Annotated in this window: 53 protein-coding genes (1 of these 53 running past the window's edge); 24 read left to right on the top strand and 29 right to left on the bottom strand. The window is 59.9% G+C overall.

Annotation, left to right across the window (positions count from 1 at the left end):
- Positions 1-170 precede the first annotated feature (170 nt).
- From NX84_RS00755 to NX84_RS00765, 3 genes are all read right to left on the bottom strand, one after another.
- Positions 171-995, bottom strand: a complete 825-nt coding sequence (locus tag NX84_RS00755) for a YwaF family protein (RefSeq protein WP_039672756.1) — start codon at positions 993-995, stop codon at positions 171-173.
- A gap of 80 nt (positions 996-1075) precedes the next feature.
- Positions 1076-1723, bottom strand: a complete 648-nt coding sequence (locus NX84_RS00760; protein ID WP_039672758.1) for an ABC transporter ATP-binding protein — start codon at positions 1721-1723, stop codon at positions 1076-1078.
- Positions 1723-2718, bottom strand: coding sequence for an ABC transporter permease (locus NX84_RS00765; protein WP_039673255.1), 996 nt, complete (start codon positions 2716-2718; stop codon positions 1723-1725). The genes NX84_RS00760 and NX84_RS00765 overlap by 1 nt, the downstream gene beginning before the upstream one ends.
- Before the next feature lie 115 nt (positions 2719-2833).
- Between NX84_RS00765 and NX84_RS00770 the strand changes: the two genes are divergently transcribed.
- The 3 genes from NX84_RS00770 to NX84_RS00780 are packed head-to-tail and all read left to right on the top strand — an operon-like array spanning position 2834 to position 5618.
- Positions 2834-3982, top strand: a complete 1149-nt coding sequence (locus NX84_RS00770; protein WP_039672761.1) for a sensor histidine kinase — start codon at positions 2834-2836, stop codon at positions 3980-3982.
- Positions 3975-4595, top strand: a complete 621-nt coding sequence (locus NX84_RS00775) for a response regulator (protein ID WP_039672762.1) — start codon at positions 3975-3977, stop codon at positions 4593-4595. The genes NX84_RS00770 and NX84_RS00775 overlap by 8 nt, the downstream gene beginning before the upstream one ends.
- Positions 4596-5618 (top strand): NAD(P)-binding domain-containing protein, encoded by a 1023-nt coding sequence (locus tag NX84_RS00780; RefSeq protein ID WP_039672764.1) that lies wholly within the window; start codon positions 4596-4598, stop codon positions 5616-5618.
- A 12-nt stretch (positions 5619-5630) separates the two neighbouring features.
- Here the strand turns inward: NX84_RS00780 and NX84_RS00785 are convergent, their stop codons facing one another.
- A complete protein-coding gene (locus NX84_RS00785; protein WP_039673258.1) occupies positions 5631-6206 on the bottom strand; it encodes a VanZ family protein in 576 nt (191 codons plus the stop codon).
- 87 nt (positions 6207-6293) lie between these two features.
- On the opposite strand from NX84_RS00785, the gene NX84_RS00790 reads away from it, so the two are divergent.
- On the top strand, positions 6294-7259 hold the full coding sequence (locus NX84_RS00790; protein ID WP_039672766.1) for an acrylyl-CoA reductase family protein: 966 nt from the start codon (positions 6294-6296) through the stop codon (positions 7257-7259).
- A 5-nt stretch (positions 7260-7264) separates the two neighbouring features.
- On the opposite strand, the gene metS is transcribed toward NX84_RS00790, so the two are convergent.
- The 5 genes from metS to NX84_RS00815 form a co-directional block, all read right to left on the bottom strand.
- Entirely contained in the window at positions 7265-7429 is a 165-nt protein-coding gene (gene metS / locus NX84_RS00795) for a methionine/alanine import NSS transporter subunit MetS (protein WP_039672769.1), read from the bottom strand.
- A 25-nt stretch (positions 7430-7454) separates the two neighbouring features.
- Positions 7455-9116: a sodium-dependent transporter gene (locus tag NX84_RS00800; protein WP_039672771.1), complete on the bottom strand. Its 1662-nt coding sequence runs from the start codon at positions 9114-9116 to the stop codon at positions 7455-7457.
- A gap of 281 nt (positions 9117-9397) precedes the next feature.
- A complete protein-coding gene (locus NX84_RS00805) occupies positions 9398-10723 on the bottom strand; it encodes an MFS transporter (RefSeq protein WP_039672773.1) in 1326 nt (441 codons plus the stop codon).
- A gap of 116 nt (positions 10724-10839) precedes the next feature.
- Positions 10840-12105, bottom strand: a complete 1266-nt coding sequence (locus tag NX84_RS00810; protein ID WP_370664353.1) for an AMP-binding protein — start codon at positions 12103-12105, stop codon at positions 10840-10842.
- 336 nt (positions 12106-12441) lie between these two features.
- Positions 12442-13077 (bottom strand): TetR/AcrR family transcriptional regulator, encoded by a 636-nt coding sequence (locus NX84_RS00815; RefSeq protein ID WP_039672777.1) that lies wholly within the window; start codon positions 13075-13077, stop codon positions 12442-12444.
- A 101-nt stretch (positions 13078-13178) separates the two neighbouring features.
- On the opposite strand from NX84_RS00815, the gene NX84_RS00820 reads away from it, so the two are divergent.
- From NX84_RS00820 to NX84_RS00865, 10 genes are all read left to right on the top strand, one after another.
- A complete protein-coding gene (locus tag NX84_RS00820) occupies positions 13179-13637 on the top strand; it encodes a hotdog fold thioesterase (protein ID WP_039672779.1) in 459 nt (152 codons plus the stop codon).
- A gap of 150 nt (positions 13638-13787) precedes the next feature.
- Complete coding sequence (gene paaA, locus NX84_RS00825) at positions 13788-14774, top strand: 1,2-phenylacetyl-CoA epoxidase subunit PaaA (RefSeq protein ID WP_039672782.1); 987 nt, start codon at positions 13788-13790, stop codon at positions 14772-14774.
- 47 nt (positions 14775-14821) lie between these two features.
- On the top strand, positions 14822-15109 hold the full coding sequence (paaB, locus tag NX84_RS00830; protein ID WP_039672784.1) for a 1,2-phenylacetyl-CoA epoxidase subunit PaaB: 288 nt from the start codon (positions 14822-14824) through the stop codon (positions 15107-15109).
- Positions 15106-15942 (top strand): 1,2-phenylacetyl-CoA epoxidase subunit PaaC, encoded by an 837-nt coding sequence (gene paaC, locus NX84_RS00835; RefSeq protein ID WP_039672786.1) that lies wholly within the window; start codon positions 15106-15108, stop codon positions 15940-15942. Before paaB ends, paaC begins: the two co-directional genes overlap by 4 nt.
- 27 nt (positions 15943-15969) lie before the next feature.
- A complete protein-coding gene (gene paaD, locus NX84_RS00840) occupies positions 15970-16509 on the top strand; it encodes a 1,2-phenylacetyl-CoA epoxidase subunit PaaD (protein WP_039672788.1) in 540 nt (179 codons plus the stop codon).
- Positions 16509-17669: a 1,2-phenylacetyl-CoA epoxidase subunit PaaE gene (paaE, locus tag NX84_RS00845; protein ID WP_039672790.1), complete on the top strand. Its 1161-nt coding sequence runs from the start codon at positions 16509-16511 to the stop codon at positions 17667-17669. The genes paaD and paaE overlap by 1 nt, the downstream gene beginning before the upstream one ends.
- Before the next feature lie 11 nt (positions 17670-17680).
- On the top strand, positions 17681-18457 hold the full coding sequence (locus NX84_RS00850) for an enoyl-CoA hydratase/isomerase family protein (RefSeq protein WP_039672792.1): 777 nt from the start codon (positions 17681-17683) through the stop codon (positions 18455-18457).
- 59 nt (positions 18458-18516) lie between these two features.
- Positions 18517-19713: a thiolase family protein gene (locus NX84_RS00855; protein ID WP_039672794.1), complete on the top strand. Its 1197-nt coding sequence runs from the start codon at positions 18517-18519 to the stop codon at positions 19711-19713.
- Complete coding sequence (locus NX84_RS00860; protein WP_039672796.1) at positions 19714-20481, top strand: enoyl-CoA hydratase/isomerase family protein; 768 nt, start codon at positions 19714-19716, stop codon at positions 20479-20481.
- Positions 20482-20509: 28 nt separating this feature from the next.
- On the top strand, positions 20510-21361 hold the full coding sequence (locus tag NX84_RS00865) for a 3-hydroxyacyl-CoA dehydrogenase family protein (protein ID WP_039672798.1): 852 nt from the start codon (positions 20510-20512) through the stop codon (positions 21359-21361).
- Here the strand turns inward: NX84_RS00865 and NX84_RS00870 are convergent.
- The 7 genes from NX84_RS00870 to NX84_RS00900 form a co-directional block, all read right to left on the bottom strand.
- Positions 21349-22086, bottom strand: coding sequence for a response regulator (locus tag NX84_RS00870; protein WP_039672800.1), 738 nt, complete (start codon positions 22084-22086; stop codon positions 21349-21351). The genes NX84_RS00865 and NX84_RS00870 overlap by 13 nt on opposite strands.
- Positions 22083-24680 (bottom strand): ATP-binding protein, encoded by a 2598-nt coding sequence (locus NX84_RS00875; protein ID WP_052319601.1) that lies wholly within the window; start codon positions 24678-24680, stop codon positions 22083-22085. The genes NX84_RS00870 and NX84_RS00875 overlap by 4 nt, the downstream gene beginning before the upstream one ends.
- Before the next feature lie 23 nt (positions 24681-24703).
- A complete protein-coding gene (locus NX84_RS00880; protein WP_039672802.1) occupies positions 24704-25255 on the bottom strand; it encodes a potassium-transporting ATPase subunit C in 552 nt (183 codons plus the stop codon).
- Positions 25256-25284: 29 nt separating this feature from the next.
- Positions 25285-27354 carry a potassium-transporting ATPase subunit KdpB gene (kdpB, locus tag NX84_RS00885; protein ID WP_039672804.1) on the bottom strand — a complete coding sequence of 690 codons (2070 nt, stop codon included), beginning with the start codon at positions 27352-27354 and terminating at the stop codon, positions 25285-25287.
- Positions 27351-29063 (bottom strand): potassium-transporting ATPase subunit KdpA, encoded by a 1713-nt coding sequence (kdpA, locus tag NX84_RS00890; RefSeq protein WP_370664352.1) that lies wholly within the window; start codon positions 29061-29063, stop codon positions 27351-27353. Before kdpA ends, kdpB begins: the two co-directional genes overlap by 4 nt.
- A complete protein-coding gene (kdpF, locus tag NX84_RS00895) occupies positions 29063-29158 on the bottom strand; it encodes a K(+)-transporting ATPase subunit F (RefSeq protein WP_039672809.1) in 96 nt (31 codons plus the stop codon). The genes kdpA and kdpF overlap by 1 nt, the downstream gene beginning before the upstream one ends.
- Before the next feature lie 276 nt (positions 29159-29434).
- Positions 29435-29797 carry a PaaI family thioesterase gene (locus NX84_RS00900; protein ID WP_111689408.1) on the bottom strand — a complete coding sequence of 121 codons (363 nt, stop codon included), beginning with the start codon at positions 29795-29797 and terminating at the stop codon, positions 29435-29437.
- A gap of 150 nt (positions 29798-29947) precedes the next feature.
- Between NX84_RS00900 and paaZ the strand changes: the two genes are divergently transcribed.
- From paaZ to NX84_RS00915, 3 genes are all read left to right on the top strand, one after another.
- Entirely contained in the window at positions 29948-32008 is a 2061-nt protein-coding gene (gene paaZ, locus NX84_RS00905) for a phenylacetic acid degradation bifunctional protein PaaZ (RefSeq protein WP_039672813.1), read from the top strand.
- A 72-nt stretch (positions 32009-32080) separates the two neighbouring features.
- The gene (locus NX84_RS00910) at positions 32081-33781 is read left to right on the top strand and encodes an FAD-binding dehydrogenase (protein ID WP_039672816.1); all 1701 of its coding nucleotides are present in this window, start codon (positions 32081-32083) and stop codon (positions 33779-33781) included.
- Between the two features lie 60 nt (positions 33782-33841).
- Positions 33842-35146 (top strand): hypothetical protein, encoded by a 1305-nt coding sequence (locus NX84_RS00915; RefSeq protein WP_039672818.1) that lies wholly within the window; start codon positions 33842-33844, stop codon positions 35144-35146.
- Between the two features lie 27 nt (positions 35147-35173).
- Here NX84_RS00915 and NX84_RS00920 read toward each other — a convergent pair whose 3' ends face one another.
- Positions 35174-36886: a DUF2339 domain-containing protein gene (locus tag NX84_RS00920; protein WP_039672820.1), complete on the bottom strand. Its 1713-nt coding sequence runs from the start codon at positions 36884-36886 to the stop codon at positions 35174-35176.
- Positions 36887-36909: 23 nt separating this feature from the next.
- Between NX84_RS00920 and NX84_RS12885 the strand changes: the two genes are divergently transcribed.
- On the top strand, positions 36910-37056 hold the full coding sequence (locus NX84_RS12885; RefSeq protein WP_169744689.1) for a hypothetical protein: 147 nt from the start codon (positions 36910-36912) through the stop codon (positions 37054-37056).
- 339 nt (positions 37057-37395) lie between these two features.
- On the opposite strand, the gene leuS is transcribed toward NX84_RS12885, so the two are convergent.
- From leuS to NX84_RS00935, 3 genes are all read right to left on the bottom strand, one after another.
- Positions 37396-40245 (bottom strand): leucine--tRNA ligase, encoded by a 2850-nt coding sequence (leuS, locus tag NX84_RS00925; protein WP_039672823.1) that lies wholly within the window; start codon positions 40243-40245, stop codon positions 37396-37398.
- Positions 40246-40729: 484 nt separating this feature from the next.
- On the bottom strand, positions 40730-41077 hold the full coding sequence (locus NX84_RS00930) for an excisionase family DNA-binding protein (protein ID WP_082013868.1): 348 nt from the start codon (positions 41075-41077) through the stop codon (positions 40730-40732).
- A gap of 42 nt (positions 41078-41119) precedes the next feature.
- Positions 41120-41503, bottom strand: a complete 384-nt coding sequence (locus NX84_RS00935) for a zinc ribbon domain-containing protein YjdM (protein ID WP_039672824.1) — start codon at positions 41501-41503, stop codon at positions 41120-41122.
- Positions 41504-41619: 116 nt separating this feature from the next.
- Here NX84_RS00935 and NX84_RS00940 point away from each other — a divergent pair, with 116 nt between their 5' ends.
- From NX84_RS00940 to NX84_RS00945, 3 genes are read left to right on the top strand one after another with little or no spacing between them, the layout of a single operon-like run.
- The gene (locus tag NX84_RS00940; RefSeq protein ID WP_039672826.1) at positions 41620-42228 is read left to right on the top strand and encodes a CueP family metal-binding protein; all 609 of its coding nucleotides are present in this window, start codon (positions 41620-41622) and stop codon (positions 42226-42228) included.
- A 49-nt stretch (positions 42229-42277) separates the two neighbouring features.
- The gene (locus tag NX84_RS12890; protein ID WP_169744690.1) at positions 42278-42439 is read left to right on the top strand and encodes a hypothetical protein; all 162 of its coding nucleotides are present in this window, start codon (positions 42278-42280) and stop codon (positions 42437-42439) included.
- A complete protein-coding gene (locus tag NX84_RS00945) occupies positions 42393-43091 on the top strand; it encodes an alkaline phosphatase (RefSeq protein ID WP_169744691.1) in 699 nt (232 codons plus the stop codon). Before NX84_RS12890 ends, NX84_RS00945 begins: the two co-directional genes overlap by 47 nt.
- Positions 43092-43179: 88 nt before the next feature.
- On the opposite strand, the gene NX84_RS00950 is transcribed toward NX84_RS00945, so the two are convergent.
- Together NX84_RS00950 and NX84_RS00955 are read right to left on the bottom strand one after the other, a co-directional pair.
- Positions 43180-43803 (bottom strand): Fic family protein, encoded by a 624-nt coding sequence (locus NX84_RS00950; RefSeq protein WP_039672828.1) that lies wholly within the window; start codon positions 43801-43803, stop codon positions 43180-43182.
- Between the two features lie 114 nt (positions 43804-43917).
- Positions 43918-44634, bottom strand: a complete 717-nt coding sequence (locus NX84_RS00955) for a helix-turn-helix domain-containing protein (RefSeq protein WP_169744692.1) — start codon at positions 44632-44634, stop codon at positions 43918-43920.
- Positions 44635-44750: 116 nt separating this feature from the next.
- Between NX84_RS00955 and NX84_RS00960 the strand changes: the two genes are divergently transcribed.
- Both NX84_RS00960 and NX84_RS00965 read left to right on the top strand, forming a co-directional pair.
- The gene (locus tag NX84_RS00960; protein ID WP_231913726.1) at positions 44751-47279 is read left to right on the top strand and encodes a hypothetical protein; all 2529 of its coding nucleotides are present in this window, start codon (positions 44751-44753) and stop codon (positions 47277-47279) included.
- Between the two features lie 29 nt (positions 47280-47308).
- The gene (locus tag NX84_RS00965) at positions 47309-47959 is read left to right on the top strand and encodes an MOSC domain-containing protein (protein ID WP_039672834.1); all 651 of its coding nucleotides are present in this window, start codon (positions 47309-47311) and stop codon (positions 47957-47959) included.
- On the opposite strand, the gene NX84_RS00970 is transcribed toward NX84_RS00965, so the two are convergent.
- From NX84_RS00970 to NX84_RS00990, 5 genes are all read right to left on the bottom strand, one after another.
- Entirely contained in the window at positions 47934-49493 is a 1560-nt protein-coding gene (locus tag NX84_RS00970) for an ATP-binding protein (protein ID WP_039672836.1), read from the bottom strand. The genes NX84_RS00965 and NX84_RS00970 overlap by 26 nt on opposite strands.
- Positions 49494-49840: 347 nt before the next feature.
- Positions 49841-50629 carry a zeta toxin family protein gene (locus tag NX84_RS00975; protein WP_039672839.1) on the bottom strand — a complete coding sequence of 263 codons (789 nt, stop codon included), beginning with the start codon at positions 50627-50629 and terminating at the stop codon, positions 49841-49843.
- A 3-nt stretch (positions 50630-50632) separates the two neighbouring features.
- Positions 50633-50896, bottom strand: coding sequence for a hypothetical protein (locus tag NX84_RS00980; RefSeq protein WP_039672841.1), 264 nt, complete (start codon positions 50894-50896; stop codon positions 50633-50635).
- A 235-nt stretch (positions 50897-51131) separates the two neighbouring features.
- The gene (locus tag NX84_RS00985; protein WP_082013869.1) at positions 51132-52799 is read right to left on the bottom strand and encodes an amidohydrolase; all 1668 of its coding nucleotides are present in this window, start codon (positions 52797-52799) and stop codon (positions 51132-51134) included.
- A 4-nt stretch (positions 52800-52803) separates the two neighbouring features.
- Positions 52804-54213: an aldehyde dehydrogenase family protein gene (locus tag NX84_RS00990; protein WP_039672843.1), complete on the bottom strand. Its 1410-nt coding sequence runs from the start codon at positions 54211-54213 to the stop codon at positions 52804-52806.
- A 161-nt stretch (positions 54214-54374) separates the two neighbouring features.
- On the opposite strand from NX84_RS00990, the gene NX84_RS00995 reads away from it, so the two are divergent.
- On the top strand, positions 54375-55295 hold the full coding sequence (locus tag NX84_RS00995) for an AraC-like ligand-binding domain-containing protein (protein WP_039673265.1): 921 nt from the start codon (positions 54375-54377) through the stop codon (positions 55293-55295).
- Here NX84_RS00995 and NX84_RS01000 read toward each other — a convergent pair.
- Together NX84_RS01000 and NX84_RS01005 are read right to left on the bottom strand one after the other, a co-directional pair.
- Positions 55292-56623, bottom strand: a complete 1332-nt coding sequence (locus NX84_RS01000; protein WP_039672845.1) for a flavin monoamine oxidase family protein — start codon at positions 56621-56623, stop codon at positions 55292-55294. The genes NX84_RS00995 and NX84_RS01000 overlap by 4 nt on opposite strands.
- Positions 56624-56641: 18 nt before the next feature.
- Positions 56642-57671, bottom strand: the 3' portion of a protein-coding gene (locus tag NX84_RS01005) for an APC family permease (RefSeq protein WP_231914001.1). The gene runs 470 nt beyond the window's last position; 1030 of the gene's 1500 nt are visible here — the last part of the coding sequence; its start codon lies beyond the right edge, outside the window; it ends in the stop codon at positions 56642-56644.

The raw sequence follows: 57671 nt of genomic DNA on the forward strand, positions 1-57671 counted from the left end.
CTCAACTGGTACACACCAGAAGAGAAAATCCAAGAACTATTCAAGTGATGCATCCACCACTTGAAACCGCCCCGAAGATCTGGGGCCTTATTTGATCGATCCGTACCTGGCCGCCGCCGTCTTGGTACGTTTTCGCAACGAAGCCCTAGAATTTCGCGATTTGCGGGCCACTATTTACGAAAACGTACAGTGGCCCGGCGCAGGATCCCGGACGCAGTACCGACGGACTTGCGCAGCAGTCCCCGAGTGCCCACCGGCACGGTTCCGCGACGCAGCGAGGTGTTTTCCCACGGCCACGTCATTCCGGCCCATGCTGCCGCGACGGCAAGAGTCTCTGCCGCGATGTAGCCAGGCCAGGGACCCAACAGGTTGATGATGGAGGGACTGCCCGGCGCGTGGTTGAGGAAGCCGTAGTTGCCGTCTGTCTTGGCGTTGACCGCCATGGCGATGGCCATCCAGATGGGCGTGACCTTCACGGCAAAGCGGTAGCCTTTCCACGTCGGCCGATAGCCTAAGCCAAAGGTCAGACCCAACGGCACGGCGAGGGCCACGATGTGGAAGAACCAGTAGGTGCTAAAACGCAGCCAGCGCGGGGCAAAGTAGTAGATGACATCCGGGGTGATGATGGCCTGCGGGTTAAGGATGATGCCCCAGAAATACGTCAGGGTGAGGGCATGCTCGTTGCCGGTAATAAGGCCGAGCGCCAAGATGGGACGCAGCACGTCACAAAGGTGCAGCGGGAGGGACTCCCGGATATCGAATTGGGAGGGGTCCAGAGAAATAACTGTCCATGCGGTGCCGAGGACCAAAAGGACCCAGCCGACCATCTGGCGAATGAACTTTTCACGGCTTGTGCCTTTAACGCGGCGAGCGCCGACGATGAAGACACCGCAGGCAGCGATGGTAATCGTCAACATGAGCGCATGCAGCGGGGTCCATTGCTGCATGCGCTCATAGTCGGTAGGGGTTACCCGTGGGCGGCGAGGTCGAAGCATATCGAAGTACTAATGTACTCCGTACACGCCTGGTTCGGACAGTGAGAAGAAAAATTAGTTCCTTGAATTAATAGCGAGGGCTAGGCCGCGACCTCCGAGTAGGCGGAAACCTTGCCATCCTTGACTTCGAGGACACGGTCAGCGTAATCAAGCAGGCTACGGTCGTGGGTAATGAACAGGGTTGCGGTGTCGAAGTCTTCGGTAACACCGCGCAGAAGCTTGGCAATCTCACGCGAAAGCTTGGAGTCCAAGGCAGAGGTCGGCTCGTCCGCCAGCAACACGGACGGCTGGCCCATAAGAGCGCGGGCAATGTTGACGCGCTGGCGCTGACCACCAGACAGCTGGTTCATACGGCGGTTACCAAAGTCCTCAATGCCCACGAAGCTTAAGAGCTCATCGGCACGATCCTGGCGTGGCTTTCGGCCTTCCATGTGGTCGATGATGAGTAGTTGCTCACGCGCGGTCAGAGATGCAATGAGGTTGGCCTGCTGGAAAATGAGACCACGGGAGCCGGTGCGCTCCACAGTGCCGGAATCCGGCTCGATAAGGCCCGCGGCGACAGAGAGCAAGGTGGACTTGCCGGAACCGGACTCGCCGATGACGGCGGTGAGCTCACCGGGTTTCACGTCCAGGCTCACGCCATCGAGGGCGGTGACGCGGGACTCGCCGTCGGGGTAGGTCACCACGATGTCGCGAAGGGACAGAGCAGGAGTAGCAGTGGTAGTCATTAGGCGTTGCCTCCTAGGGCGTCGAGCGGATTGATCTTGGAAACGCGGCGGGTGGCGAGGAAGGCACCGGCGATGCCGAGCAACCAGATGCCGAGTGCGGGAACGATGACCGTCATTACAGAAACCTCGAAAGGCACGGTGCCCTGCGCGGCGAGGCCCAGCAGCCAGCCGACGAGCGCGCCTACTCCAACGCCAATCGCCAGGATGATGGCGGCCTGCGCGATGGCGTCCTTAAGCAGGTATGTCACGCTGGCGCCGAGGGCCCGCAGGATGGACAGGTCACGGGTGCGCTGGATGGTCCAGATGCTCAAGAAAGCGATGGTGACTAGTGCAGAGATGCCATAGAGGAAGGCCTGCATCGTCAACAGGGAGCCGCGCTCCGAGCTGTAGGCCGGCAGGCCAGACAGCGCCTTGCCCATAGACACGGATGTCTCCGTCGGCTCCGCGGTCAACAGCGCTACGCCCACCATGCCCTCCGGGGCGTGGGAGACCTGCTGCCAGGTGGCCGTGTCGACCCAGATAACCGGGGAGTGGGAATAATACTCATCCGGAACCATGCCACGCACCTCCAGGTCATGGCCGCCAAGCGTGCCCTGAGAAGGAGCGTTCATGTCTTCATCGATGGACTGGCTAAGAATCATGCCGCGTTCCGGAATCAAGGTGTCCGTCCCGGGAATCTCAGTGCCGGCAGGCAGGCCCAGGACGGCCACGCCGCCGTGGCCTTCCAGCTTGGTCTGGCTCGCACCCAGCGGGATACCACCGTCGACGACGTCCTCAGCGAAAATCTCCGACTCGGTAAAAGACGGGTCCTCCGTGGAGAAGGTCACGTTCGGTGTGGTTTCTCCGAGTGCCTCCAGCGCAGAAGTATTTTGCTTGGACAGGCCTTGGGTAAGGCCGGACAGCATAACGAGCAACAACGTAATTAGAGCCACGACGCCGCCGATCAGGAAGAAACGACCGCGGGCGGTGACTATCTCTCTCAATGCAAGGAACATAGTATTCATACTGCTCACGCGTTAAGAGAAAGTAATCGGGTACCTAGTTGAACCTTCACTCAACCAGTTGGTTGATTCGACCTCAACCGCTGAGGCGATAGGCTAGATCGGCGTGATGATGCGAAACAGCCTGTGGACCGTTGGCCTCCACATCATGTTCGGATTCCTGCTGGCCTTCGGCGTACTCCGCGCATGGGCCGATGACCGGCTCGATGCCCGAGTCCTCGCACTCTCAATTGCCCTCGCTGGAGTCTACGCCGGCTTCGTGCTCTACGCTGCCCGCAAGCCCACCAAGCCCGTGCCCACCACGCTGTGGCTCGCTGCGCTCTGCCTGTTGTGGATCGGCCTCATGGTGCATGCCCAAGACTTCATGTGGATGGAATTTCCGCTGGTCTTCGTCTTTGTTCATGCTCTTCCCTTCTGGCCTGGCATCCTCGCCAGCGTTGTGCTGTGGGCCATCGCCGCCTTCATCCCCGCCTGGCTGCACCCCCAGGCATGGACGGCGGCTGCCGCCATCGGCCCCTTCATCGGCACCTGTTTCGCCGTGGCCGTCTACCACGCCGCCCGCAAGATACAGGCGGAGGCGGTGCACCACGCGGCTGTGGCCAAGCAACTGCGTGACACACAGGAGGAACTGGCCGCCACCGAGCACCAAGCAGGCCGCCTGGAGGAGCGCGAGCGGCTCTCCCGGGAGATTCATGACACCGTGGCCCAGGGCCTGTCCTCCATCGTGCTGCTCAGCCGCGCAGCCAAGAACAGCACGGACCCAGGAGAAACCACCGCACAGCTCGAGCTCATTGAGAAAGTAGCCAAAGATAACCTCGCGGAAGCCCGCCGCTTTGTTAAAGAACTCGCCGCCCCAACCTCCTCCATCGATGAAGGTCTACGCGCCCTCGTGGACGAACTCCAAGCACAGGCGAAGGGGCTGGGGCTGCGCACGCGCTTTAGTCTCAAGTTCACCGGCCGCGGTGAGGTGCCTACCGAGTTCCACCACGTCATTCTGCGTTCCGCGCGCGAGGGCCTAACCAACGTGATGAAACATGCCGACGCCGACCGTGCAGTAGTTACGCTGGGCGCTTTCACTGATGAGATCACCTTGGACGTGGTCGATGATGGCCACGGCATCGACGGCCCACAAGGCTTTGGCCTGACCGGCTTGGAGCAGCGTGTTCGCAGCGTTGGCGGCTCCGTCCAGGTAGAATCCTCACCGGCCGGCACCGCGCTCGCGGTGCGAATCCCAACAGGAAGCAGCCGCAATGGTTAACGTGATGCTCATCGATGATCACCCCGTGGTCCGCGCCGGGCTGCGCGCCATTCTCAACACGTTCCACGACATTGATGTGGTGCTGGAAGGCTCTGACGGTTCGGCAGTGGAGAAGCTGCTGCTTGACGACGTCCCCCCGATCGACGTAGTCGTCTGCGATATCCAGATGCCGGATATCGATGGCATTGCCGCCACCCAGCGCGTGCGTGAACTCAACGGACCTCCGGTGCTCATCCTCACCACGTACGACACGCAAGCCGATATCCTCGCCGCAGTAGAAGCCGGCGCATTGGGCTACCTGCTCAAGGATGCTCCTGAGGAAGCCCTGCACACAGCCGTGCTCGATACCGCTGCGGGCAAGCGCACCTTGGCCCCCGAGGTCACCAACCTCTTGGCAGAACGCCTAGCCCAGCCGGAGACGGCACTCTCTGCCCGTGAATTGGAGATTCTTCAGGCACTGTCCACCGGCCAGTCCAATAAGCAGATTGCGCAGGAGCTGTTCATCTCTGAGGCCACGGTGAAGACCCACCTGATCCACGTCTATCAAAAGCTCGGAGTGGAGACCCGTACCGCTGCGGTGTCCGCTGCCCGCGAACGAAAGCTCATCCAATAAATGCACGCCTACGATTGCGTCGTCGTCGGTGGTGGACAATCCGGCCTCGCCACCGGCTACTACTTGCGCAAAAAGAAGCTCGACTTTCTCATCCTCGACGCCAACCCCACCCCCGGCGGTGCCTGGCAGCACGTGTGGGACTCGCTGACGCTGTTTAGCGATGCTGAGTCCTCCACTCTTCCCGGCTGGCCCATGCCGCACTACCCCGGGTTCCCGCCGGCAACCCATGTGGTCGACTACCTCACTCGTTACGAAGAGCGCTATGACCTGCCCGTTCGGCATGGCGTCGAGGTCACCGCCGTGCTTGACGACGCCCCCTTCTTCCGCCTTTCCACCACCCACGGGGAGTTCCGCGCCCGCACCGTCGTGGCCGCCACCGGCACGTGGACCGCACCGTTTATCCCCTTCTACCCCGGCGCATTTGCTGGCCGCCAATGGCACACGGCGAACTACCCCGGCCCCGCACCGTTTCTCCCCGACGCACAGCACGATGCGGGGCGTGTCGCCGTCGTCGGCGCGGGTAACTCGGGTGCCCAAATCGCCGCCGAGCTTGCCTTGGGAGGCGTGGACACCACGTGGTTTACCACGCATCCGCCGCGGTGGATGCCGGATGACGTGGATGGCCGCGTGCTCTTTAGCCGCAACCGGCAGCGCATGCTCGCCTTGGCAAAGGGGGAGCCCGATCCCGGATCGGAGTCGGAGCTCGGCGATATCGTCATGGTTCCGCCCGTTCTCAAGGCCCGGGATAGCGGGCTGTTGGACACGACCCCGATGTTTGAGTCCCTTGATGAGCTCACCGAGCAGGGCTTTAGTGATCTCATCTGGGCCACTGGCTTCCGTCCTGCCCTGCGCCCTTTCACCGGGCTACTCCGCAACGGCAAACCCACGGTGGAAGGTTTCTTCCCCGTGGGCTATGGCTCATGGACTGGGCCTGGTTCGGCGACGATTACCGGTGTTTCTCCTTATGCGCGACAGGTAGCGACCACCATCGCAGAGCGCGTTCGGCTCACGCCGAACGCATAAGTTAGGAAACGCTTAGTTCAGCAGCATGGCTCCACTGAGTGCCACCGCCGCCAGAGCTAGGAGAAAGCCAAGGCGCTGCAGGATTTTCATTCGTTCCTCACGGCTCAGCCGCGCCATAAGAAGTGCCCCCAGAACACTGCCCACGGTGTTGTAAAGGACATCATCAATATCGCTAAAGCCTAGGGAGAAAACGTACTGCGCGGTTTCAATCCCCAGGCTCACCATGAGACCTGCCAGTAGTGCTCCACCGAGACCCCAGCGAATCCGGCGCAGAGAGCGCCCCACCACGTACACGGCCGCACCGAAGGGCATAAAAAGAAGGATGTTGCCAAAGAGATCGCTCCACCCTCCGTACCACACCGAGGCCGTCTCAAAACCGCCAAAGAGGTGCAGGTTCACCTTGCGTACCGCATGCGCTGAACCATCCACGACTCCCGGGATCTCCATGAAGGGCTTGCCCAGCGTGGCCAACCCCACGGTGACTAAGGCGAGAAGGGTGACGAGGAGGGCGTCGCGAAGCACATGGCGGTACGGATCCGGCACGGGCGCAAGCCGGTTTCGTGAGTGGCGAAGCTCTGTGGTGCTCATGGTGGCCACTCTAAAGGGAAAAGCTGACAAGATCCTGGGGCATTCGCTGCCAAGAGACTGCTTCACAGTGCCGGTAGGATAGTGCGCATGAGCACACTCATTGTCACCCGCACCGAGTCCGGCGTTTCCCAGACTTTCCAGGACGAGCAGGTCCTTGCGGAAGGCGACACGCTGGTCAACGTTCAGTATTCCTCCCTCAACTACAAAGACGCCATGGCCTTGGAGGGCGATAAGGGCGTCATGCGCATCGACCCACTCGTGCCCGGCATTGACGTCGTCGGCACCGTGGAGGAGACCACCGATGAGCGTTTGAAACCGGGCCAGCTCGTCGCTGCCTTCGGCGACGGTCTGGGCGAGTTCCGTCACGGTGGCTACACCACCCAGCAGCGCGTCAACGGTGAGGCCACCATCCCCGTTCCGGAGCGCTTCAGTGCCCACGATGCTGCTGCCATCGGCACCGCCGGCTACACCGCGGCTATCTGTGTGAACCAGCTGCGCACGCACGGCACCACGGAAGGTCACATCCTCGTCACCGGTGCTACGGGCGGCGTGGGTTCCATCGCCGTGCAGTTGCTCAAGTCTGCCGGCTACGAGGTCACCGCCGTAACTGGCCGCGTGGACTCCCAATCGGAGTACCTCACCCGGCTAGGCGCCGACCACATTCTGGACCGCGCTGCGCTCTCGGAAACTGGGCGCCCGCTGCAAAAGGCGCTGTACGACGGCGCCATCGACACCGCCGGCTCCACGGTTCTGGCCAACGTTCTGGCGCAGGTGCGCTGGGGCGGTGTGGTCGCAGCCACCGGCATGGCGGCCGGCCCAGACTTGCCGGCTTCGGTGCTGCCCTTCATCCTGCGCGGCATCGTGCTGGCGGGTGGCAACTCCGTCGACGCTCCGCGCGCGGTACGTGAGGCCGCCTGGCAGCTTCTCGACGACCACCTGGACCTCGACCTGCTGCACTCCATTACGGAAACCGTGCAGCTCGACGCCGTCGCCACGGCCGCTAAGGAACTGCGCGCCGGCACCCGCCACGGGCGCACAGTGGTGGAGATTTAGTTGCGCTAGTGAACGCGGTGCGACAGGGCTTCGTCATCCGTACCGGGGGCGGAGCCCAGCTCGCCCGTAGTGTCATCATCAGTGCGGGCCAGCCAGATGGAGGACACCACCAGTCCACCCCAGATGACGACGACGAAGAGGATAAAGAGCAGGATTGCGCTGGTAGTCATTGTCATTCTCCTTTCCTACTAGGTGTTATTTCTGGCCAGAGACGGGCACGGCATTGTGTCCGGGCGCGGCTGTAGTCTCGGTGCTCACTTCTGCCGCGGAACCGACTGCCAATGGGTTTGGGGCACCTGCGGGGCGGCCACCGACTGGGACGCCGTAATCCGAGGTCTCCATGCCGTCGAGGTACTTGTTGCCGCGGAATGCTAGGAGCGGCATGAGCAGGCTTCCCAACAGGATGAGGCCGAGAATTGCCCAACCAAAGAGCCCAATCTGGATAGAGGCATAGCCCTCATAACCTTCACGCGCGATGGTGAGGATTTCGTTGACGAGGAAGTACACCAGAAGCAGCGGCGTAGCCGCGAAGGTGAGGATCTGCCAGAAGGCTCCAACCTTGAACTCGGACACGGCGTTGAGGTGCTGCTGGATTTCACGGCGGCGGCCGGTAGTCCACCCCACCACAATCAGCGCGCAGATAGAGCCGAAGACGATACCCAGGTTGTTGGTGAACTTATCCATGATGTCCAGTGTGACCAGTCCGGAGGACGTGGAAAACAGGAAGCAGGACAGGACCGCCATGACGCTGCCGACGGAAATCGCGGATACCCGTCGGGAGACATCGAACTTATCGGCCACTGCGGAAACCACGACCTCCATGATGGAAATCAACGAGGTCACGCCGGCTAGGAACAGTGAGCCGAAGAAGAGGACACCGAAAAGTCCACCCAGCGGCATGAGATTGATGATGGTCGGAAAAGCGATGAATGCCAAGCCAATACCGGAAGATGCCACCTCATCCACGGCCACGCCTTGCTGCGCCGCCATATAGCCCAAGGTGGCAAAGACACCAATGCCGGCAAGGACCTCGAAGGAGGAGTTCGCAAAGGCGGTAACCAGACCGGTGTTCGTGAGGTTGGTACGCGGCTTAAGGTAAGAAGCGTAGGTGATCATAATGCCGAAGCCGATGGACAGCGAGAAGAAGATCTGACCATAGGCGGCAATCCATACTGAGGGGTTGCTCAGTACGGACCAGTCCGGAGTAAAGAAGGCATTCAGGCCAACCGTGGCGCCTTCCAAGAAGAAGGCACGAACCACAAGGATGATGAACATGACCGCCAGCACCGGCAAGAAGATCGATGTCAGTTTGCCAATTCCCTCGTTAATGCTCGTGGCCAACGTCGCTATACAGATGATCCACACGAGAATCATGACGATGAGGATGGAGGGAACAACGTTGCCGGAATAAGTGGCCTCTGGGTCTGACTGGAGGAAGTCACTCATGAAGTAGGTGGCCGGATCGTCACCCCACGCCTGCGTCACTGACTTCACGGTGTACAACGCCGCCCACGCAATGATGGCGGCGTAGTAGATGGCAATGAAGAAATTCACGCCGACCTTGAACCAGCCAACGCCTTCCCAGCTCTTGCCGATGCGACGGAAAGCCAACGGCGCCGAGCCGCGGAAGCGGTGGCCAATGGCCAGGTCAAACCAGAGAATCGGAATACCTGCGGTCAACAGCGCCACCATGTACGGGATGAGGAAGGCACCACCACCGTTGTCATAAGCAACGTAGGGGAAGCGCCAAATATTGCCCAGGCCGACGGCGGAGCCAATTGCAGCCATGAGGAAGACGAAGCGGGTGTTGAACGTATCGCGCGTCGACTTAGTTTTTGTCGTGGTTGTTGAGGACATGAGAGCACCTTCTTGTAGAGCACATCCCGTGCGCACGGGCCTGAAAGAGGGACCTTCAGCATCCACATGCGGACGAGTATTAGCGAGGAGTTTATACTACCTGCCGACCTATAGGTACCCCTTTTTGAGAATTGGGTCTCATTTTTTACCCCCTAGGCTCCACGTCACTCCTCCATCAAAACGCCGAAACCCCTCTGCACCCAGCCTTGCTCTCGGAACAATGAGTCCCGAAAGAAAGCTAAGCGACGAGGGGCGTCGAGTTTGAGGAGCTTAGGGCGCGGCTAGACGTGCAGATCGCGGTTCTGTATCCCCTTTGGAACGGCGAGCACTCCAACAAGCGAAATAATCGAGATGGCAACGCCATAAGCCGCGATGGCCATGGAAGTCTCAAACCTCGTGTAGAGCATCTCCGCAATCATCGGGGCAAATGCACCACCGATGATGGAGCCAAAGGCATAGCCAATGGACACGCCCGAAAGGCGCACCTTAACCGGGAACATTTCTGCATACATCGCCGATTGCGGGCCATAAGTCGCGCCCAAAATAACGCCCAGGAGGCATACAGCAGCGCCGAACAACATGACATTGCCCGAATCGACCGCTAGGAACACTGGGGTGATGTACAGCGCGAGGACAATATAGCCACCAATGAACGTCGTGCGGCGCCCAACCTTGTCAGACAGATGACCGAAGTACAGCGTGCCGATGAACCAACCGATCGAAGCGACGAGGGCTACCCCAAGCGCCTGCGGGCGGGAATAGCCCACCACCTTCGTGCCGTAAGCGGTGAAGTAAGCAATCACGAAGTAGCCAATAGCGTTGTTGGCAGCAAAAATGACCGCACACTTGATGACGGTTCCCAGGTGCCCCTTAAACAGGACTGCAAGCGGTGCCGAGGACTTCTCTTTCAGCTCCTGCATTTCCGCGAAAGCTGGAGATTCTTCCACCGCTCGGCGAATGAGGTAGCCGAGGAGAATAAGCACGACGGAAGACAGGAACGGGATGCGCCAACCCCACGCAAGGAATTGCTCTGGGGTCAGAACGGAAGAGAGTACCAGCATGAAAATGGTGGCAAGGAACATGCCGAGAGGAACGCCAACCTGGGGGAACGCTCCAAATAGTCCACGCTTGCCCGCAGGTGCATGTTCGACAGACAGCATCGCCGCACCGCCCCATTCTCCGCCGGCAGAAAGGCCTTGAAGAATTCGAAGAATAACAAGGAGGATGGGTGCTGCCATTCCGATCGATGCGTAGGTGGGCAGAACACCCATCAACATGGTGGCCAAGCCCATACCAACGAGCGTGACCACGAGGACCGGCTTGCGGCCCAGCCTGTCACCCAGGTGTCCGGCCAAGATCGCCCCGAGAGGACGGAAGAGGAAGGAGATGCCCAAAGACGCCCAGGAAATGATCTGCGCGAGTGAAGCGCTTTCATTGGAAACCGGATCGAAGTACTGAGTAGCGAAAATCAGACCGGCGGCCTGAGCGTAAATGAAGAAATCAAACCACTCAATAGTGGTTCCAACCATCGAGCCGGCAAGCACACGTTTGTGTTCTTTGGTAATTCCCGGCCCTTGGGCAGGCTGTTGGGTGACTGGTGCAGACATAGTGGGATTCTCTTCTCTATGGGTGCAGAAGCACGGTGAATACAGTTAAGCCAGTGAACGAACGGGGCAATTAGTGAGGCGGGGTATGCCTGAAGGGCCGAGAGCGCTGCAGAGTTTTACTGACCGCGGTTGTCGACGATCCTCTTGGCCTTGCCCTCACCGCAGTCGACGTAGTCAGCAATTTCGACACCCACGCTGATGCCGATGCGCTCCTTGATCTGCTTCTTCAGCCACTGGGCAGAAGCATCGATCTGATCGGGCGTCGCCTCCGGGGAGTGCTCAACTACCAAGGTGAGGTGGTCCATGCGGCCTCGCTTGCTCAGCACGCATTGGTAACGCGGGCGCAGGACGCGATCTTCGGTGATGATCTCTTCGAACTGCGACGGGAAGCAGTTCACACCACGCAGAATGATCATGTCATCGTTACGCGCGGAGATACGGTCAATGCGACGCATCGAGCGCGCGGTTCCTGGGAGCAGACGGGTGATGTCGTGGGTGCGGTAGCGGATAATCGGGAAAGCCTCCTTCGTGAGGGAGGAGATAACCAGCTCGCCATACTCACCGTCTGGAACTGGCTGCATGGTTTCCGGATCAATAATCTCCGGGTAGAAGTGGTCCTCCCAGACAGTCAGGCCATCCTTGGTCTCCACACATTCCTGGGCCACGCCTGGGCCCATCACTTCGGAGAGACCGTAAATGTCAGTGGCCGTGATGCCAAAACCTTCCTCAAGCTCACGTCGCATTCCCTCGCTCCACGGCTCGGCACCAAAGACACCAGCGCGCAGGGAGGAATCACGCGGGTCCAGACCTTCTTTGCGCATGCGATCAAGGAGGTTAAGCACGTAAGACGGGGTACCCAAGATCGCGTCCGGCTGGAAGTCCTGCATGATCTGAATCTGGCGCTCCGTTTGACCGCCGGAGGTCGGAATTGCGGTAGCCCCCAAGGCTTCGACGCCATAGTGGGCACCAAGGCCGCCGGTGAACAAGCCGTAACCAAACGTAATCTGAACCTTATCGCTCTTGCGCAAGCCTCCTGCACGTAGCGAGCGCGCTACGAGCTCTGCCCAAATGCGCACATCATTTTCGGTATAACCCACAACTGTCGGACGGCCAGTGGTACCGGAAGACGCGTGGATGCGGGAAACCTGGTTCTGCCCTACGGCAAACATCCCGAAGGGGTACTCCGCACGGAGAGTTTCCTTGTCCGTGAACGGGAACAGTGCAAAATCCGAGAGCTCCTTGAAGTCATCCGGGTGGACACCCTTTTCATCAAATGCACGGCGGTAGTGGGGGACATTGTAGTACGCGTGACGCAACTCGTTCTTCGCGCGCGCGGTTTGCAGCGCAATAATTTCGTCGCGGGAAGCGTACTCAATTCCCATCTGGGGGCCATGGTGGTCGGAGAAAATGTCAAACGTTGCGGTCACGTTATTTGCCTTTCAATTCGGGGAGGGGGATACCACACCCATTGAGCTCCCTCGAAAGTGCTGCAAGAAGTTGATTAGCAGGTACAACACACACAAAGTGTGTTACTTACTTACCGTTCGGTTAGGTAAGCCTTGTGACGTACACTACAGACTACAACGGTGATAGACAACACATTTAGGCCAAGTTTTTAAGGAGCACCACATTATCGCAGGCCACGGCGATTTCATAGGCAAAAGAAGGTCTCACCCCACATGAAGCCCCCAACGCCGAATCGGCTTACACGTTCAGCGCTACCCCTTTTTCATCGCATGCGGGGCCAAGCCGCCGAAAACGACACTTTCAAATGTGGCAGCCAATTCATCGGCATCAAGCCGCCCTTCCGGCTCATACCAATCGGACGTCGAGTTGATCATTCCGAAAATCATGCGGGTCAGCAGCGAGGCATCAACGTCGGAACGGATGGCTCCCTCCTCCTGAGCTGCTGCAACCAGCGGAATTACAGAACGCGTCAGAATGCGGCGACGCTCAAGAGCAGAACGCTCCACCTCGGAATTACCCCGCAAGCGGAGCAAAAGCGCTACAGACTTCGGATCGGAGCACAACACCCCGATTGAGCCACGCAACAGCCCGCGCACCTTCTCCCCCGCCGATACATCGGCTGCAGCCATCTCTTCCGCGACCGCCTCCAAACGGCTCAGCGCCTGCACCACAGTAAGTTCCAGAATCTCTTCCTTTGAAGAGATGTGGTGATACAACGCAGATTTGGAAATCCCCAATTCGCTCGCCACGTTGTCCATCGACGTGGCGTCGTATCCGCGAGCGGTAAAAGCGCGAACAGCTGCACGAATGACATCTTCACGGGAGTATCCAGGGCGGCCACGGGCCGCACTCTGCGAGGCGGGTTTCTCTTTATTCACGCAGTCCATTCAAGCAGAGTGCACATCACACCGTTAGACTAGTGAGCCACCACACCTTTACTTGCTCCCTCGGTGTCACTGCGGAAGGCCCTTCCCAAGGAGAATTATCCATGACCACCGAGCACCCCATCCTTGCCCCCGGCGTTGCCGAGGGCCCGGAGTTCACCCACGTGCGCACCATGTTCGATGGTGACCGTGCCACCGCGGAGATCGGCGCGAAGATTACCGCGCTAGATGCCGGCACGTGCGAAGGACATTTCACCATCCGCCCGGAGATGTGCAATGGTCACGGCACGGCCCAAGGCGGCTACCTGTACATGTTCGCCGATTCCATCTTCGCCGGCGCCTGCAATTCAGGCGGAGATCTGGCCGTGGCCGCGCACAACTCGATTCACTACATCGCACCCGCCTTCGAAGGGGACGTCGTCGACGGCGTTGGAATTACCCGCCAAGCATGGGGCCGCAACGGCGTCGTCGATGTCACCCTCAGCATCAAGGGAAAGCCCATCGCCGAATTCCGCGGCACATTCCGCGTTCTCCCTTCTAAACCACAGAATCGCAACGCGTAAAGCGCAGATGCAAGCCCAGCAGAGGGCATGCAGAGATAGGGCGCAGCTCACACATTTGGTTGACACAGCTCACACCTGCGCCATATACTGACCAACCAGTCAGTAAGTATCACTGAGTCGACACTGAGCAGAGAGGCAACGATTCCTCCCATGACCCCATCAGAGAAAACACTCACCGCTGTTCCAGCGGCGGATGAAGCACAAGAACAGCAGCGCTTCGACGAGCTCATCGCCGAGGACTCCCGCATCGAGCCCACCGACTGGATGCCAGCTGCCTACCGCAAGACTTTGACGCGCCAAATTTCCCAGCATGCGCACTCCGAAATCATCGGCATGCAGCCGGAGGCCAATTGGATTACCCGCGCACCTTCGCTCAAGCGCAAGGCCATTCTCATGGCAAAGGTGCAGGACGAGGCCGGCCACGGCCTCTACCTCTACTCCGCCGCGGAGACCTTGGGCACGCCGCGCGACGAGCTGGTGCAGCAGCTGCTCGACGGCACCGCCAAGTACTCCTCCATCTTCAACTACCCGGCGCGCACGTGGGCCGACATCGGAGCCATCGGCTGGCTGGTGGATGGCGCCGCTATCTGCAACCAAGTCCCGCTTTGCCGTGCTTCCTACGCACCCTATGGCCGCGCTATGGTTCGCATCTGTAAGGAAGAGTCCTTCCACCAGCGCCAGGGCTGGGAGATCCTCTACGAGCTGTCCCACGGCACGCCCGAACAGAAGCAGATGGCACAGGAAGCCATCAACCGCTTCTACGGCCCGGCGCTGCAGATGTTCGGCCCGCCGGATGATGACTCCCCGAACTCCAAGCAGTCCATGGCGTGGAACATCAAGCGATTCTCCAACGACGAGCTGCGCCAGCGCTTCGTGGACATGATCGTCCCGCAGGCCGAGGCCCTTGGCCTGCACTTCGAGGACCCGGACCTGAAGTGGAACGAAGAGCGCGGCCACTACGACTTCGGTGAGCTCGACTGGTCCGAATTCAAGGCAGTCATCAAGGGCGAAGGTCCCTGCAACGTGCAGAGGATGCAGCGTCGCCGCCAAGCGCATGCCGACGGCGCCTGGGTCCGCGAAGCCGCCGCCGCCTACGCCGAGAAGCACCACTCGGCTGATACCTCGCTTATCGCCTAAGCCCAAGCACACTGCCCAACCAGCCACGACACTTTAAGGAAGATTCCATGTCCAGCTCTAACTGGCCCATGTGGGAGGTCTTCGTACGCTCCTCCCGCGGCCTCTCCCACGTCCACGCCGGCTCGCTGCACGCACCGGATGCCACGATGGCCCTGCGCAATGCCCGCGATCTCTACACCCGGCGCAACGAAGGTACCTCCGTCTGGGTCGTGCCCAGCGAGGCCATTGCCTCCTCCGACCCGGACTCCAAGGGCGGATTCTTCGAATCACCACAGGGTAAGAGCTACCGCCACGCCACCTACTACGACAAGTCGGAAGGAGTGCCGCACCTGTGACCGGATTTGCAGCCGCCGATTCTGCGACGAAGCAATCGCAGGGCAACGGCATCACCGCAGAAGACATCGCCGCTTCCGGGGCAGTCGCCCCCGAGGACACCGCACGCTATGCCCTCATGTTGGGCGATGACGCCCTCATCTTGGCCCAGCGCCTGGGCTGGTGGATCTCGCGCGCACCAGAGATGGAAGAGGACATCGCATTGGGCAACATTGCCCTTGATCTCATCGGGCACGCCCGCTTCCTGCTGACCTATGCCGGCACCGCATGGGGCAAGACCGAGGATGACTTGGCCTACTTCCGCAATGAAGAGGAGTTCCGCTCCGCGCGCCTCGTCGAACAGGAGAACGGGGACTTCGGCTACACCATCGCCCGCCAGCTGCTCTTTTCCTACTACCAATACGGGCTCTACACCGCCCTGCTTGAGTCGAAGGATGAGACGCTAGCAGCCATCGCGGCCAAGGCCATCAAGGAAGTCGAGTACCACGTCGACCACGCCAGCCAGTGGATTCTGCGGCTGGGCCTTGGCACCGAGGAGTCCCACCGTCGAATCACGGAGGGCCTGATGTACATGTGGCCCTACCTCGACGAGCTTTTCGAGGACCTCCCGATCCACGAGAAGCTGGCGGCAGAAGGCATCGCCGTTCTTCCTTCCAGCCTGCGTGCGCAGTTCGATGAGCGCATCGCCTACGTCTTGGACAAGGCGGGGCTGTCTATCCCGGATGTCAAGCAGGCCCGCTCCGGGCAGCGCACCGGTCGCTTCTCCGAACATCGTGGTTTCATCCTCGCGGAGATGCAGTCCTTAGCCCGCCAGCACCCCGGCGCGACCTGGTAGAGAAAAGGAAAGGACCAAGGTTTCATCGTGTCCATCACAGATAAATCCCACCCGCTGCGCCCCACGCAGCCTGACGACGCCCTCGTGTGGGACGTCGCCGCCGAGGTGCCCGATCCGGAAATCCCCGTCATTTCCATCGCTGACCTTGGGATTCTTCGGGATGCTCGCCGAGAAGGCGACACCGCGGTGGTCACGATTACGCCCACCTACTCCGGCTGCCCCGCCATGGAGCACATCACAACGGACATCACCAGGGCATTGACCGAGGCCGGTTACGCCAAGGTACGCGTTGACCTCGTGCTCCACCCGGCGTGGACCACCGACTGGATGACGGAGACCGGCCGGCAAAACCTCAAGGACTATGGCATCGCGCCTCCCAGCGGGAAGACCCGAGCCACGCCGGAAGGTCCTATCCCGCTCACACTCGAACCACCGCCGGCCATCGAATGCCCCCACTGTGGCTCCCGCCGCACACGTAAGCTTGCCCAATTCGGTTCCACGTCCTGCAAGGCCCTGTATAACTGCCTGGACTGCATGGAACCCTTCGACTACTTCAAGGTGCACTAATGACCACGACCCCGTCTGCCCCCGCAAAGAAGAAGGCCACGTTCAACACCCTGACCGTGTCCGAGGTGCGCGCCCTGACTGAGGACTCAGTGGAGGTTTCCTTCGCTATCCCTCCGGAGCTCCAAGACGACTATGACTACATCCCCGGCCAGTACGTTGCCCTACGGGCGACTATCGACGGCCAGGAAGTCCGCCGCTCCTATTCCATTTGCGATGTACCTCGCGACGGCATTCTGCGCGTCGCTATCAAGCGCGACCGCGGTGGCGTGTTCTCCACGTGGGCCAACGACACTCTGAAGCCTGGTGACACCATGGACGTGATGAACCCGCAGGGTGCGTTCACCTCGAAGACCCACCTGACCGGTCTCAACAACCCTGAGGCTGTGCGCGAGGAACTCGAGAAGCTAGAGAATCCCCACCTCGTAGCGATCGCCGCGGGATCCGGAATCACGCCGATCATGGCCATCGCGCAGACCGTGCTCCACACCTCCCCAGACACCACATTCGAGCTCATCTTTGCCAATAAGGGCGGCGGCGACGTCATGTTCGCCGAGGAGATCGGTGACCTCAAGGACAAGTTCCCCACGCGCTTTGCCGTGCACCACGTCCTCTCCCGCGAGCAGCGCGTCAATCCGCTATTTTCCGGGCGCATCGACGCTGAGAAACTCCAGACCCTGCTGGATAACGTCGTGCGCACCGATAACGTCGATGAATGGTTCCTCTGCGGTCCCTTCGAGCTGGTGCAGCTGGTGCGCGACGAGCTGACCAGCCGCGATGTGGGTGAGAAGGACGTGCGCTACGAGCTGTTCACCACCGGCAAGCCCTCCGGAGACCAGAACCAGGCTGGCCGCCACGTGGAGGTTGATCCGGAAGGCGATAACGTCACCATCAACTTCCAGCTCGATGGCCTCTCTGGCTCCGTTGAATCCCCGGTTTCTGCCAACGAGTCTCTGCTCAACGCCGCCCTGCGCGTGCGTTCCGACGTCCCCTTCGCCTGCGCCGGCGGCGTGTGCGGCACTTGCCGCGCCAAGCTGGTCGAGGGCGAGGTCGACATGGCGGAGAACTACGCGCTGGAGGCCGATGAGGTCAAGGCCGGTTACATCCTGACCTGCCAGTCGCGCCCCACCACGCCGAACATCGTCCTCGACTTTGACGCCTAGGAGTAACACACATGATCGACCTGCACCACGACGCCGACGCTGGGGTCGTTGAGCTCGTACTCAACAACCCCAAGGCCATCAATTCCCTAGCGGAAGAAGACCTCGCCGAGCTCTCCCGCGCACTCGATGAGGCCGCACAGCTTAGCCCCCGCGCGCTCATCCTGCGCGGCGAAGGCAAGGGCTTTTGCGCCGGCCGCAACATCAAGGGACTCAACCCGCGCGAAGACGACGCCACCGCCTACCTCGCGGGCGTGGTTACCCCGGTGCTCAAGAAGATCGATAGCTTCCCCGCGCCCACCTTCGCCGCCGTGCACGGGCCCTGCCTCGGCGTGGGCCTTGGCCTCGCCTTGGCCTGTGACGTCGTGTACGTCGCCGAAGACGCCAAGTTCGGCTCCCCGTTTGCCAACCTGGGCGCCACCCTGGATTCGGGCGGGCACTCCCTCTTCGTCGAGCGCCTAGGAACGCACCGCGCGATGGACCTCATCATCACTGGTGACCTCATCTCCGGCGCGGAGGCAGTACGCGCGGGCCTCTTCTCCCGCGCAGTCCCAGCAGAGGAACTGCTGGAGTTCACTCGGGGCGTCGCCAAGCGCGCAGCCCAAGGCGCCACCCAAGCATTCCTCACCAGCCGCACCCTGATCCAAGACATCCGCGATAACGGCACCGGGCTGTGGTCCAGCATCGATGCCGAGAACATCGCCCAAGGCAAACTCTGCGATACCGAGGACTACTACGAAGGCTTCGCTGCTTTCAACGAGAAGCGCCCGCCGGTCTTCCACGGACGTTAGACCACCAGCGCAGCACGCAGTTCACACAGCGCAATACACACAGATAGTTAAGGAAAAACATGACCGCTTACCTCGTTTCCGGATTCCGCACCCCCGTGGGCCGCTACGGCGGCGCACTGTCCTCGGTTCGCCCAGATGACCTCATGGCCACCGCCATCAAGAAGACGGTGGAGGAGGCCGGGCTTGACCCTTCCGCGGTAGATGAAGTCATCATCGGCAACGCCAACGGCGCCGGCGAGGAGAACCGCAACGTTGCCCGCATGTCCTGGCTGCTCGCCGGGTACCCGGACACCGTTCCGGGCATTACGGTCAACCGCCTGTGCGCATCAGGCATGTCCTCGATTGCCCTGGCCACCGCCCTCGTGGAATCCGGCCAGGCGGATATCGTCGTCGCCGGCGGCGTCGAATCCATGTCCCGCGCTCCCTGGGTCATGGAGAAGCCGAACAAGCCTTTTGCCAAGCCGGGCCAGGTTTTTGATACCTCCATTGGCTGGCGCTTTGCCAACCCGAAGTTCGCGGAGCAGGAGAAAATGACTTACTCCATGCCGGAGACAGCCGAAGAAGTGGCCAACGTCTTTGGCATTAGCCGCGAGGAGGCCGATGCCTTCGCCGTGCGTTCCCAGGAGCGCGCGCTCGTTGCTATCGAAGCCGGCAAATTCGCCCGGGAGATCGTGCCCGTCGAGGTCACTGACCGCAAGGGCAACGTCACCGTGGTCGATACCGATGAAGGCCCCCGCCCGGGCACCACGATGGAGGTTCTGGCCAAGCTGCGCCCGGTGACCTCCCTGGGAGATGTCACCACGGCGGGCAACGCCTCCTCGCTCAACGACGGCGCCTCCTGCGTCATTGTTGCTTCCGACGAGGCCCTCAAGAAGCACAACTTGACCGCCCGCGCCCGCGTGGTGGTCAACTCCGCGCGCGGTGTGCGTCCGGACATCATGGGTACTGGCCCCATCCCTGCTACCCGCGACGTGCTGGAGCGTGCCGGCTGGGAGCTGGACAGCGTGGATGCCGTCGAGCTCAACGAAGCTTTCGCATCACAGTCCATCGCCTGCATCCGCGAGCTGGGCTTGGATGAGGACAAGGTCAACGCCTGGGGCGGCGCCATTGCGCTGGGCCACCCGCTGGGTTCTTCTGGTTCCCGCATTACCTTGACCCTGCTCAACCGCCTGGAAACAGACGGGCTGAGCCGCGGCATCGCCACGATGTGCGTGGGCGTGGGCCAGGGCACCGCGATTGCGATTGAGAGGGTGTAAATGACTACTGCCATTGAGATTTCAACGCGCGGTGAGAACGACGAGATAGTCGTCGCCAAGCTCAACCGCCCCGAGGTGCGCAACGCCATCGATGAGCAGATGGTGACGGAGTTTCACGAACTGTGCGCCCAGCTCGAGTCTGATCCGCGCATCCTCATTATCACCGGCTGCACGGTAGATACCCCGAAGGGCCCCCGCGGGATCTTCGCCTCCGGGGCGGACATCGCACAGCTTCGTGAGCGCCGCCGCGAGGATGCCCTCCGCGGCATCAACTCCGGCATCTTCCACCGCATCGCCTCACTGCCCGCCCCAGTCATCGCGGCGGTGGATGGTTACGCCCTCGGCGGCGGACTGGAGCTGGCCTTGGCGGCCGACTTCCGCGTGTCCACCCCCTTTGCCAAGTTTGGTCAGCCCGAGGCCGGCCTGGGTATCGCCGCCGCTGCGGGTGCTACCTGGCGCCTCAAGGAGTGCGTGGGCACCCCGTTGGCGAAGGAGATTCTGCTGGCCGGGCGCATCCTCAACGGCGAGGAAGCACTGGCCAACCACCTGGTCAGCGAGCTGCATGAGCCGGATGCGCTTGTCGACGGCGCCCTGGAACTAGCCGGGCGCATTGCCCAGCAGGACCCGCTGGCCGTGCGCTTGACCAAGCAGCTCATCGCCATGCCAGATGCCGCGCACCCGGCGGTGGATAACATCGCCCAGGCCGTGCTCTTTGAGTCCCCCGCCAAGTTTGAGCGGATGCAGGCCTTCCTGGACCGCAAGAAATAAACCTTCCACTCACAAGGAGAGTCAACTCATGTCCCCAGTACTGCAGGTTCCTGCCAAGGTTGGTGTGCTCGGCGGCGGCCGTATGGGCGCGGGCATCGCGCATGCCTTCTTAGCCGCCGGCGCGTCCGTGACCGTGGTGGATATCAACGATGACGCCGTGGCCGCCGCCCGCGAGCGCGTGCACAAAGCCATCCGCGGCTCCCTCGACCGTGGTGCGGAAGGCAGCTTCGAATCCTGGGATGAGCGTCTCAGCTTTTCCACCACTGCCTCCGCTTTCGCCGGTTTCGACCTTGTGGTTGAGGCAGTTCCGGAATCGATGGATCTCAAGGTGGCCGCCTTCCGGGATATCGCTGAGGCAGCCCCACAGGCCGTCGTCGCCACCAATACCTCTTCGCTGTCGGTATCCCAGCTAGCAGAGAGCATCCCCAACGACGTCATCGGCCTGCACTTCTTCAACCCGGTTCCGGCTTCCAAGCTGGTGGAAGTGGTGGTCGCCGAGTCCACCCCGGAAGCACTTGTGGAGACAGCCAAGGACTGGGTCGAGGGCCTGGGTAAGACCGCGGTGGTGGTCAAGGATGCCCCTGGCTTCGCTTCCTCTCGCCTCGGCGTGGCCATCGCGCTTGAGGCCATCCGCATGGTGGAGGAAGGCGTGGCCTCACCGCGCGATATCGACAACGCCATGGTGTTGGGCTACAAGTTCCCCATCGGTCCGCTGGAGCTGACCGATATCGTGGGCCTGGATGTACGCCTCGGCATCGCCGAATACCTCGAATCTCAGCTGGGTGAGCGTTTTAGTCCGCCACAGCTCATGCGCGACATGGTTGCCCGCGGGGAGCTGGGCCGCAAGTCCGGCAAGGGCTTCTACGACTACTCCGAGTAGCCACTCCCTCCCACACCCGGCTCGGGCACCACGAAGCGGTACCCCAAGCCGGGCTCGGTGAGGAGGAAGGCGGGATTGGCTGGGTCATCCTCTAGCTTGCGGCGCAACTGGGAGGTGTAAATACGCAGGTAGTGCCCCTGCCCCTCAAAGCCTGGACCCCAGATTTCAGAAAGCAGATCCTCTTTGCGTACCAAGCCGCCGTGGGCGCGAAGCAACGTGGTGAGCACGCCCCACTCGGTGGGGGTCAGGTGCAGCGGCTCACCGTCTTTAGTGATGGAATGGCGCGGAACGTCGATCATAACGTCCCCGGCGCGTACCACAGCGGTCTCAGTGCGCCTCACTGGACTCTGTGGGCTACCATGTCTTAGCGCCACGCGCACGCGGGCCAGAAGCTCCTCCATAGAGAAGGGCTTGGTGACGTAGTCATCCGCGCCGCGGTCGAGAGCTGCGGCGCTGAACAGTGGATCAGAGCGTGCCGTCAAGATGATCACCGGTACTGCAGACCATCCGCGGATTCCTTCCAACACGACGGTTCCGTCCATATCCGGCAACCCCATGTCCAAGATGACTACGTCTGGCTGCTGCTGTGACACCACCTGCAGTGCCTCAGCACCTGTACGTGCTGGGTGAACCTCGTAGCCCCGAGCCTTGAAATTAATGCTCAGTGTGTTGAGCAGACGCGGGTCATCGTCCACGATGGCGATGCTAGTTTTCTTCGTCGTCATTTTTGTTCTCCTCCCGCGACGGGAAACCGCAAAATAAAGGTTGCGCCCGGGGTGGCAGCTACCTCGATGCTACCGCCCATGGCCTCCACAAAGCCTTGAACAACAGAAAGGCCAAGGCCCACTCCGTTGTCGTTGCTGGTATCACCCAAACGCTGAAACGCCTGGAACAGTTCCTTCTGTTTCTCCGGCGGGATACCCGGTCCTTCATCGCCGACAATCAGTTCCACCTGTTCGGCGATGGTCTGAGCACTCATCGTCACCTGGCCAGTCGGCGCATAACGCAGGGCGTTATCAAAGAGATTGGCCAAGACACGCTCCATGAGGGCTGCATCCGCGCAGCACGTAACTCCACGCACAGTAGGGTCCAGATGGATGCGCCCGATTTGCTCCGGGGAATGCCCAAAGGCGCAGGAAGCGATGGCACGATGAGCCACCTCTGCCACCTCGACAATGTCGTGGCGAGCGGTGATTGCTCCAGCGGTAAGCCGGGAGTAATCCAACAAATTGGTGACCAACCCGGTGAGTTCCTCGATGCTCGCCGCAGTTTCTGCCAAAAGCATATCTTGGTCCTCGGGAGTGAATTCAATGTCGGCATTACGCAATGACGACACCGCTAACTTTGCCGTTGCCAACGGAGTACGCAGATCGTGGCTCACACTCGACAGCAGCGCTCGTCGCAGCTCGTCTGCAGCGGCTATCGCATCAGCGCGCGCGGCCTCAGTAGAAAGCTTATCGCGGCGAACAATCCCCGCGAGGTAGCCCGCGACCACGGTGACAAGGCCACGATCCCGGGCAGACAGAGTCGGGCCCGCAAGACGAAGCTGAACCGTCCCATCTTCGCTCGCCACAACGGTGTCCACTGTCTGTTCATGGCGCACTTTCTCGGGAATATGAAGGTGCTTCGAAGTACGCTCGGGGCTAACTGCGCGCCAGGTGGCAAGGACGTCACCGTTGTCATCCAGCAGCTCCGCTCGACGACAATTGAATGCCTCCCCCACCTTGCGCATCACGGCATCTTTCGGGGAAGAATCTGCACGGCGATTCAACGCGGCACGGGAAAACACCGTAAGCAGCTCAGCATCACGCGCAGCCACAGCTGCATTCGCCCGCTCAATCTTGGCGCGGCGCACAAGAATGCCAACTGCCAGAGCGATAGCCACCATGACCACGGCGATGACAGCGTTAGCGGGATCGGCGATGTCGAAGGTATGGATTGGCTCGGTGAAAAACCAATTGACCGCCAAACCGGAAGCCACCGCCACCACCACGGCCGGCCACAGGCCACCCACCAAACTGACAAGCAGAATGAGTGCAAAGTAGAACGCAGAACAGGTACCTGTTCCCAAGTCCTGGCCGTCAGCCTGCACTAACAACGCAGTGAGTCCGACGAAGGCCAACGCTGAACTAAGCCACGCGATTGCACGCTGCGGGAAGGGCCGGAAAGGATGCAGCATACGTGTGAGCGGAAGCGGCTTTTCCGGGGGAAGATTGACAAGGTGGCAGTCAATCGAGCCGGATTCGCGCAGTACTGTCTCTGCTACCGTGCTGTGCCAGTGCACGCCGAAACGCCGCCGCGGCGACACCCCGACAACAAGCTGGGTAGCGTTGACGCTTCGCGCAAAGTTGAGCAGAGCTTCCGGCACGGAGTCCCCAGTAACCTGGTGCAGCCGCGCACCCACATCGTGGGCCAGGGTCTGCAGCCGGGCAAGTTGTTGCGCCGATCCCGCCACCGAAGAGGAACGCGACGTGAAGGAATCACCAAAAACGACGTGGACCACATGCAGTTCCGCCGAAGATTTCGTCGCGATGCGCCGCCCGCGCCGGATCAGGGTCTCAGCATGGGCAACGTTTTGGATGGCCACAACTACCCGCTCACGTGCTTCCCACGTATCGGTGATTTTTTGATCCGAGCGATACGTAATGAGTGCTTCATCAACCTGATCTGCCAGCCAGAGCAGTGCCAACTCGCGCAGCGCGGTGAGGTTTCCCACGCGGAAGTAATTGTTGAGTGCAGGTTCGATGCGTGCTTCGCGGTACACGTGTCCGTCGCTAAGCCGGGTGCGCAGAAGCTGCGGGGAGACGTCGACCAGCTCGATTTCATTCGCAGCACGCACTACCTCATCCGGCACGGTTTCCTGCGGTGCGATGCCAGTAATCTGCTTAACAACATCGTTGAGGCTCTCCAGATGCTGGATATTGAGAGTCGAGATGACGTCAATTCCGGCATCCAGAATCTCTTCGATGTCTTCCCACCGCTTCTCGTGCTCTTCGTCGCGAGGATTGGAGTGGGCAAACTCATCGACGAGGACTATGTCAGGCTTGCGCTCGATGACTGCGGCGGTATCCAGCTCCCCGGCGGACAGACCGTCAACGGTGCGCCGCGGAATGATCTCCAAACCCTCGCACAAGGCTTTCGTATATGCGCGACCGTGGTCTTCCACAATGCCGACGACAACGTCACGGCCTTGGTTAATCAGCGTGTGCGCCTCACTAAGCATGGCGCAGGTTTTGCCCGCGCCGGGAGCGGCGCCCAACAAAATCTTCAAGGTGCCGCGTTTGGTGCGCGAGGACGGCGCAGTTGCTTCGGTCAACATTGCTTCATCTTATGAGCTGATCTTTATGGGCAGGGAGTAGGCGTGGGCAACGACATATTGAGAGTTGTCACATTGACCGTGTCTTCGCCTAGAAACCCGAGGCTGGCATGCTCCGTGTTCTCGGCGATGAGCTTTTCCATCTCTTCCTCGCTAATGCCCTGCTCCCGAGCCACACGCGGAGCTTGCAGCTCGGCGTACTCGGGGCTGATTCCGGAATCCACTCCGGAACCGGAGCCCGTGACGGCGTCGGCAGGCACACGGTCTTCGCTTACGCCTTCCCGTTGGGCAATAGCGGCGCGGCGTTCCTGGATGTTCTTCTCCAGCTCCGTGCTGCTCGTACCGTAGTTACTCATTCCCTCGGCGCGAGGGAAGAAGTAGGGGCCCTCGCTCACCCCGTCTTGGATTTGGGTAGAACCCACGAGGCACTCACCTTGGTAGATGAGATTGCCGTCGGCGGACTGCGGTGTGATGCGGGAAATGGCCCACACAGCTGCCGGATAGACCATGCCGAGTGCTACGACGCAGAGCAGCACGGCGACAAAACCGGCAATGAGGTTACGCAGATAAACACGCATTGTTCTTCCTTTTTCTTTGCAGGTTCTCTTTAGAGGCCTGGGAGGAGGGAGACGACCTGGTCAATGAGCCAGATGCCAATGAACGGGGTAATAACGCCGCCTAATCCCCAAATACCGAGGTTCCGGCGCAGAAGGGAGGACGCGGAGGCTGGCTTATACGACACGCCCTTGAGCGCCAAGGGGATGAGCGCGACGATGATGAGCGCGTTAAAGATCACCGCAGACACGATGGCGGACTCAGGCGAATGCAGGTGCATGATGTTGAGGCGTTCCAAGTGCGGCAACTGCGCGGAGAAGAGCGCCGGCAGGATGGCGAAGTACTTTGCCAAGTCGTTGGCCAAGGAGAAGGTGGTCAACGCACCACGGGTGATCAGCAGCTGCTTACCAATGCGAACGACGTCGATAAGCTTCGTCGGATCAGAGTCCAGGTCCACCATGTTGGCGGCTTCCTTCGCCGCGGAGGTACCAGTGTTCATGGCTACTCCCACATCCGCCTGCGCCAGGGCCGGGGCGTCGTTGGTGCCGTCACCGGTCATGGCCACCATGCGGCCTTGCGCCTGCTCTTCGCGGATGCGGGCGAGCTTATCTTCCGGGGTGGCCTCGGCGATGTAGTCATCGACACCGGCTTCCTTAGCAATGGCCGCGGCGGTCAGCGGGTTGTCGCCGGTGACCATGATGGTTTTGATACCCATCTGGCGCAGCTCGGCGAAACGCTCGGCCATCCCGGGCTTGACGACGTCACTCAGCTGCACCACCGCGATCACCTTGCGGCTGCCATCGGATTCTTCCACGGCAACTGGCAGCGGGGTACCGCCGTCTTGCGCAATCTGGGTTACTGAATCCTCGATCTCTTGCGGCCACGTGCCGCCTGCCTCAGTTACCCACTTTCGCACGGCGTCGCCCGCGCCCTTGCGCAGCTTTCTGTTAGCCAGGTCGAGACCAGACATCCTGGTAGAAGCGCTGAACGGAATGACTTCAGCCTTCCGAGCTTCCGCGTCGCCCTCGCTAGACAGAGAGTAGTTTTCAGTCAGCCAAGCCACGATGGAGCGGCCCTCCGGGGTTTCATCCGCCAAAGAAGAAATGCGCGCAATCTCTGCAGCATCATGCTCGTTCACACCCGAAGCCACGATCAGGCCCGTGGCCTGGCGGTTGCCATACGTGATGGTGCCGGTCTTATCCATAAGAAGCGTGGCGACGTCACCGGCTGCTTCCACCGCACGGCCGGAAGTGGCCAAAACGTTGTGGCGAACGAGGCGGTTCATGCCGGCAATACCCACGGCGGATAACAGTGCGGCGATGGTCGTCGGGATGAGACATACCAGCAGCGCGACGAGGGACAGCGGGGACAACTCAGCGCCGGTGAACAAACCCATGGGAGCCAAAGCCGTAACGGCGATGAGGAAGAGGATGGTCAGCGTGGAGAGCAGGATGCTCAGCGCAATCTCATTCGGAGTCTTGCGGCGTTCGGCTCCTTCCACCAGAGCAATCATCGTGTCCACAAAAGTGGAACCCGGTTCAGAGGTGATCTTGACCTTGATGGAGTCAGAGAGCACCACGGTGCCGCCAGTCACAGCGCAGCGGTCACCGCCGGCCTCGCGGACGACGGGAGCCGATTCACCCGTGATAGCAGACTCGTCGACGGTAGCGGCGCCTTCGATGACGTCACCGTCACCCGGGATGGTCTCCCCGGCTTCCACTCGCACGATAGATCCTCTCGTGAGCTCAGACGCAGGGACCACCTCAATGCCGGAGTCCGTTATGAGGTTGGCAGTGGCATCATCACGCACAGAGCGCAGGCTGTCGGCCTGGGCCTTTCCGCGGCCTTCGGCATAAGCCTCCGCAAAGGCCGCGAAGGCGATAGTGAACCACAGCCATATAGTCACGACCCATCCGTAGAAGCTGGGGTTGATGATGGACCACACCGTAGTCAGTGCGGCGCCGACCCACACGACAAACATCACGGGGTTGCGTGCTTGGGCAAGCGGGGACATTTTGCTTGGCAGCGCCTTCAGCGCCGCAGCGGCAAGACCGCTATTTTTGTCCGCAGTCTTTGTGCGAGGAGCCTTGACCTGCTCAGCGGTCATGGTGGGGGTTGTCATGATAGTGCCTCCGAAATGGGACCCAGGGTGAGGACGGGGAAGAAGGTGAGTGCTGCGACCAGCAGGATGACGCCGATGGTCAACAGGGAAAAGGTGATGCCGGACGTGGGCAAGCTGCCGGCAGTGGTGGCCTGGCGCTTCTGCCCTGCCAGGCTTCCGGCTAGGTATAGGGCGAAGACGATCGGCAGGAAGCGGCCCAACAGCATGGCCAAGCCCAACGTGATCTGCCACCAGGGCTCAGTCACCGTAAGACCTGCAAAAGCCGAGCCATTGTTGTTGGCCGCGGAGGTAAACGCGTAAAGCACTTCAGAGAGGCCGTGCGCATTGTCCGCTGTGCCCGGCGCGCCGAAGTTGGTTGCAGAAAGCTCAACCAGCTTGCGCTGCGCCACGGAGGCTCCGACGCCCACGAGGACTAGAACCGGCATGGTGAGGATGTAGAGGCTGACTGCCGAAATTTCCTTGCGTCCAATCTTGTTGCCCATAAACTCCGGTGTGCGGCCTACCAGGAGACCACCGATGAACACTGCGAGGATGGCCACAATCAAGAGGCCATAGAGGCCAGTGCCCACACCGCCTGGAGCGATCTCACCCAGCAGCATGTTGAGGATGAGCAAGCCGCCGCCCAGCGGGGAATAACTATCGTGCATGGAGTCCACTGCACCCGTCGAGGTACCTGTGGTGGACACGGCGAACAAGGCCGAGGCGTCAATGCCAAGGCGCTGTTCGATACCTTCCATGTTGGCGCCTGCCAGCTGGGACGCACCACCGACGAGGGTGTGCTGTGCCCAGGTCACTAGAACAACCATCACGGTCCACAGACCACCGGCAACGCCAAGCAGCGTCCACGCGTGCTTCCGCGACTTAAGCATCACGCCATACGTGCGAATCATGCAGAAGGAGATGACGAGCAGAGAGAAGATCTCCACCAGGTTCGTAAAGCCCGTTGGATTCTCAAACGGGTGCGCCGAGTTAGCTCCGAAGATGCCACCACCGTTGGTGCCCAGCAGCTTGATAGCTTCTTGGCTGGCCACGGGAGCACGGGATATATCCACGCCAGAGTCAGTGACCAAGTTGGATCCAAAGGTTTGCATGGTTCCGCCGAGGATGAGCACGGTGGAGATGATGAGTGACAGGGGAAGCAGGATGCGAACCAGACCACGGGTGAGGTCCACCCAGAAGTTACCGATGAGCTTCTGTCCATCCTGCGTTGCCGCCACGTCACGCTGGTAACCCAGGTGGCCGATGCCACGGATCAACGCAACAGCCACGCACATGCCCACAGCAGCCGAGGCAAAATTTTGTACGGTCAGGCCCAGCATCTGCGAAGCATTGGTCAGGGTGTCTTCGCCGGAATAGGACTGCCAGTTGGTGTTGGAAGTAAAGGAGGCCGCAGTGTTGAAGGCCATCCACGGCTCCACTGCGTCTTCGCGGGCGTTGCCAAAGCTTGGCAGCACTGCTTGGAGCCGCTGCACTGCGTAAAGAACCAAGACGGAGGCCAGGCTGAAGCCCAGCAGCGCACGAGTGTAGTTCTTGGCGTTATGGCCCCGGTTGGGGTCAACCCGCAAAATTCTGTATATGAGGCGCTCGACAGCCCAGTCTTTTTCAGAGGTATAGGTACGAGCCATCCAGTTACCAAGCGGCACATAAGCCGCCGCTAGAAGGGCAAAGAGGGCGAGGTACTGCGGTGCTACCGCCACAATGCTGGCGATCATGCGAAACGCTCCGGGTCAATAAGGGAAATGATGAGATAGGCCACGAGCGCGACAACAATAATGAGCCCAATGACCGCTGTGATGGTGTTCATGATTTACGCGTCTCCGTCCATAAACTCGTTGATGGCGGAGGGAGCGCTAAATGTAAGGACCACGATCACGATGACCAGAATGTCCAACATGTGGGAGATACCCCCTTGGGTGAAAGCAATACAAGGTGTGCCCGGTGCCCCAGAGCATCGAGCGCCGGTGCTGGTGAGCACCTGCCGAGTATTGACGTTAGGCCCGCTCTCTCCTAGACCTACGGGTTATTTGCGTCATCTTTACACCCCTTGACCCCGATTTTTACGCTTTATTTACGGACCCCCTTACTTCCCTTCCGCTTTAGGTAAAACCAACGCATTCGTGATGCGCGCCGTGCACAGCCTCCTCCCCTCGTCGTCAACGATGACGATCTCGTGGGAGCACAGCGTCTTGCCCAGCTTGATGGCGGTGGCCGTCGCCGTCACCAGCCCCGAGCGCCCGGAGGCGTGGTGCGTCGCATTGATGTCCACGCCCACGGCGACCTTGCCCAGCGTCGAGGCGTGAATTACCGCAGCCCAGCTGCCAACGGCCTCGGCAATACAGGCCATGGCACCGCCGTGGAGCAGACCGAAGGATTGGGTATTGCCCTCGACCGGCATGGTGGCAACCACGCGCTGAGCCGACTCTTCGAGGATTTCGACACCCATCTTCTTGTCCAGCTCACCCAATTGAATCTTCCATGCCTCTGCGGCCACGCTGCACTCCTTACTTAATCCTAGAAATGTGACGCAGACTATACTAGCCTGTATTTACTGACCAACCGTTCGGAAACTAATGGAAAGGCCAATCTTTTCGCTATGACTGAAGCCCTCGTCCCCAGCTACCTCTCCGGCCAGTGGCTCACCCCGGACAATCCTTCGCGCGTAACGGAAGTACATGACGCCTCCACTGGGGATGTCGTCGCCCTCGTTAGCGCTGAAGGCCTCGATATCGCCGGCGCCATCGACTATGCCCGCAGCACTGGGCGCGAGGGACTCCAAAAGCTCACCTTCCACGAGCGCGCCCTCAAGCTCAAGGAGCTGGCGATCTACCTTCAGGATCACCGCGAAGAGCTCTACGAATTGGCCAACAAGGCCGGCGCCAACAAGCGCGATAACTTCGTCGATATCGACGGCGGTATCTCCACCATGTTCACCTTCTCCTCGAAGGGCCGCCGCGAGATGCCCAACTCCACCGTCATGCCGGACGGCGAAGCGGAGGTCTTCTCCAAGGACGGCTCCTTCATCGGCCGCCACATCTACACATCCATCCCTGGCGTTGCGGTGCAGATCAACGCCTTCAACTTCCCCGTCTGGGGCATGCTGGAGAAGTTCGCCCCGGCCTTCATCGCGGGCGTGCCCTCGATTGTTAAGCCCGCCACGCCGACCGGCTACATCACCGCAGCCTGCGTGCGCCTCATGATCGATTCCGGAATCCTGCCGGAGGGCAGCCTGCAACTCATTTCCGGCTCCGCCCGTGACCTGTTGGATCACCTGGATTACCGGGATCACGTGGCGTTTACCGGCTCTGCCGATACTGCGAATACTCTGCGCGCACACCGCAACGTCATCGAGGGCGGCATCCAGTTCAGCGCGGAGGCGGACTCCCTCAACGCCGCCATTCTGGGCGCCGATGTCACCGCAGATTCCCCGGAGTTCGACGCCTTCGTCAAAGCCGTCTTCGGTGAGATGACCTCGAAGGCGGGCCAGAAGTGTACCGCTATCCGCCGCGCCATCGTCCCGCATGCGCTTGTCGACGCCACCATTGAAGCCCTCAGCGCACGGCTGAGCGAGAAGGTCGTCGTGGGCGATCCGCGCGATGCTTCCGCCACCATGGGCCCGCTGGTCTCTGCGGATCAGAAGGCAGACGTCGCGGAAGCCGTCGAGAAGCTCAAGGCAGGCGGCGGCGAGGTTGTCTACGGCGGTGAAGAGGCCGAGGGAGCGTTCTTCAACCCCACTATCCTGCGCTTTGCCGATAACCGCGCCCCAGCCGTGCACGACACCGAGGCCTTCGGCCCCGTCGTCTCCTTCCTGAGCTATGACTCCCCCGCTGAGGCTGTCGAGCTCGCCGCCCTGGGCTCTGGTTCGCTGGTCGCCTCTGTGATTACGCACGACCCGCAGCTCACAAACGAGTATGCCCTCGGCATTGCCGCCCACCACGGCCGCCTGCACTTCCTTGACCGCGATGATGCCAAGACGTCTACCGGCCATGGCTCTCCCCTTCCGCACCTCGTCCACGGCGGCCCGGGCCGTGCCGGCGGCGGCGAAGAACTCGGTGGTGTGCGCGGCATCCTGCACTACATGCAGCGCACCGCCATCCAGGGAACCCCGGACCATCTCACCGCAATCACGGGCCAGTGGCACCGCGGCGCGACTGTCCAACGCGTGACTCGCGCGGACGTCGACAGCGGCCAGGGCGTCCACCCCTTCCGCAAGGACCTGGCCACGCTGCAGATTGGTGACCAGTTCGCCTCCGATCTGCGCCACGTCTCCCTCGAGGAAATCCTCGAGTTCGCGGAGAAGACCGGCGATACCTTTTACGCCCACACTGACGAGGAGGCCGCAACGGCCAATCCCTTCTTCCCGCGCCGCGTCGCACACGGTTACCTGCTGGTTTCCTGGGCAGCTGGGCTCTTCGTGGAGCCGGCACCGGGCCCGGTCTTGGCCAACTATGGCTTAGAAAACCTGCGCTTCATCACGCCGGTGACCTACGACGATTCCATCCGCGTGGAGCTGACCGCCAAGCGCATCACCCCGCGCGTGACCGATGACTACGGCGAGGTGTGCTGGGACGCCGTCCTCTATAACCAGGAGGATGAGATTGTGGCGACCTACGATGTCCTCACCCTCGTGGAGAAGGTCAACACGACTTACGCCTAGGACTCGACCTCTCGCTAATCATTTGCGAGATAAGTCACACAAGCGGGAGAAGTTTCTTTTATCATTACTGTCATGAAAGAAACTACCCCAGTCACTAACTCCATCATCATCGTGGGCACCGGCCTCGCCGGCATGGTCGCCGGCTACGAGGCCATCAAAGGTGGCAAGCACGTCATCTTCCTTGAACAAGAAAACCGCAATAACCTCGGTGGCCAAGCCTTCTGGTCACTCGGCGGGCTGTTCTATGTCAATTCCCCTGAACAATCCATGATGCGGGTCAAGGACTCCGAAGAGTTGGCGTGGCGGGACTGGGCCAACTCCGCTGATTATGACCCAGTGACCGAGGAGGACCGTCACGATTACTGGGGCAAGAAATGGGGACGCGAGTATGTGCGCTTCGCCGCCAATGAAAAGCGCAGTTACCTCAAAGGACTAGGCCTCAACGTCTTGCCCACCATCGGCTGGGCCGAGCGCGGCTCTGGTGACGCTTCCGGTCACGGCAATTCCGTGCCGCGCTTTCACCTCACGTGGGGCACGGGCCCGGAGGTCGTGCGTGTCTTCCGTGAGCCGCTCCTTAAAGCAGAAGAAAAAGGCCAGGTAGAGTTCCATTTCCGCCACCGCGTGGATGAGCTCGTCGTCGAGAACGGCGAGACGGGTCGTCCGCGTGTCGTAGGCGTGCGCGGCGGTGTCCTCTCCCCCACCAACCAGGTACGTGGCGAGGCGAGCCCGAGGGACGTCGTCAAGCACTTTGAACTCCGCGGCTCTGCCGTGGTCATCGCCACCGGCGGCATCGGCGGCAACCTGGAGAAGGTACGCAAGATGTGGCCCACTGAGCGGTGGGGCGAATGCCCGAAGGAGCTGGTCACGGGTGTGCCGGCGCATGTCGACGGCCGCGGTATCGACATCGCCCAGAACGCTGGGGCCTCTGTGGTCAATACCGACCGCATGTGGGCATATACCGAAGGCATGACCAACTGGGACCCCATCTGGCCTGGTCACGGCATTCGCATCATTCCGGGCCCCTCGGCACTCTGGCTCGACGCCGAAGGTAATCGCCTGCCCACCAACCTCTTCCCCGGCACCGATAACCTGTCCGCGCTCGCCCACATTGGTCAAACCGGCCACGGCTATTCCTGGTTCGTGCTCAACAAAGCCATCGTGGACAAAGAGTTCATCTTCTCCGGCTCGGAGCAAAACCCGGACCTCACCGACAAAGAGTTCAAGAAGCTCGCCGGCAAGCTGGGCCCAGGTACGCACGTGGCGGTTAAGGCTTTCATGGATAACGGCATCGACTGGGTCGTTGAAGATAACCTCGCTGATCTCGTCGCCGGCATGAACCGACTCGCTCCGGAGGGTTCCCCCACCATTGAGGAGGCCCACTTGAGAACAGTCCTGGAAGATCGCGATTCGCAGCTGGATAATCCTTTCAGCAAAGACGCCCAAGTCAACTACATCCGCGTTGCGCGCGGCTTCTTGGGCGACAAGCTCATTCGCGTCGCTCCCCCGCACCGCATCCTCGATGAATCCAAGGGCCCACTCATTGCGGTACGCCTGACGTTCCTCACCCGCAAGACTCTGGGCGGGCTGGAAACCAACCTCGATGGCCAATGCCTCAACGCCGACGGCTCGGTGCTTCCTGGTTTGTATGCCTGCGGCGAGGCCTCCGGCTTTGGCGGCGGTGGCATGCACGGAAAGAACGCACTGGAAGGAACCTTCCTCGGCGGCTGTATCCATTCCGGCAAGCGTGTAGGCGAAGCCCTAGCTCAGAGCTAGCTAAAAGCCAACCAAGAGTTCACCCAGCGCCATTGCCCGTACTGACCTACCGTAGAGACCATGAACCTCGCTAGAAACGTCCGCATTGTCGTGGAGAATCCTTACTTCACGGTCACCCGCTTCGTCGCCACGCCCGCGGAACTCACCGTGGGCGAGATGATCATCATCGTGCACGCAGCTCTCGGCCTCGAACCGTCGAGCCCCGGCCAGCTCATGGTGCGTGAGGACGAGGAGCCCATCGATATCTTCCCCATCATCGACTCGGACTTCTATGATTCCTTCGGTGAAGACGTCCACTACCACCCCTCTGAGGGCGATTGGTGCATCACCATCAGCATCGCAGACACCTCCCGGGTGGTTATGGGGCTGCCTGCGCTTATCTCCGGCGAAGGCCCCGACCTAGTCACTGAGTTGGGCTCCCCGCAGGCGATGTTCAGCGTCATGCTCGACGTTCAAGCCTCCATGGCTTACATGGGCGTCCCGCCACATGACATGGAGCGCATCTTCAGACTCTTTCCCAATTACACCCTTGACCAGATCAATCAGCGGCTGACAACGTGCTACCACCCGGCAATCGCGCAGCGCTTGGCGACGATGGGCACGGAAGCCGCCAACCTTGAAGGAGGAACCCAATCCTCACTCAGCTCAGAGCTCCCCTTTGATCCGTTCAGCGCTCACCCGTGGGATGACTTCTCAGATGACGTTGATGACTTGGGCTTCCCCACTGAGCTTCTCGAGCAATGGCGCGAGGAAGTTTATGAGGCCTACCCAGAGCTGAGCCCGGATTTTGCGCTTCCGGAGCTGTCTGAGGACACCGTCCAGATGATTGGTCAGCGTGTGCGCGAATACTTGGATGTCATCCGCGACTTCCCACGCCTCACCGGCGCTGGATTCCTCAAACAAGCTGCAGTTCAGCGCTTAAAGGACTGGCTGCCGAAGCCTAACGCCCATGAAACCGTCAAGCGTGAGGACTACCACCAGACGCTGTTGAATGTGCGGGAGTTCTTCCTCAGCCTAGATTGGGTTACGTGCACCACCTCGACTATCCGAGTCACTGAGCTTGGCGAAAGGGCTGCCCGCGATCCGGACTTTGCAACGCAGCTCATTCTTGGAGCCATTCCCTATTCCTACTCCCCTCCGAGTGGTGCTCCGCAGCTGGGCTTAGACCTCGTGCATCTGCTGCGCGGCGACATACCGACACAATTGGACTGGGACCCTATCCTCATCATCTCGCGTGACCTGTTCTTTGCGCTGGGCATTCTTACCCATGACACCCACCTGGCCACTATCAAGCCAGGTCACGAAGGTTTTGTGGCCGCTGTACTCGCGTCTTTGCGCGATGACCTCAACCAAGAACTCGACTAGCACCAGCACGCGCTGTGTAGCGCGTGGCTAAGTCTGCGGCGCCGCGCCAGGGCCTTGATTCTGGCTGTGACCTTGGGGTGTAGCGCGTTCTTCCTGTGGTTTCGCAGGAGTTGAGCGCACGCGCCGCACCGCAATCACCAGCAAGACAAGACCGCTGAGCAAGAACGCCAGGGCCCGGAAAATACCGGACAAGGCAGCCAGGTCGAAGAAGGTCAGTTTCAGCGTTGCCACGAGGGCAAGGAGAATTCCCAGGCCAGTGAATCCTTCGTGATGCTTGATGAGCAAGCGCGCGGCGATGAGCATCCAGGCAACGGACACCACCACGTGGCTGGCAAACCACGGCGAGGAACCCCAGGCGTCACCGGTAATGAGTCCGCCAAGACCGGTAATTGTTCCAACCACTGCAACCATGCTGAGGCCCAGCGCAAACACTGTCGCACACGCAGCGTACACGCGATTGTTAGCGAGCCCATGGATCTGGGACCTGCGCAACCACGTTGCAATCAATGCCAGACCCAGCAGCACTGCGGAAGCAAACATTGTAGGTTCTTCACGGAACGCCTGCGGGACAGCAATGCTCGAGAAGAATAGGGGAAAGACAAAGATCACCACGCCTACTACCCACGCTGCTTGCAGAGCACCATGCTTTAGGTAGGGCAGCAGAAGCACCAGCGCGATGTAGAACACTGCTGTTAGGACAACCGCAACCCACAAGCGCACATCGGACAAGCCACCGTTTGCCCCATGTTCACTATCAGAAAAGTTGGCGAGCTGGGTGGCTTTATACGCCAGTGCAAAGGCAACAGGGAACACTCCAAGCGCAATGCGTCCTTGTAGTTGGCCCCACGCTACCGCAGCGATGGCGGCAAAAGCGGCAACCAGAATCCACGCAGGAATCTCAAAGTTCACTCGCACAAGGCAGAGCCCCAACAACAGTGCTGGCACAAGCAAGCCAGCTGTGTAGTCACCGAAAGCCCTACGGCTAGTGGGGAAGTGGACTGCAAGGCCTACGAGTAGTACAGCGGATACACCCAATACCGCGTTGGCCACGATATGCATATCGGAAGCCTTACCCATGATCAGGTTGGCCACGACCAGCAGCAGTGCAATAGCGCCGGTACCACGCAAAGTATCGTTCCTGCGCCACGCTGAGTAACCCAACACCATCAGCGGCATGAGCAGCACGGGCAAAGCACCAACACCGGTATTGGCAATCAGAATGCTGGCTACCACGGCCATACCGATGGCAAACCACATTATGGTTAGCCTATGGAAGCCTTCGGGCTTGTAGTGGACGGAGGCCATGTACGCGGCAAAAAGCATGGTCATAATTACCGCGCCTAGCCACGCTGGCCACCATCCCAGCCAGGTCACCACAAGCAAGGAAGTAACGAGCGCTGAGTACAGCGATGTCGCCAGCAGAGCAGTGGTTCCTGCTTCTGGCGCCTTGCCACGGAACTTCCATGCTGCGCCGGCCAGCGCTAGGGAGACCACATAGGCAAGGATCACTCGTCCGAGCGGACCAAGCAGCCCTGCCTGAATGGCCATGCCCACGAGGAAGGCGACACCAATCAGGGTGATGACCGTTCCAGCGATAGCCACAACACCGATGAGTGTCTTTTCTTGGTCTTCTGGATTACGTGGCTTTTTAGGAACCCAGGGCTGCGCTGGCGGTCGCTGCGGACCACTGTGCGGAAGCGGGGCACCGTTGGGTCCATGCTGCGGCGGGAATTGCGGCACAGGTTGTCCTTGCGGTCCCCGCTGTGGCTGTGCTCCTTGGTGTGGCCGTGGCATTGCTTGTTGAGGAACGCCTTGAGCCTGTTGCGGCCGCTGCTGCGGATGCTGTTGAGGTTGCTGCCGCGGGCGCTGCACCTGCTGCGCACTCGGTCCTGCCTGCTGACGGGGCATAGGCCCCTGAGGGCCAGACTCCGGAGGACCCGGCTGGCCACGATAGGGCGGCTGCTGCGACCGCTGCGGTTGCTGCTGCGGTGCGTTGGGGAATCGTGCAGGCGAAGGCTGCAGTGGTGCCTGCGCTGCCGCAGCCTGGGCCCGAGCCTGTTCTTGCTGGGCTAGCCACCGACGGGCTTCATGAAGCTCGCGCTCTGCCGCATCCAATCGGCGACGGAACTCTTCAAGTGCTGGATCCTGTTCCATGCCTATTGCTTACCTTTGTTTTTAGTAAGCAGCCATGCAACCGACAGCTTTGTTATCTACTTGAAACCAAATATTGCCCGGACGTAGATACTGGTTTACTTCACCACCAGGTTCACCATACGGCCCGGAACGTAAATCTCCTTGACCACGTTCTTGCCGGCGGTAAGCTCCGCAATGCGCTCATCGGCCTTGGCGATGCCTACGACGGTGTCCTGGTCGGCGTCAGCAGGCACCATGACGCGAGCCTTGACCTTGCCGTTGATCTGCACCGGAACCTCAACCTCATCATCGACGAGGTACTTCTCGTCGAACTCTGGGAAGGCCTGGTAGGTAATGGTCTCATCGTGGCCAAAGCGCTTCCACAGCTCCTCCGCAATGTGCGGGGCAACAGGGGAGACCAGCTGGGCCAAGGGCTCCACCGCGGTGCGCGGAGCACCCTTCGGGTAAGCCTTCGTCAAGTAGTTGACGTACTCGATGAGCTTGGCCACCACCGTGTTGAGGCGCAGGTTCTCGTAGTCGTCACGTACGCCGGCGATGGTGCGGTGGAGCTGCTTCAGGTCATCGTCGGAAAGCTCTGCATCCGTCGTGCACAACTCGCCGGAGTTCTCGTCGACGGCCAGGCGCCACAGGCGCTGCAGGAAACGCTGTGCACCGACGACGTCCTTGGTTGCCCACGGGCGCGAGGTATCCAGCGGGCCCATCGACATCTCATAAACACGCAGGGTATCGGCACCATAGTCACGGCAAATATCATCCGGGGCCACGGAGTTCTTCAGGGACTTGCCCATCTTGCCGTACTCCTGGTTGACCTTTTCATCCCCGTAGTAGAACGCGCCATCGCGTTCTACTACCTCGGCGGCCGGGACGTAGACGCCGCGGGAATCAGTGTAGGCATAGGCCTGGATGTAGCCCTGGTTGTACAGGCGGCGGTAGGGCTCCTTGGAGCTCACGTAGCCCAGGTCGAAAAGAACCTTGTGCCAGAAACGGGCGTAGAGCAGGTGCAGCACGGCGTGCTCAACGCCACCGACGTAGAGGTCAACGCCACCCGGGTCGTTGGCGCCGTGCTCTTCTGGGCGCGGGCCAGTCCAGTAGCGCTCGTTCTCGATATCGCAGAAGATTTCATCATTCGTCGGATCGATGTAGCGCAGCTGGTACCAGGAAGAACCTGCCCACTGCGGCATGACGTTGGTGTCGCGATAATACGTCTTGGGGCCATCTCCGAGACCCAGGTCCAGTTCCACCTCAACCCACTCGCGGGCCTTGGCCAGTGGCGGCTGCGGGGAGGATTCGGCATCATCCGGGTCGAAGGACACCGGCTTGTAGTCTTCTACCTCCGGCAGCTCGATGGGCAACATCGACTCCGGCAGCGGGTAGGCCTGGCCGACCTCATCGTAGACGATGGGGAAGGGCTCGCCCCAGTAACGCTGGCGGGCGAACAGCCAGTCACGCAGCTTGTACTGGATCTTCTCGCGGCCTGTACCCTGCTCCTCCAGCCACGGGATGATAGCGGCGATGGCCTCGTCCTTGGACATGCCGTTGATATCCAGGGAATCGTTGGCGGAGTTCACGGCCTTGCCGGACTCCGTGTACGCCTCCTTGGTGATGTCGCCGCCGGACACAACCTCCGTAATGGGCAGGCCGAAGACGGTAGCAAACTCGTAGTCACGGGTATCGTGCGCCGGGACCGCCATAATGGCGCCGGTGCCGTAGCCGGTCAGGACGTAGTCCGCAATGAAGATCGGGACCTGCTTGCCGTTGACCGGGTTGGTGGCATAGGTGCCCAGGAAGACGCCGGTCTTTTCCTTGTTCTCCTGGCGCTCCAGGTCGGACTTCGCGGCGATGGAAGCACGGTAGGCCTCTACGGCCTCCTTCGGATCATCGTGGCCGAAGGTCCAGCGCTCATCCACGTCATCCTCGTAGGGGATGGGGGAGAGGAGGGCGTCGACAAGCTCGTGCTCCGGCGCCAGCACCACGTACTCCGCGCCGAAGAGGGTATCCGGGCGAGTGGTGAAGACGTCGATGTCATAGCCCTCGGCGTGGAAGGTGACCTCCGCACCACGGGAGCGGCCAATCCAATTGCGCTGCATGGACTTGACCTTCTCCGGCCAATCCAGAAGCTCTAGGTCATCGAGCAGACGGTCCGAATAAGCGGTAATGCGCATCATCCACTGCGACAGGTTCTTGCGGAAGACCGGGAAGTTACCGCGCTCGGACTTGCCCTCCGCGGTGACCTCCTCGTTGGCCAGCACCGTACCCAGGCCCGGGCACCAGTTCACGGTGGAGTTGGACAGGTAAACCAGACGGAACTCGTCGAGCGCCTTGCGCTGTTCTTCCTTAGTCAGGTCCGCGTAGTAACGGCCATCCTTGGTGGTGCGCTTGCCCACCTCGAGCTCCTTGATGAGCTCAGACATTGGGCGCGCCTTCTGCTGCTCCTCATCGAACCAGGAGTTATAAATCTGCAGGAAGATCCACTGCGTCCACTTATAAAACTCCGGGTCAGTCGAGGCCACCGAGCGGCGTGGATCATGACCCAGGCCGAGAAGACCCAGCTGGCGGCGCATATTCTTGATATTCGCCTCCGTCGTGGTGCGCGGGTGCGTACCCGTCTGGATGGCGTACTGCTCCGCCGGCAGACCAAAGGCGTCATAGCCCAGCGTGTGCAGGACGTTCTTGCCCAGCATGCGTTGATAACGCGCGTAGGTATCCGTAGCGATATAGCCCAGCGGGTGGCCCACGTGAAGGCCCGCGCCGGAAGGGTAGGGGAACATATCCTGTACGTTCAGTTTCTCCGCGGGAAGTTCCTTACCGTCCTCCGCGAGCGGCCCAACTGGGTTCGGCGCGTTGAACGTACCGTTGTCCTTCCAGTACTGCTGCCAGGCACTTTCAATCTGCGCGGCGAGCTCTGGCGTGTAGCGGTGGGTGGTGTTATCGCTCGGGTTAGTCATGGTTAGACAGTGTAGTCACCCCACGGACATCTCCCCAGTTAGACCCAGCTAGACCGCATTCTGCTCCGCTGCGCGGCGGCGCCACTGTCGACGCCCCCTTGTTCCCACTAGGCGGCGCCATTAGAATCAACATTGTTCTACTGTTCTACATTTGGCTATCCAAGGAATCACTAGCCAATAAGCAAGGACGCAGAGCACCGGTCTACCGGACGTTCAGGCAAGGCGGTTGAAGCGATGACCAGCATTTCGTTGCACAAACTCAATCAACGTTCTTGCCGCATAGTGCAAGCGGTGGCTGCCGGAATCTTGAGCCACAACCCGGAGCCGTTCTCACCGCCAACCGCCACAGCCCTACAACTAGGCAACACAGACTATCTACCTTCTGGGACCGACGTTGTTTCGTTACTGGACCGAGAAGACCGCTTGTGACGATTTATGCGGCTACTTCGGCACAAGCATGCACGCATCCAAAAGCGCCAAGGATTTAGCCACGCCGCGCCTTCTCTGTCACTTCCTTACGGGCGTCCTTGAGGATCTGAGCAATGTCAGCCGCACCAACAGTATCCGCGCCATATGCACCAGCACTTTGCGCCTCCGAGACTAGCTCTCGCAGCGCTTTACGGCGTTCAGTCCGCTGCTCCTCTCGGTAGTGCAATAAGTCAACAAGCTTGACTCTCCTATGCCTGCCACCTGTGGTGCGCTCGAACGGTATCGCTCCATCCTCGAGCTTCTTCACCAAAGTTGGCCTACTAATACTCAGGAAGTCTGCTGCTTCCTGCGTTGTGAGCAACTGGTCCACCGGTGCCACAGTAATAGCCTTTCCTTGACGCATCGCACTAACAACCTTCGAAAGGGTGCCCCCCGGAAGGGCGCTCTAGACCTTCTTCACCACAGCAGGCTTCAGCTTCATCGCGCCAAAGCCGTCAATCCGGCAATCGATGTTGTGGTCTTCCTGGCCGGTGCCGGCATCAAAATTAAGGCGAATACCGCGCACCTTGGTGCCGGACTTCAGTGGCTGCTGCGCGCCCTTGACCTTAAGGGTTTTGGTGATGGTGACCGTATCGCCGTCGGCAAGCGCGTTGCCCACTGAATCCACGATGGTGGGGGCGGCTGCCTCCGCGGCCGAGTCGCTGGCAACAGCGTCGGTGGAGAACTCGTGCGCACACTCAGGGCAGACGATGAGCGGCGGCATCTCGTAGGTGTACTCGGAGGAGCACTCGGGGCAAGGTGGCAGGGTTGTGCCTGCAGTATCAGTCATAAGGAACAGTCTATCCCGCGTGGCGCAAAAAGATGATCCTTCTCTCATTCCTTTGATTGATACCCCGGAGGGGTATAGGCTTGAACCACACCCAATCGGACTGATTCGAAAGAACTATGAAACGCCTTATCTCTCTCGCTGCCGCCTCTGCCGCAGCCGTCACCCTCTCCGCCTGCTCCACCGAGAGCCCTGTCCCCACCGAGGACTCCAAGAGCGAGGCTGCCTCGACTGAGGTCCAGCAGGTCTCCGCCGAGGAGATCCAGGCCGAGTTCGACCTCGAGGGCCTGGATGGCCAGGAAATCGTGGACAAGCTGGATCGCCAGTCCAAGGACGAGCGCAATAGCGATCTCCTCGCATCCGTGCGCCCGAACGAGCTCATCCTCGCTACTGAACAGGGCCAGGCCTCCCTGCCGCTGCCGGAGGACAAGTTCTACCTCTCTATTGCGCCGTACCTCTCCCGTACGCACGACTGCTTCAACCACTCCCTGACCACCTGCACCGGTGAGCTCGGCAAGGAAGACATCCATGTCACCATCACGGATGATGAAGGAAACGAACTGGTCAACGAAGACACCACGACCTTTGACAACGGTTTCATTGGCTACTGGCTGCCCGCCGACAAGAAGGGCACCATCACCATCAAGCAGGACGGCAAGACTGGTGAGGTCCCCCTCGACACCTCCGAGGAGGGTGCAACCTGCATCACCACCCTGCAGATGGCCTAATCTGCCCATTCACTCACCACGGTGAATCCCACGTCCTGGGGTTCACCGTTTGTCGTTTTATGGTGTCCACGCAGTGCTTGCCGACGTCAACGGTGTCCTGGGCAAGTCCCCATACGGCCACTCCCTGAAGAACATCTCTGAGGAGTCCTTCAACTCCCTGCGCGATGGTTCCGCTGGTTGGGAGTTCGCCGAGAACACCGCTGATTTTTGAGAAGTGGACCGAGGGCAACGTTGAGGCCGACAAGAAGTACTTTGGCCTCGCGTCGGTGGCCTCCACCCTGCAGCAGGGCCGCGACGGCAACTCGGATGCCGCTGAGCCGGGCACCGACCCGAAGAATGACGTCGTTGACCTGCCGACCATGGCCACGGGCGCCCTCAACGTTCTGGGCCAGAACGACAAGGGCTTCTCCGTCATGATTGAGGGCGGCGCCATCGACTGGTCCGGCCACTCCAACCAGACCGGCCGCGATATCGAGGAAACCCAGGACTTCAACAAGGCTGTTGACGCCGCCATCGCCTGGGTTAAGGAAAACTCCAGCTGGGATGAGACCCTGCTCATCGTCACCGCTGACCACGAGACCGGCTACCTCTCCGGCAAGGACGAGACCAAGTCCTGGAACCCGCAGACCGGTGAGAAGGGCAAGGCTCCGGAGCACCAGGACGACAACGGCAAGACCCCTGAGGACGGCGACAAGAACAATAACAAGGACAACGCCGGCAAGAAGGAGACCAGCTCCGCCGTCGGCGCCGGCTTCTTGGGCGCAGGCGTCGTGGCTGCCCTACTCGGCGCCATCGCCGCGTTCCTGCAGTCTGTCGGCGTGGTCAAGGTTGACTTCTCCGCTCTGCAGAAGATGTTCCGTTAAGCACTACAGCACTATGCACTAAAGGATGCGCTGAGCATTCAGCCCCCCACGTAGGCCCTCCGCACTCGTAGCGGAGGGCCTACTGCGCTTACTGGGAGGACTCCTCCAGGCAGTCGTACAGGAAATCCATCAGCGTTGTGGCGTCGTCTGCACGAAAAAGCTCATCGAGGGCGAGGTTGAATTCCAGCCGCCGCGCGTGGGGGATATTCAATGCGCTGTATCCATGACTCAGCAAGAGGCCTGACGCTACAAGCCGTGCGGTTCGCTTGTTTCCATCGAAGTAAAACTGGCTACGCGTGGCAGAGCAGAAATAGGCCAATGCTTGCTCGACGGGGTCCCCACATGCGTGAAGGGAAGCCAACAAATCAGCATGGGCTTCAACTAGCTCTTCCGCAGAATCGAAGGGGATGAAACCGCCATCCATGAGCCGTACACCACCACCGTCTCCCTCCACGTGTCCTTCACCACGGAAAAGACCAGCGTCCAGGGCCTCGTTTCTTGCTAGCACGGCATGGAGTGCGTCACTGATGGCTTTGTCCACCGCGAATTCTTGTTGGATAACCAGCTCATGGAGCAAGTTGAAAGCCTCCGACAAGTCCAAGATTTGCTGCTGCTCAGCAAGTGCCTTTCCACCCACAGTGATGCCATCTAGCAGGGTACGGACTTCCGGGAGAGTGAAAGTGTTTCCTTCCAGCGCGGCAGCGTTCCACACCAAGTCAGGAAGTTGCTTGGTTAATCGAAATAACGCACGGTCGGTCCCCAACTTCGAAACGTGCGGCCGCTCATGGTGTTCCCAGCTCACTCGGCTCGTTGCTCTTCTCATCAACTATGCCCCTCCGACGTAGTTTTCTGCGCACACATCAATGGCAAGCTGATGCGGTGCTACGTAGTGTATTCCTGCTTCATTCGTTGCGCCGGTGAGCTCTTCACCAGCGACAGGCACGAGGGTGATTCCTCCGGATACGGGCTCAGCACTCGCGCGAATCCGAGTGGGCAACGAGGGCACGATGTCTGCTGGATTCGTGCACCAAATCAACGTTGATCGAGGTTCTTCTTCACCAGCGATCTGCCCCGCGACTCGTTGAGCTGCAAAAGCTCCCGACATCGCCCATGGTTGCCCGCTCGCATCAACCGCTGAGGCAAGCGTTATAGGATTCGCCGGTAAAAAGTGAAGAGCCCCGTGGCGGCCATAGGGATTGGACGCCCATGCGCCTCGTTCTATGAGCGCCTGATAGTCACCGTCTTCGCCTGGAGCGTCGCCCCACTGTACGAAGCGGTCAATCCACCCTTTAACGTCTGTTTCTTCGCTGCTGAGCTCCCCCAGGAGAACTCGGACTGCTGTCGCGGCGGCGGCGTCGCTCATGCGATGCACCGATACGGACACCTCATACCCAAGCACGCGCATTACCTTGGCCAACCCGGTCAAACTCGGTTGAGCTGCCCCACGCAACCACAGATTGAGCGTATTTCGCGACACTCCCGAGCGCCGCGAGATTTCGCTAAGGCTCAGCGGGCTTTTCTTGAGGAGTTGTAGTGGGTCCATAGCCCCCACTATAGCCATTTGTCCTATGCTTAGGACACCTGTCCTACCGTTAGGACATTCAAGCCCTCTACCAGCGACATGGCAACCAGACCCCACGGTGTCCTATGATGAAGCAAATGAGCGCGGAGATTTATTCACTTCCCACAACGCCGTTGGTCACTACCGACATCGCCGAGCAGGGTCCCCGGATTTCACTGCGCCGGGGCAGCAACATCCTCATGCTGGAGCTGCCAGCTACCTACCCAGAGGCAGACCTGACTGATCCGCGGTGGGTGGTCAAGTCTCACTTCATCGATCGCCCGCACTCGGTGCGCGAGTTCACCACCGAAGAGCCGCTGGAAGTCGGCATCCCGGGGCCCTTTACCCGCATCGAAGTCACCCTGCGCGATGGCGATGAGGACCTCCTCGAGACCGTCACCTTCACCGGCATCACCGATGAAGCACCCTTCATCGTGTACGACCGCACGACCCTCATCGCGCCGCAGGGCACGCTCGAGACCGCTGAGCCGCTCGGCATCTGGGCTGGCTGGGAGGTCGGCCCGCTGCCGGACCGGGTGACGGTGCCACAGAGGGAACCGGTGGACGTCGCCAAGCACAGCGATTTTGAGTGGGACTTTGACGTCGCCACGCTTCCCCATGCCCGCGGGCTCGATAACGAGCCGATTTTTACGCAGTCGCCACGCGTGCACCTCATCGCGGAAGGGGAGTGGCGTATCGATCTCACCTACGCGCCGCTCGGCGGTGAGCAGGAGGAAATTTCTGAACAGACCTTTGAGCCGGGCATCGCCGAACCTTTCCCCGGCGATCTCTACGAAGACCCCTGGGTAGGGCGCTACAAGGTGTCCCTGCACCGCGACGACGAGCTTGTCGACGTCCGCTTCATCTCCCTCGCCGAGGGCCTCCACATGCGTGCGACCAACGAGGGCCCGCGCGGCATGGATTTCCGCATCATCGACGCCCTCGGTGCGCACTCTGCTTTCAGCTACACGCTGGCCTCTCCGCCGAAGAAGCCTATCGCGCTGGAGAAGGGCCTGCGCACCTTTGAGGACACCGACATCTCGCGCCGCGAGGTCGTGGCCAGTGATGCCGGGTACGAGCTCGAGTTCGACGTCTGGCCCGAAGCCCTGTTCAGCCGCGTCAAGCGCATTGGCCTGGAGCCCACGGAGCACTCCGACAAACCGGTTATTTTCGCCGGTCAGCTCGATCAAGACGATATGTTTACCGTCCATTCGCCGCGCCCGCTGCCGCTGGCCAAGTTCGTCACCATTGACGGCCGCCAGAAGATCAAGGAGTTGGCTCGCACCTCGAAGACCACGCAGGCGGTGACGAGCCTCGCCGTGCCGAATGCCGCCTTGGCCAATGCGGTGCGCAAGCAGCCTTCTGCCGAGCTTTTCCTCATGTGGTCTACGTTGACCTACGAGGACTACCTGGATTCCCTGCCGGACGAGGAGCGCGCCGCCCATGAGGCCCGCAGCCTCGAGCGCCGCATTGTGGAGTACGAGGCATCGGCCTCCACCAGCCTCATCTACGCTGCCTTGGCCACGGTGCGCAAGACCCCGTTGGTCAGCCGTGGTCTGCTCGGTGATGGGGAAGTAATCATCGAGCAGAACGTGGATCCCCAGGTAGATTTGGTGGGCTGGGCATGGCCTTTGGCTGACCCCACCGTTTCCCCTACCCAGCTCACTCCGACAGAGAATGGTTTCGAGCTGCCTGCCGACCTCCTCGAGCAAGGCTCGCTGCTTGTCGACGTCCGCGAGCTCAACCCCACCTCGAACCTCACCGCCCCCGCCCGCCCTTCGAGCGCGTCCATTGTCGTGACCCCGGAGGGCGCCGAACCGGCCCGTGCTTCCAAGGACTGGACACCGGAGGAGCTGTGGGGCGCCTTCCGCGCACTGCACGTGCTGTCACAGCGCAGCCCGAACCCGAAGCTGCAGGCGATGTTCGACAGCATCATCGACCGCCTGCGTACCAACCCCGAGTCAGCGCTCCACGCCCTAGCGCGCACCGGCGTCAGCGTGAACCAGCAGGCTCGTGCCCTAGCCCGTACCCGACTCTTCCATTCGCCACTCGAGTCCGACTTGGAGCACAGCGCTGACCACTACCTGGATCTTCTCCTCGATCCTTCCGCCAGCGAGAATGCTGAGCTCACTGCCGTCCGCGAGACTGGCGCGGACGGCCTGACCCGCCCAATGCTGCTCAATGCGGCAACGGTTCACAGCCCAACCCCGAATGTTGATGACCTCATGGGGGAGGCCGCTCGCGTCGCCGCCCTCCGCGAGTGTTTCGCCAACAACGGCGCCCTCGATGCGCTGGGCACCATCGAGCATCTGCGCAAGGACGCCACAGCACTCGCGTCCGTAGTGCAGAATGCAGGCGTGGACATGTCGATTAGCCACACCCTCGTGGCACTCGGCGCTTTTGCCAGCGGTAACACCGCGGATGAGCTCAATGCGGCCGCGTGGATGCCGTATATTTCCTACGCCTTCGCTTTGGCGTCCCGCGCCGCTGCGAACGACGTCATCATGGAAAGCCCGCTGCTCAAGGAAGATATGCCCATGCTTGCCGACGTCCTCCCCCTCGCCCCCCGCCTCTTCTTCTACGACCTCGTGACGGCCGAAGCTCTCTTCCGCGATCGCGACATGTGAGCGCGTGAGGTGTGCCACAATGGGTGAGCATGAAGGTTATCTCCACGAACGTCGCTGTCCGCCGTCCGGAGCCGCACGGGCGGCACGAGTACACGGGCATCGATAAGCAGCCGCGCCCCTTCCTGGACTTGGAAATCCCCGGGCCCAATTATGGTGACGGCTCCGGCGTGGTGGGGGATTCCATCGGCGACCACGCCCACCACGGCGGCGCCGAGAAGGCCGTCTACGCCTATGCCCGCGAGGAGCTCGACTACTGGGAGGGCGCGCTCAACCGTGTACTGCGTGATGGCTACTTCGGGGAGAACCTCACCACTGAGGGCATCTCCTGGCCAAATATACTCATCAACCAGCGGATTCAGGTGGGGGAGTGCGTCCTCGAGGTCTCCATCCCGCGTACGCCCTGCGCCACCTTCTCCGGCTGGATGGACGAGCCCGGCTGGCTCAAGTCCTTCACTGAGCGCGGCGATTGCGGTTCCTACCTGCGCATCATCGAGCCCGGCCGCATCACTTCTGGCGATGAGATTACGCTCATCGGCCGCCCCGACCATGACATCACCATGGGCATGGCCTTCGCCGCCAAGATGGGGGACAAGGACCTAGCCCGGCGCGTCGTGGACGCTGGCTGCCTCGCTGCCGTCCACCACGAGCAGCTGGTTAAGCGCCTGCAGCCCCGCGGTTAGCTAGCCATTCATAGGTTGTCGCTTGTGAGCCGCGCGTACCATCCATACGCACGAATCGTGCCTTCACCAGTGACTTCAGCGCATATCGGACCTGCGCTCGAGTGAGGTTTGTGGCTGTTTCTATTTCACCAATGGACAGCGGTTGTGCCGCCGCACTCAGCGCCTCTGCTACGCGCGGTGCGTTGACCCCCAGGCCGTCCACGTTCACTGGTGCACCCACTCGTCGTTGCGATTCGATGCGGGATTCCTCCTTGCGTAGTGGCTCCCAGGTACGGGCTTCTCCACGCGTGTCCGGCCGCCACATCTTCACCGTAAATTGCACACCGGAATCTATCAGGTCAGGCTCCGGCAGTCCTTGCTCTCGCGCGGCATCCAGCATGAGCTGCACGCCGCCGCCTTCGCCCTCAATAACAAAAGAGCCATCGTCTGCTTTGAGATATCGGCACAGTCTATAGAGACGCTGGTTAATCTCCTGGCGCGCCAGATCTCTCGACTTGAGCTGTTCAACCGTCAGATCCCGTAGGCCTCCTGGGCTGGAGATAACCATCTTGTCCGGTAGTAGGCGGACATCAATCGATTTACCCGCACCCAACGTATTTGGCCCAAGATCACGGTGCACCAGTGCATTCGCCACGGCCTCTCGAATGGCCGAAAGGGGAAGTTCAGGAACTTCCACCATTGATCCGTCCTCTCGATATCGCCGTACGGCGGCTAAACGTTGCCTTACCCAACCCATTACCGAGTTCAACAGCACCGGGACGGGCCCCTCAAAGGTCTCCAACCCCAACACTCGCCCGTGCTTCGAACCATTCGGTAGTCTTTGCGCCACTGTTACTGCTAAGGAGGGAAAATGTCCTTGAGGATAGAAACCCAGCGCATACAGGCCAGCAAGCGTCAGCTCTCCAGTCGCGGTCGTTACCGCTAGTGCCCGTAAGACGTCCTCATCTTGAGTAAGTCCCGATAGTCGCCGATTCTTTTTCCGCGCCTGAACCAAGAAATCTTCCACCACGGCGCGGTCCAAGTCCGCGATACTCGTGCCTTCCACAATCGTCGTGTCATAGGACACTGCCTCTTCGGCATGCAGCTTCGCTACGTCCATCATGCGTAGCTCGGAGGCACTCATACGATAATCCCCATCAGCCATTCGAAGATACGCTTCTCCCCTGTAGATAGCAGGCTTATCAATGATCGGAAGACCCGTAACCTCCGCAATCACGACATGCGTGCCATCTATTGCCACACTGTCGGTATGCACTGTGACTGGAGGGGTGATGGCATGACGCGCCTGAGAGGCCAGAGCAGCCTCCATCTCCGAAGGATTCTCAATGCCAGTGACAATGAAGCCTTCTTTCTCATTGACACCGAGAATGATAAGACCGCCACTCGGCATGTTTGCGAACGCGCACAATGTCTGCGGTAGAGAGTCCGGAATGCCCCCTTGAGCGGTTTTGACCTCGACTGTTGTTGAATCACCGCCGCGCAACTCAAGCTCAGCCAATAGCTCTCTCAGCTGATTCTCGGACCAATTGTTCACGATGAATACCCGCCCTCAATGTTAACAATGACGGCTCAATGCTAACGTCATTCCCGTTCAATGACAAGATTTCTCATTGATCTTCCCATTGAGGTGTCATTGACGTTCTCGTTGAGACCGAGTTATGACCCTGAAACCCCGCATGTTTAAGAGTTATCTAGCGCCCAAACCCCGATGAGTGGTTGGATAAGAGTTATCCAACCACTCATTTACTGTTTGACGAATGGACAACCTCTAGCAGACGACATCCTCAACCTACTCGACCTCGCAGACCGCCAGCTCGCCAGCAGCCGCTTCGACACAAGGCTTTCACCGCCTACCGGGCGCGCAGTTCCACGTGCACAGTCTTAAAGTTTGCGGATACGCTCTGCGTCAGCCACGAGATTCTGCGTGAGCTTCTCCGCTTCAAGACCACTCAAGTCGCAACTATCGAAACGGGCCAGCCAGTCGGTACGAATAGCGCGGGAGTCGAACCAGGTTGCGCGCTCAGCCTCAATATCCTCGATGCCACTTAAGGTGCGGCCGTCACGGGTGCGGATCTCGAGGTCGTCGACAAGCGGCGCAATAGCCTGAAGCCCTGGAATGATGGCATTAAAACCCGACGTGTGGGAAACCTCGTTAGTCCAGCGCGGGTAGCGGCTCACGCGCTGCGCCTCCAGAAAGCGCTGGACCACGCCTAGCCTGGAGACCTCCTGCGCCACCGCCAGGCCCACGACCTTCACGCGGAAACCCGCGGAGCGAAACTTGGCTATCTCACCCGCGATGAATTCCGGGTTAGACAACGTGTTCTCAATGATGAGCGAATGCCCATGCTGGCGGCCATGCTCAATGAGCGAGGACATCCAGTAGGGCACCGGACCATTGGTGAGCACGTCCATGCGTAAGGGGTCGCGCTCCATGATCTCGTCGAGGGCGGGGTGCAGCTTCCGAATCTCATCGGAGTCAAGAACTGCATGACCATTCTTTACAGATTCAATAGCCGTTGATTTGCCTGACGCTGGCTGCCCCGCCACATAAATGACTTCTGGAGCAGACGTGCTGTGAGCATTCGATCGGCCGAAGTAGCTGGCTTGCAGAGTCTTTAGCCGTTGCTCCATAACCTGCGGATCAACGGGGAAGTCAGCGGCGGAAAGCATAAGCTATGCCGCTTTATGCTCGGAGGAGAGGGCTTCAAGCCGCTGCGCAAAGAGAGCCGCAGCGGCGCGGATGGCTTCAATGTCGGTTGAATCAACACCACTGACCATGTCCTCTACCAGCCAATTCTGACGAATCCACCATTGTGATTCAACATCGTTGCCTGCTTCAGCGGCCCTAGTGAGGTAGGCAGCTTTCAGCGAGGACGCAACCTCCTTCATGGCGTCGAAGGCTGCGTACTCGATCTCCGGGACTTTGGCGGTGCTCATGGCGCTAAGAATAGCAGCGCCAGGCCGGTTTTAGCCGTTGATGATCTGCGGGTAGGCCAGGCCAAGCAACGATGGTGTCTTCGCCATAATCAAGAATGCTTCTGCATATAACTGCCGAGTACTTGCTTTTGAATTCCTCCGAATAAAACTCAGTACTTACTGGGCCCTGCTTGGACATTCCCCAAATCGTCACAATTTCAATGACGCTCATGTCAACTGAGTGGCTCTTAACGGCTTAAGAAACCATCGCTTGCCTACTGAACACGCATTCACCTGCGAACCAAGTTTCCATAGCCACAATTTCTTTAATTTCTTCTAGAGAAATTTCGTATGGATTCGAGCTTAGAATGACCATGTCGGCCGACAGTCCTGGTTCGAGTCTTCCAACTTGATCTCCCAATCCCATCGCGTAAGCCGGGGCTGTCGTGTAGGCCGCTATTGCTTCCTCTAAGGTGATTGCTTGATCAGCCCAGAGCTGACCGGAAAACTTTCCCGTTGGGTTCTTTCTAGTTACCAACCCATAGATTGCCGCCCACACGTTCGGTGTTTCACTTACTGGCCAATCAGAACCACCCGATATTATTGCCCCCGAATCCAGGAGCGACCGATTTGGTTGCATTTTTTCAGCTCGCTCTGGAGGGAGCACTGTAGCAATTGCCTCAGAAATCACTCCTGGAAACCAGAGCGCCGGAGAAATGTCCGCCACCACATTTAGTTCTTGAAATCGGGGGATGTCTTCTTCATGGACAAATTGTCCGTGCGCAACATGATAGCGCGTGTCTTCATACCCCAGTTCCCGCACCTTCTGAACCGCGTCAAGGACATACCGAACTGAAGCATCACCGGTGCAGTGTATTTTGGCTGAAATGCCACGCTTGGCGGTAGACTTCAACCACTCTTCAAGCTCTGCAACAGGCATTGTTGTTTCACCACAGTGGCACTGTGGAAAGCCTATTCCCTCCAAATAGGGTTCGAGGAATGCAGCTGTTCCCGCAGGTGGAACTCCATCAAGAAAAATCTTTATGAAATCTGGGCGATGATGTCGGCTTCGTGTTTCTTCACGGTTCTCAATAATCCTTTCACCAAGTGGCTGTGTCCCAAATATGAAGTCATTGGCAGCCATTGAAGTAACAACCCATGATTTGAGTTGCCCTGAGTCGTCTAGTCGCTTTAATGCACGCATGAGTTGTAGCGATGAAGCTGCGTCCTGAAATGCGGTGATCCCGTATGAATGAAGGATCTCGATGCCTCGAAAGGCGGCCGCCTCTATATCCTCATCTGTCTGGGGGCAAAGTGCGGAATATGTCTGCTCGACAATTACGCCTGCAGCTTCTAATAAAACGCCTGTTGCACGACCCTCACCATCACGAAGAATCTGACCGCCGTCAGGGTCTTCAGTCGCATCATCAATCCCAGCGAGTTCCATTGCTTTGGAATTCACTAACCGATTGTGCTTGCTGTCGTCTTTTAGTAGGAGCGGATGAGGACCCGTAGCTTCATCAATAGCTTTTAGGGCCTCTGAGCAATTCAGACTTTGCAGCAGCCCAGAACCCCAGCTTCCCCCAACAATCCATGCACCATCCTCAAGTTGCGCAGCCTCGGTCCGGAGTCTCTCAAGCAATTCTTCAAATGACAAGGTTGGAGGAAAAACTAACTCAAATAGCTCCATTTGGCCTGCAATTAAATGGTGATTATGCACGTCAAGCAAGCCGGGCATTGCAAAAGAGCCGTTCAGATCTATGCTCTTCCGCGCCGCGAACTGATCAGCGACCTTTCCTACCGCAAGCACCTTCCCATCTTTAAAGGCAATACTATCGACTACGCCAACCTGCGGGTTTAGAGTCTGAATGACTCCATTCCGGAATACAACATCAGCCATCAAAGCATTCGACTTATTAGCCATCTTTTTAGCCGTTGATGATCTGCGGGTAAGCCAGGCCCTTGAGGCCCTCGGTACCGAACTCCACTCCGTAACCAGAGGACTTGATACCGCCGAAAGGCACGCGCGGATCCACAGCACCGTGGCTGTTGATCCAGGTGGTGCCAGCCTCCAGCTGTGCGGCAACTTCCAGTGCACGCTCGCGGTTGGAGGACCACACGGAGGAGCCCAGACCCACATCGAGCTTATTGGCCTGCTCAATGGCCCAATCCAGGTCCGTGTACTTCACAATCGGCAGCGCCGGACCGAACTGCTCCTCCACCACCAGCGGGTTGTCTGGGTCGATGTCCGCCACCAGGGTGGTGGGGTAGAAGTAGCCCGGCGCGTCGTAGTCTGGGTCGCCGCCCAGCAGAACACGGGCGCCGGAATCCTTGGCGGCATTGACGAGCTTGTCGACGATGTCGAACTGCTGCTTGTTCTGCAGCGGGCCGAGCACGTTTTCTTCCTCCAGGCCCACGCCCATCGGGGAGGCCTTGGCTACCTCGACGAGGGCTTCACAGACGGCGTCGTACAGCGACTCCGGCACGTACACGCGCTTCATCGCCGCACAGGTCTGGCCGGTGTTGATGAACGCGCCCCAGAAAAGATCGCCGGCGATCTCCTTCGGGTCGGCGTCATCGAGCACGATGCCCGCGTCATTACCGCCGAGCTCCAGCGTGAGACGGGTGAGGTTATCGGCGCTGGCCTCCACGATCTTCTTGCCGGTGGCGGTAGAACCGGTGAACATAATCTTGTCGACGCCCTCGTGGGTGGTCAGCGCCGCGCCAACCTCACCGGCACCAGTGACGACCTGCAAGATACCCTCCGGCAGAACGGAGTTGATGACCTCGATCAGCCCCAGTACGGACAACGGGGTGTACTCCGAGGGCTTGACGACGACCGCGTTGCCCATACGCAGCGCCGGCGCAATCTGCCAGATGGTGATCATCATCGGCCAGTTCCACGGGCCAATAGCACCGACGACGCCGAGCGGGCGGTAGTTGACGGTGGCGGTGATGTCATCATCCACGGCGGTGTAGTTGGGGTGCTCAAAGGAAGCCGTAGCATTCAGCCAACCAGAGCAAGCACCAACCTCAAAGCGGGCATTCGGACCGTTAAGCGGCTTGCCCTGCTCACGGGAGAGCAGCTCAACAAGCGCTTCAGCGTTGGCATCCATAGCCGCAGCCGCCTTAGTCAAAAGCTCGCAACGCTCAGCGTCACTAAGCTTGGCAAACTCCTTCTGCGCTGCGCGTGCAGTCTCCACCGCAGCGTTGAGGTCCTCCACCGAACCTTCCGGCACGCGGCCGACAACCTCACCGGTGGCCGGGTTGAGGATTTCGCGTCCGTTCTCGTCCGTAATCGTGTTGAGCAGGTCAGCATAGGTAGCGAACTGAGTCATGAGATCTCCTTCTAAGGGGGGTCAACAGCTTAGAACCCAGAGAAACTAAGCCAAGAGAAACTTCTTTTTGACTATGTTACCTGCGACACACTGAACCAGTTGACTATGCGCGCACACAATTTGTCCAAAAATGTGCCAACTCTCACGATATGATTCCACTTATGTCTGCTTCAGCTGTTGAGCATTTCGATATCGCGTCATGGCGCACCGCGTCATCCGGGTCTTTTGGCCAACTCGACGTGGACACCGAAGACCCTGCCACTTTTCACGCCACACTGCGTTCAACGAAGGTAGGGGATATTTCCCTCTTCGATATGCACACCTCCCCGCACACCGTGAATCGCTACAAAATAGCCGCCAACGAGGCCCCCTTTTGTAAGCTCAGCTTGCAAATCACCGGGTCCTCAACCATGAGCCAAGACGGGCGAACCTGTGAGCTGCACCCTGGGGACCTGGCACTGTACGTCACCCAGCGGCCCTACACCCTGCGCTATCCGGAGGAGCAAAACACTCTCATTGTCCACTTCCCGCAGAGCTTTCTCGACATTTCACCAGCGCAGATCCAACGCCTTACCGCGAACCCAATCTCCCGCTCACACGGACTTGGTGCGGTGGCGGTTCCTTTGTTTGAACAGCTGGCGAAGAACCTCGATCTACTCAAGGGACCCCACGCCACGGCCTTGGTCCGCTCCGCGCTCACAATGTTGGTGTCGGTTTTAGCCTCCGATGTGGCCGATGAGCCCTCATCCGGCACGCTACTGTTCAACCAGGCCACCGCCTACATCGAACAGCACTTGGGCGACCCGGACTTAGGCCCCAACACCATCGCCCAAGCACTGTTCGTATCGGTACGTCATCTCCACGCCAAGTTCTCCGAACAGGGCCTTTCCGTGGGAAGCTACATCAGAACGAGGCGCCTAGAACACATCCGCAGAGAGCTCGTGGACCCGCGGCACTCCGAGGAATCAATCAGCCACATCAGCGCCCGCTATGGCCTGCACGATCCCTCGCACCTTTCGCGCATCTTTAAAGCGGAGTTCCACAAGTCACCGAGTGCGTACCGAGCAGCGGCTAGCGATTAGCCGCGCAGCTTGTTGATGACCTCGCGAGCAGTGGAGATTCCGGTTTCAATGGCTCCATCAACGACCACTCCACGCCAACCGGAAGCCCAATCAGCTCCCGCGAAATGCAGCGAAGAGGTAGAGGTGCGGAAGTGGTGCCACCCCTCAGTGAACTGTCCACGACGCAACGTAGCCCAGGCCTGACCAGAGTACTCATCAGCAACCCAGTCATGGCCGGTGACGCCAACAACTTCGAGATCTGGACGCCACTGGTCAACGACCTTCTGAGCATCCTCAATGCTCTCTAAGTCGATCTTCTCGTGATCGGAGCCAAAGGCCACACAAATGGTCGTGCCATCATCTTCGAAGTACTCAGAGCGCAGCACGGACACAACAGCCGGTTGGGGCGCGTAGCCGAAGATATTGTGGTGGCCCTTGATCTTGATCCAAGCCTTGAAACCAGTCGAGTTCCATTTCTGCTCAATAATCTTCTGCGAGCCCTCGGGCAGACCTGGATTAAACGTAATGTTCCCCAATGCGCCGACCGGAACCGTGACAATCACCGCGTCCGCGGTTTCGGAAGTACCGTCCGCATAGGTAACCGTTGCGGAATCATCATCGTGTTCGATTGCGGTCACAGCAGTGTTCAAACGAATCTCACCGGTCAGGTCCTTCGCAATGTTGTCGTAGATGCCTCGCATGCCATTGACCAGTTTGTATCGAAGCGTTTGCTCATCCACCAACGAAAGGCGGTGATCACACAGGGCGGCCCACTGCTTGGCCATCAAGGATGAACCTTGCTCGGGATACCCAATGTATCCAGCTGACCAGTACGCATTGCACAGGTCCTTTTCTTCCTGGGTGAAATCCCCGTCTTCCAAGGCGTCGAGAACTCCTGCCTGATCTGCAGCCAGGAAAGCATCCTTCAATTCTTGGGACGCTCCGAATTTTTCATCGAGCACAAACAGTGGCTTGTGCGGCTCTGGGAAAAACTCTCGGGACTTCTCAAAGATTTTCTCCATTGGCCGCGCCAGTTTCGCATCCATTTCTGCTTCCGTTCCGGACTTCAGCTCGCCACCGGCATACCAATATGCGGTATCTACAACGGGCGAAGCGATAATATCCTGGCCATAACGAGTGATTTCGGACCAGACATGCGGTTGATGCCAGTGCACCCAGGTTGCGCCAATCTCCAGCGGGCGTCCGAGCCTATCGTCAGTCCAAGCACGGCCACCAATACGATCGCGTGCCTCCACGATGTGATAGTCGATTCCCGCGGTCTGCAGTTCACGAGCAGCCGTAAGGCCAGCGAACCCAGCGCCAACGACAATAACGTGCTTCTTTTCCATGTTTAGCTTCCTTAGGTTTTAGATTCGATCAAGATTGTCTTGAAGACTTGCGTAAATATGTGGCTGCTCGTGCTTCAAATACTCGCCCCAAGCCAGTCCCACGAGCCCAGAAGCGATGATGATTCCAGGCATCACCCACACGAGAGCATCTGGACCGGTATCACCGATCATGAGCGGGAAATTCATCAGCACCAATACGAAGACAGCCACGAGTCCGCAGGCTGACACAAGCGGTGCGATGACCCGAGTAAAGAGGCTGTAGTTTTTCTCTTGCTTGTTGAGCCAGACCATAATGGAGACGCTCACCACGGCCAGAAGAAAGACCAAGCCAAACGCCGCCGCGTTGGTCAACCAGGTAAAGAGCGTTAGGACTGGGAACTGCTCACCCATTTCACTGCCATTTCCAGCCACGGCAAAGCCGGCGATTACAACGACAGCAAGGAGAGTCTGTGTAAGGGACCCAGCGATAGGAGCACCTTTGGTGGATGATGCCGCGAACCTCTTAGGCAGAACGCGCGAGCGCCCTAAGGAGAAGAAGTACCGCGCGGCAGCATTGTGAAACGCAACGAGTGCAGCAATAAGTGAGGTCACAACCAACAAATTCGCTACGTTGGCGGCAAACGGCGAATAGTCACCCAACCACACGAAAACTAGGTCTGGGCCAAGCTCAATCGCTTTATCAATGATCTCGGACGGCCCTACCCCTTGAGCGAAGGCCCACGCTGAAAAGGCGTAGAAGAGGGCGATGGTTCCCACGGCAACATATGTGGCCTTTGGTACGGTCCGCTCTGGGTCACGCGCTTCTTCCGAATAGATTGCCCCAGACTCAAAACCCATAAAGGCAGCAATCCCGAAGGCAAGGAGAACGCCAATGCCGTCGGTGAAGAACTGGCTCGGACGCATCGTCTCTACAGTGATTCCTTCGGGAGCCACGCCAAGCGACAAAAGCGATACTCCAGCTACGACGATGAATTCAAGGGCTACCAGAACTCCTAGGACCTTGGCTGAGAAGTCAACGTTACCGACACCCATGGCAGCTACCAAGAGC

The organism is Corynebacterium minutissimum (assembly GCF_000805675.1).
Classification (GTDB): domain Bacteria; phylum Actinomycetota; class Actinomycetes; order Mycobacteriales; family Mycobacteriaceae; genus Corynebacterium; species Corynebacterium minutissimum.

What these genes read in the sequence shown, in the direction of transcription:
- NX84_RS00995 (WP_039673265.1), top strand. Translation starts at nt 54,375, where the DNA reads ATGTCTGCTTCAGCTGTTGAGCATTTCGATATCGCGTCATGGCGCACC.
- NX84_RS00965 (WP_039672834.1), top strand. Translation starts at nt 47,309, where the DNA reads ATGAAGGTTATCTCCACGAACGTCGCTGTCCGCCGTCCGGAGCCGCAC.
- NX84_RS00775 (WP_039672762.1), top strand. Translation starts at nt 3,975, where the DNA reads ATGGTTAACGTGATGCTCATCGATGATCACCCCGTGGTCCGCGCCGGG.
- NX84_RS00940 (WP_039672826.1), top strand. Translation starts at nt 41,620, where the DNA reads ATGAAACGCCTTATCTCTCTCGCTGCCGCCTCTGCCGCAGCCGTCACC.
- NX84_RS00975 (WP_039672839.1), bottom strand. Translation starts at nt 50,629, where the DNA reads ATGCTTTCCGCCGCTGACTTCCCCGTTGATCCGCAGGTTATGGAGCAA.
- NX84_RS00875 (WP_052319601.1), bottom strand. Translation starts at nt 24,680, where the DNA reads ATGTTGACCGAAGCAACTGCGCCGTCCTCGCGCACCAAACGCGGCACC.
- NX84_RS00760 (WP_039672758.1), bottom strand. Translation starts at nt 1,723, where the DNA reads ATGACTACCACTGCTACTCCTGCTCTGTCCCTTCGCGACATCGTGGTG.
- NX84_RS00960 (WP_231913726.1), top strand. Translation starts at nt 44,751, where the DNA reads ATGAGCGCGGAGATTTATTCACTTCCCACAACGCCGTTGGTCACTACC.
- NX84_RS00870 (WP_039672800.1), bottom strand. Translation starts at nt 22,086, where the DNA reads ATGACGACGAAGAAAACTAGCATCGCCATCGTGGACGATGACCCGCGT.
- paaA (WP_039672782.1), top strand. Translation starts at nt 13,788, where the DNA reads ATGACCCCATCAGAGAAAACACTCACCGCTGTTCCAGCGGCGGATGAA.
- NX84_RS00790 (WP_039672766.1), top strand. Translation starts at nt 6,294, where the DNA reads ATGAGCACACTCATTGTCACCCGCACCGAGTCCGGCGTTTCCCAGACT.
- NX84_RS00850 (WP_039672792.1), top strand. Translation starts at nt 17,681, where the DNA reads ATGATCGACCTGCACCACGACGCCGACGCTGGGGTCGTTGAGCTCGTA.
- NX84_RS00770 (WP_039672761.1), top strand. Translation starts at nt 2,834, where the DNA reads ATGATGCGAAACAGCCTGTGGACCGTTGGCCTCCACATCATGTTCGGA.
- NX84_RS00990 (WP_039672843.1), bottom strand. Translation starts at nt 54,213, where the DNA reads ATGACTCAGTTCGCTACCTATGCTGACCTGCTCAACACGATTACGGAC.
- NX84_RS00820 (WP_039672779.1), top strand. Translation starts at nt 13,179, where the DNA reads ATGACCACCGAGCACCCCATCCTTGCCCCCGGCGTTGCCGAGGGCCCG.
- NX84_RS00855 (WP_039672794.1), top strand. Translation starts at nt 18,517, where the DNA reads ATGACCGCTTACCTCGTTTCCGGATTCCGCACCCCCGTGGGCCGCTAC.
- paaE (WP_039672790.1), top strand. Translation starts at nt 16,509, where the DNA reads ATGACCACGACCCCGTCTGCCCCCGCAAAGAAGAAGGCCACGTTCAAC.
- NX84_RS00805 (WP_039672773.1), bottom strand. Translation starts at nt 10,723, where the DNA reads ATGTCTGCACCAGTCACCCAACAGCCTGCCCAAGGGCCGGGAATTACC.
- NX84_RS00910 (WP_039672816.1), top strand. Translation starts at nt 32,081, where the DNA reads ATGAAAGAAACTACCCCAGTCACTAACTCCATCATCATCGTGGGCACC.
- NX84_RS00985 (WP_082013869.1), bottom strand. Translation starts at nt 52,799, where the DNA reads ATGGCTAATAAGTCGAATGCTTTGATGGCTGATGTTGTATTCCGGAAT.
- metS (WP_039672769.1), bottom strand. Translation starts at nt 7,429, where the DNA reads ATGACTACCAGCGCAATCCTGCTCTTTATCCTCTTCGTCGTCGTCATC.
- NX84_RS00945 (WP_169744691.1), top strand. Translation starts at nt 42,393, where the DNA reads ATGGTTCCGCTGGTTGGGAGTTCGCCGAGAACACCGCTGATTTTTGAG.
- NX84_RS00765 (WP_039673255.1), bottom strand. Translation starts at nt 2,718, where the DNA reads ATGTTCCTTGCATTGAGAGAGATAGTCACCGCCCGCGGTCGTTTCTTC.
- NX84_RS00915 (WP_039672818.1), top strand. Translation starts at nt 33,842, where the DNA reads ATGAACCTCGCTAGAAACGTCCGCATTGTCGTGGAGAATCCTTACTTC.
- NX84_RS00810 (WP_370664353.1), bottom strand. Translation starts at nt 12,105, where the DNA reads ATGGGAATTGAGTACGCTTCCCGCGACGAAATTATTGCGCTGCAAACC.
- NX84_RS00900 (WP_111689408.1), bottom strand. Translation starts at nt 29,797, where the DNA reads ATGGGTGTCGAAATCCTCGAAGAGTCGGCTCAGCGCGTGGTTGCCACC.
- NX84_RS00815 (WP_039672777.1), bottom strand. Translation starts at nt 13,077, where the DNA reads ATGGACTGCGTGAATAAAGAGAAACCCGCCTCGCAGAGTGCGGCCCGT.
- leuS (WP_039672823.1), bottom strand. Translation starts at nt 40,245, where the DNA reads ATGACTAACCCGAGCGATAACACCACCCACCGCTACACGCCAGAGCTC.
- NX84_RS00800 (WP_039672771.1), bottom strand. Translation starts at nt 9,116, where the DNA reads ATGTCCTCAACAACCACGACAAAAACTAAGTCGACGCGCGATACGTTC.
- kdpB (WP_039672804.1), bottom strand. Translation starts at nt 27,354, where the DNA reads ATGACAACCCCCACCATGACCGCTGAGCAGGTCAAGGCTCCTCGCACA.
- NX84_RS00930 (WP_082013868.1), bottom strand. Translation starts at nt 41,077, where the DNA reads ATGCGTCAAGGAAAGGCTATTACTGTGGCACCGGTGGACCAGTTGCTC.
- NX84_RS00955 (WP_169744692.1), bottom strand. Translation starts at nt 44,634, where the DNA reads ATGGACCCACTACAACTCCTCAAGAAAAGCCCGCTGAGCCTTAGCGAA.
- paaB (WP_039672784.1), top strand. Translation starts at nt 14,822, where the DNA reads ATGTCCAGCTCTAACTGGCCCATGTGGGAGGTCTTCGTACGCTCCTCC.
- paaZ (WP_039672813.1), top strand. Translation starts at nt 29,948, where the DNA reads ATGACTGAAGCCCTCGTCCCCAGCTACCTCTCCGGCCAGTGGCTCACC.
- NX84_RS00785 (WP_039673258.1), bottom strand. Translation starts at nt 6,206, where the DNA reads ATGAGCACCACAGAGCTTCGCCACTCACGAAACCGGCTTGCGCCCGTG.
- NX84_RS00755 (WP_039672756.1), bottom strand. Translation starts at nt 995, where the DNA reads ATGCTTCGACCTCGCCGCCCACGGGTAACCCCTACCGACTATGAGCGC.
- NX84_RS00980 (WP_039672841.1), bottom strand. Translation starts at nt 50,896, where the DNA reads ATGAGCACCGCCAAAGTCCCGGAGATCGAGTACGCAGCCTTCGACGCC.
- kdpF (WP_039672809.1), bottom strand. Translation starts at nt 29,158, where the DNA reads ATGAACACCATCACAGCGGTCATTGGGCTCATTATTGTTGTCGCGCTC.
- NX84_RS00935 (WP_039672824.1), bottom strand. Translation starts at nt 41,503, where the DNA reads ATGACTGATACTGCAGGCACAACCCTGCCACCTTGCCCCGAGTGCTCC.
- NX84_RS00780 (WP_039672764.1), top strand. Translation starts at nt 4,596, where the DNA reads ATGCACGCCTACGATTGCGTCGTCGTCGGTGGTGGACAATCCGGCCTC.
- NX84_RS00880 (WP_039672802.1), bottom strand. Translation starts at nt 25,255, where the DNA reads ATGCGTGTTTATCTGCGTAACCTCATTGCCGGTTTTGTCGCCGTGCTG.
- NX84_RS00860 (WP_039672796.1), top strand. Translation starts at nt 19,714, where the DNA reads ATGACTACTGCCATTGAGATTTCAACGCGCGGTGAGAACGACGAGATA.
- NX84_RS01000 (WP_039672845.1), bottom strand. Translation starts at nt 56,623, where the DNA reads ATGGAAAAGAAGCACGTTATTGTCGTTGGCGCTGGGTTCGCTGGCCTT.
- NX84_RS00865 (WP_039672798.1), top strand. Translation starts at nt 20,510, where the DNA reads ATGTCCCCAGTACTGCAGGTTCCTGCCAAGGTTGGTGTGCTCGGCGGC.